The following is a 54,773-nucleotide window of genomic DNA, read 5'->3' on the forward strand; positions in this document are numbered from 1 at the left end:
GGGGCGGGGGGGGGCGGGGGGCATATCCGGATGCACGCAAAAGGCGGGCGTGCTGTCGTGCATTACACATGTAATGCGCGAGGAAGGCGATGAAAACCGCGACCATGCCGGCGCTGCGCGTCGATCCGCAACTGCGGGAGGCGGCGGAGTCGGTCCTTGGGGAAAACGAGACGCTGTCTGCGTTCATGGCGTCCGCGCTGCGCGACGGCATTGCGCGTCGACGCCGGCAGCGCGGGTTCGTCGCCCGCGGCCCGGCATCGCGCGACGACGCGCGTCGTACCGGTGAATACGTCGATGCCACCGACGTACAGGCCGAGCTCGAGGGCATGCTGACGGCGGCGCGTGCGGCGAAGGCGGCTGATTGATCTATCGGGTTCGATATACGCGAGCGGCGCGCGAGGACCTTGCGAGCCTGTATCGATACTGGCTCGAACGTGATGTTGAGGTGGCGGCGCGGGCTGCGGACGCGATCGCACAAGGCGTCGCCGTGCTTCGCTGTTTCCGTTCACGTGCCGCAAGATCGACGATGACAACCCGTTCCTGCGCGAGCAGCTCGTTTCCTTCGGCGCAGCGGGCCATGTCCTGCTGTTCCAGGTCGAAGCGGCCGAGCAGGTCGCGATTCTCGCCGTACGGCATCAGCGGGAAGACGACTGCTACTGACGCGCGACCGGCGCGGCGGCGCGCATCGCCGCCCGCGTCAATCCACCCGCGCCCGCCCATCCCCGCGCGGCGCGGCCGCGACGGGCACATGCGGCAGCGGAATCTCCACGTCGATCGTCGTCCCCTCGCCGAGCGTCGTCGCGATCCGCAGCGTGCCGCCGACGAGATACGCGCGCTCGCGCAGGCCCACCAGCCCGAACGAGCCCGACTTGCGCGGCAGGCGGGGATCGAAGCCCGTGCCGTCGTCGCGAATCGTCAGCGCGATCGCCCGGCGCCCGCAGGCGAGTGCGACGCTCGCATGCGACGCGGCGGCATGCCGCGCGACGTTCGCGAGCGCTTCCTGCGCGATGCGGAACACGGCCGTCGCGTACGGCTCGTCGAGCTGCAGCTCGGGCGGGTCGACGTGCAGCGCGCAGTCGATGCCGTGACGGCGCCGGAAATCCTCCACGAGCCATTGCATTGCCGCGGCGAAGCCGAGATCGTCGAGCATCAGCGGGCGCAGGTCCGACGCGATGCGACGCGTCGCGGCGACCGCATCGCGCGCCAGCCCGTGCATCGCCGCGATCTTGCGCGCCAGCAGCGCGTCGTCCTGCGGCACGCGGTCGAGCAGCCATTCGAGATCGTTCTTCAGCGTCGCGAGCGTTTGCGCGAGTTCGTCGTGCAGTTCGCGCGCGATGCGGCGCTGCTCGGCTTCGCGCGCGCTCGCGCTGATCGCGGCGATCTCGCGCAGTTCCTCGCGCGACGCCTGCAGTGCACGCTCCGCGCGCACGCGCTCCTCGACCTCGCGCCGCAGGTCGCGGTTCGACGCGCTCAGTTGCGCGGTGCGCGCGGCGACGCGCTGCTCCAGCCGTTCGTTCGCATCGTTCAGCTGCGCGCTCTTCTGCACGACGAGCAGGTGCTGGTAGCGTGCGCCGGCCAGCGCGCGCACCGTCTGCGCGTGCAGCCGGCCGTTCTCGAACAGCATCGCGAACAGCACGACGCCGGACGCGACGAGGCCGTATGCACGCCCCGCGTAGAAGCCGAGATCGTAGCGCCCCTGGTTCAGTATCGACGACAGCGCGATGTCGAACAGCCACGCGACGAGCACGGTCATCACCCACAGATCGAGCACCGAGTGACGGCGGCGTCGCTGCCACATCAGCAGCAGCGCGATCAGGTTCAGTCCCCAGACGACGGAGATCGCGTTCGCCATCGGCGCGGCCATCCGGTTGCCGTTCATGATGCGCGGCAGCCATGCGTGGCCGGCGGTCGCGAACAGCGCGAGCGCGACCGTCGCCGCAGCCGCGGCCGCGATGCACAGCATCATCGGCATCGCCGTGCGGTGTCGCGGGGCCGGGATCGGGGGCGGCGTCGTGCGCAGCAGCGCGTACGCGGCGACCGTCAGCGGAAAGCCGCTGTGCCAGAACAGGTAAAGCCACGCGGTGGTCTGGTCGCCGGCGCCGAGCAGGCCGGCCGTCGCGAACAGCCCGGGAAAGGTCAGCATGTGCGTGCCGGCCATGAAACCCGTGAACAGGTAGCCGCCCGCGAGCACGAGCAGCGATTTGTCGCGCAGGATCGCGTACTGGCCGAGCAGGAGGCCGGCCGTCACCATGTCGTTGACGACGATCGCCGACTGGTACACGGGAATGAACCCGCCGCCCGGCGCGAGCGGCCTCCCCGCGAACGGCGCCAGCGCGGCGAAGATCACGGCGGACACGAGCACGGTCGCGAGCGCGAGCCGCCGTTCGCGGCGGCCCGGCGGCAGCGACGACATGAACAGGTGCGACGCGTCCGGATCGTCGTCGTCGGGCGGCGCGGGCGGGAAGCGGAGGGCGGCCGTCATGCGTCGCCGACGCCGAGGTCGAGATCGTGGCGCACCGCGTAGCGGACCAGTGCGGCTTCGTGCGGCAGCTCCATCTTCTCGAGGATCCGCGTCTTGTAGGTGCTGACCGTCTTCGCGCTCAGCGCGAGTTCGGACGCGATCTGCGTGACGGTCTGGCCCGCGACGATGCGGCGCATCACGTCGAGCTCGCGCGTGGACAGCCGTTCGTGCGGCAGCGTCGCGGCCGGCGTGCGCAGCGTGCGCGCGAGGCTTTCGGCGGCCGACGGACTGACGTAGATGCCGCCCGCGGCGACCTTGCCGACGGCCTCGACAAGCTCGGCGGTCGCGCTGTCCTTCGTCAGGTAGCCGGTCGCGCCGGCCTTGAACGCGCGCGCCGCGTACTGCGCCTCCGCATGCATCGTCAGCACGAGCGTGCGCAGCGACGGCGCGTGGTGCTTCACGAGCCGGATCAGCTCGATGCCGGTCGGCGCGGGCATCGACAGGTCGAGCAGCAGGACGTCGGCGGTGCCGCGCTCGACCAGCGCGAGCGTGGCCGAGCCGTCGCTCGCCTCGCCGACGATTTCGAACCCGCCGGCCATTTCCAGGATGTAACGCAGTCCGTCCCGCATGACTGCGTGGTCGTCAGCCAGAATTACCCTGATCATCGAGCGATCCTCTTCGGGATGACACCGCGCCCTGCCGTCCGGTGATTGCCGCGGTCGTTCTTCTGATCAATATATTCCGCGGAATCCGAAAGCGATACTCATCCGGGAAATTTTCGAGATGATTGATCCCGGAATGTGCACTCAAGCGAAATAATCCGGGGGAAAGCGTACGAGGTGGAGTGCGCCGGATCCGGGTATGCCCCGATGCGGGGCGCGGCCGGGGCGCACCTGAACCTTGTGGCGCGTGCCGGCCGCGAACCGCCCGATTCGGGACTAAACTGGTGCCCGATGCCACGCCACGACCCGAGGAGCCCCGCGATGACCGATCTTGCCGATATCCTGCCGTCCGCCTTGCCCGCTGCCGTCGCATGGGCCGAAGCGGAGGCGGCGCGCGGCATCGCGCAGGGCGCGCCGCTGACGGCGGCGCAAGCCGACGACGCGCGCACGGTGGGCGTCGAGCATCCGGAGCGGGTCCGCGTCGTGACGGTCGAGCGCATGCCGTTCCCCGACACGCCCTCGCTCGCGGCGATCGCCCGCGACACGGGGCTGCTGTCGCCGGGGACGATCGGGCTCACGCTCGGTCATGCGGTGTACGTGTTGCGCGGGCAGGACTCGCGCCGCCTGCTGACCCATGAATTCCGTCATGTGCATCAGTACGAGGCCGCCGGATCGATCGGCGCGTTTCTCGCGCGCTACCTGCAGGAGATCGCGACGGTCGGCTACCACGACGCGCCGCTCGAGGCCGATGCGCGACGGCACGAGTTCGATTGACCGCGCCCGCCGGCGCGGCCGCGCGCAACGCGCGATGAACCTTTCCCGCGCCGCTGCCTGCCCGGTGTCCGCACGCCGGGCCGGCCTGCCGCGCAGCGCGCGATGAGCGACACGATCCACGCGTGGATCGGCGCGATCGGCGCGCATCCTCTGCTCGTGCTGGCGATCGTGTTCGTGGCCGCGTGCGCCGAGGCGATCGCGCTGATCGGCACGGTCGTGCCGGCCGGCGCCGTGATGTTCGCGGCCGGTGCGCTGATCGGCGCGGGCGCGCTCGACGCGTGGACGACGATCGGCGTCGCCGCCGTCGGCGCGGTGATCGGCGACGGGATCAGCTACGAACTCGGGCGGCACTACGGCGGCGTGATCCGCAACGCATGGGCCCGTTTCGGCTATGCGGCCGCTTATGCGCACGGCGAGGAATTCGTGCTGCGTCACGGGATGAAGAGCATCGTGCTCGCGCGCTTTCTCGCGCCGGTGCGCGCGGTCGTGCCGGTCGTCGTCGGCTGTGCGGCGCTGCCGCGCCGGTCGTTCTATCCGGTCAACCTGATCTCGGCGCTCGTGTGGGCGCCCGTGCACGTCGCGCCGGGCATCCTGTTCGGCGCGTCGGCCGCGCTGGCCGCGGCGATCAGCGTGCGGGTCGCCGTGATCCTGCTGGTCGTTGCCGCGCTGGTCGCGCTCGTGTGGATCGGCGTGCGCGTCGCGTTGCGGCGCGGCTGGCCGCTGCTGCGCCGCGCGTTCGCCGAGGCCGGGCATGCCGGCGCGCGCCGCTGGCCGCGGTTCGGCGCGCGGCTGCACGACGCGATCGCGCGGGGGCGTCGCCTGCCGGGCGCGGTGCCCGGGCTTGCGCTGTTGTTCACCGGCTGCGTGTGGCTGTTCGCGGACCTCGTGCCGGATGTCGTCGCGAACGATTCGCTGATGCACGCCGACATCGCGCTGTACGCGTTCCTGCAGAACCTGCGCACGCCGCCCGCGGACGTCGCGATGCGCGCGCTCGCGGTGTTGCACGGGCACGATGCGGGGTTGATCGTCGCGGCCGCGCTGCTCGTCTGGCTGATGATCCATCGCTGCTGGCTGACGGCCGCGTGGTGGCTCCTGACGATCGCCGTCGCCGTCGCGCTCGGGCCGGTGTTCGGCGCGGGCGGGCCCGGCGCGATGCCCGCGAACCTGCCGCCCGGCGCGCTGCACGTGCCGCTGCCCGATGGCGACGCTGCGTTCGCGATCCTCGCGAGCAGCGGCCTCGGCTGGGTGTTGACGCGCGACCGGCCTGCACGTTGGCGCATTCCGGTCGTGACGGCGGTGGTGCTCTGGATCGTGCTCGGCGGCTTCGCGCGGCTGTACGTCGGCGACACGTGGCTGTCGGGCCTGCTCGGCGGCTGGAGCCTCGGGCTGGCCTGGTTCGCGTTGCTCGCGGGCGCCCATGCCTACTGGCGCGTGAACGAGCATGTGCAGCCGCGCGGCGCGCTCGTCGCGGTGGTCGTGGTGCTCGCGACGGTCGGCGTATGGACGATCCCCGCGCAATGGCGGCTCGACCGGGCGTCGCGGCCGCACGCGGGCGACGTGGTCGCGATGACCGTCGACCAGTGGCTGCGCGGCGGGTGGCAGCGTGTGCCGACGCGTCGCACCGAGATCGGCGGCGACCGCGAGGAGTATCTGCCGCTGCAATGGAGCGCAACGTCGGACACGCTCGACCGCCATCTCGCGCGGGCCGGCTGGCAGCGCGCGACGCCGTGGTCGCCGGCTGCCGCGCTGCGCTGGCTGTCGCCGCAGGCGGCGCCCGATGCGCTGCCCGTGCTGCCGCGCTACACGCACGGCGAAAGCACGCGCCGCGTGTTCGTGCGCGTCGATCCGGGCGAGCCGGCCAGCCGCCTCGTGCTGCGGCTGTGGCGCTATCCGTACGTGCTGGAGGACGCGCTCGGCATGCGGCCGCTGTGGTACGGCGCGCTGTATCGCGAAACGCTGCGCCGGCCGGCGCGGCTGATGACGATCGTGCGCACGACGGCGGTGGACGATCCGGCGACGATCGCGCAGGCGCTGGCGGTCGAGCCGACGATCGCGCGTCCGCCGGCGGGCATGACGGCCGCACCGGCCGAGATGCTGCTGGTGTGGACCGTCAGGCCGTGAGCGGGCGGTGCGCCGGCTGAGCGGGGACGACGGACAGGCGCAAGCCGACGGTCTTGAGCACCGCGAGCAGCGTTTTCAGCGTCGGGTTGCCGTTGGGGGACAGCGTGCGATACAGCGATTCGCGGCTGATGCCGGCTTCGGCCGCGACGGCGCCGAGCCCGCCGTACGCTTCCGCGACGGTGCGCAGCGCGAGCAGGCCGGCCGCGCGGTTGTCGGGATCGTCGAGCGACTCCATCGCGACGCGCAGGTAGGCCACGGCGAGTTCGCGATCGGCGCCGAGTTCGGCGACTTCCGCGTCGTGGTGCGACACCGCCCCTTTGAGCTTGGTCATGTTTGCCTCCGTTTCCAGTTCGACCCGTGTTCCTTGGCGCGCCTGATGTCGTCGGGTTGACTGCTCTTGTCGCCGCCAGACAGCAACAGCACCAGTGCACTGCCGTATCGCCCGAAATACACGCGATAGCCGGCGCCGATGTGGACGCGCAGTTCGATCACGCCTTCGCCGACAGGCTCGCAATCGCCGAAGTTGCCGGTCTGCACGCGGCGCAGGCGTTCGCGGATCCGGGCCTGTGCAAGCTTGTCGCGCACGGCGTTCAACCATTCGGTGAAGGGCTCGCGGCCATCGTCGCGCTGGTAGCGAAGCAGTTCGAACCTGGAGAGCATTGTAACTTATAAGCTACAAAAAGGGTGGATGGAAAAGGAGGGGGCGTGCGAGCCGCCGGATGGCGCACGCCGGGGTGTACGCGCATGCGCGAATCGGGGCGACACGCCGCGCCGCATGCGCGGCAGTGGCAGTGCATGCGGCCTCTTCGAGGTGCGGGATTTCAGGCAGCGAAACCGGCTTCCCGAACGACGATCATTCTTTCATCCGGTGCGCCGGGTGACGACCTGACCGAATGGCCAAGGTGAATGGCCCGATGGCGGGCATGCGCGGCGGGCGGGGTGTTGGAGGGAAAGACGTGAACGGCAAGCCTGCCGGCGCCGGCGCATTGCGCGCCGTACGAACCGACAGGCCTTCGAGCGTTACTGCTTCGCCGGCGTGGCCGTCGCGACCTTGTCGAGCGCGGCGGGGAGATATGTGTCGAGCTGCGCGGTCACCGATTCGTAGAAGTCGATCGGCTTGCCCCATGCGTCGGGCACGTCGAGGTGCTTCCCGGTCGCGTATTCGGCGAGCGTGAACACCTTGCCGGCTGCCGACGGGTAGAGCGCGAGCACTTTCTCCTTGTGCTTGTCGGTCATCGTCAGGATCACGTCGGAATGCTTGACGTCGTTTGCGTTCAACTGCACCGCGCGATGCGCGGACGTGTCGATGCCGCGCCGCTTCATCAGGATCACGCCGTTTTCCTCGGGCTTTTCGTCGTACGGATCCTCGTCGACCGCGCGCGAGATCACCGAGACATGCGCGTGACGCTGCGCGATCAGCTGGTTCGCGATCGCTTCGGCCATCACGCTGCGGCCGGTGTTGCCGGTGTCGACGAACGCGACCTTCTTCGGTTCGTCGGCGAAGGCCGGCGCCGCGCACTGGATGCCGATGCAACAGAGCAGCGCAAGCGCGCCGAGGGTATGGCTTGTTTTCATGATGTCTCCGCCGAGGTGGGTGGGCCGTCGCCCCGGCGCGCGGCCGGGGCTGCGGGAGATCATGACGGCCCCGTGTGACGGAAAAAAATAAACGGCCGGTTTTCGCAAGACGATGTCGCTTCGTCGCAAGCGGTGGCGGTGGCTGAGCGTGCGCCGTGCGATCGAGTGGGGAAGAGGTGAGGCGGTGACGCGCGGCACTGGTCGCGGCGTGTTACCGCTTCACTGTCACGCCATCACGCCATCACGCCGTCACGCCGTCACGCCGTCACGCCGTCACACCGTCACACCGTCACACCGTCACACCGTCACACCGTCACACCGTCGCGGCGATGCGGCGATGCGGCGACGCGTTCCGACGCAAACCCCGCCAGCGTGCGCAACGCGTCCCGCGCCGAGCGCAGGTAAAACGCCTGCAGATGAAACACGTGCCAGCGTGCCGCGTGAATCTCCAGCCGGCACGGCACGCCGCACGCCTGCGCATGACGCGCGAGCCGCTGCGCATCCGACAGCAGCACTTCCTGGTCGCCGGCCTGGATCAGCATCGGCGGCAGGCCGTGCAGGTCGACGTCGAGCGGGCCGGGCGCAGCCGTCGAGCCGGCGCCGTGGTACCAGCGCAGCCCCTGTTCGAGCCAGCCGCGCCGGATCATCGGATCGTCGTGGCGGCGCGAGGCCAGCGTCGCGCCGCCGAGCGCCGGGTCGGTCACCGGCGAGATCAGCAGCAGCGCGGCGGCGGCCGGCTCGCCGCGCGCGCGCAGTGCGATGGCGAGCGCCAGCGCCAGCGCGCCGCCGGCCGAATCGCCCGCGATCACGATCCGGTGCGCCGCATGACCCTGCGCACGCATCGTGTCGTACACGGCCAGCGCATCGTCGAGCGCGGCCGGGCTCGGGTGCTCGGGGGCCAGCCGGTAATCGGGCACCCACACCGGCAGGCCGGCGTCGTTCGCGAGCCGGGTCGTCACGCCGCGATGCGTATGCGGCCCGCCGAGGCAGAACGCGCCGCCGTGCAGATACAGGATCGCGCCGCCCGTGTCGCCGCGCTTCGGCGCCACCACTTCGACCGGCACACGCCGCGCGCTCAGGCGGTAGCGCAGCGTGCCGCCCGCGCCGGGCATCAGCGGCGCGAGCAGCGCGACGACGCGGCGCTGCATGCGCGCGCCGAACGGCGGCCCGATCAGCGGCCGGAACGCCACGCGCAGGAAGCCGCGCAGCGACGCGGCGGAGAGTGCCTCCAGCCGGCCGGCGGGCGGCGTGACGACGGCGCCGTGCGCCGGCGCGGCCGCATCGGGCAGCGGATGCGTGAGGCGGTACGCGGACAGCCCGGTTAAGCGCGTGAGCCACCGGTAGGTCAGCGTGAAGCCCGGCCAGTTCGTGCTGTTGTGTCCCGACGCATCGACGTACCAGCTCTTGCAGCTGTTCCACACCGACCCTTCGAGCCGCTGCTGCACATGGGCGTTGAAGCGCCGGTAGCGGCGTGCGTCGACGTCGATCTCGCGCGCGCCGTCGCGCCGCATCGTCTGCAGACAGCGCATCACATGCGCGATCTGGCTTTCGAGCATGTAGACGATCGAGTTGTGGCCGAGGTTGGTATTCGGGCCGTACAGCATGAAGAAGTTCGGAAAGCCGGGCACGGCAAGCCCGAGATACGCCTGCGCGCCGCGTCGCCACGTGTCGTTCAGGTCGCGCCCGTCGCGGCCCGTGATGCGCATCGGCGACAGGAACTCGGTGGCCGCGAACCCGGTGCCGTAGACGATCGCGTCGACCGGGTGGTGTACGCCGTCGACGGTCTCGATGCCGTCTTCGGTCACGCGCCGGATCCGCTGCGTGACGAGCGCGACGTTGTCGCGGCTCATCGCGGCGAGGTAGTCGCTCGACAGCAGGATGCGTTTGCAGCCGATCGGGTAGTCGGGCGTGAGCCGCTCGCGCAGCGCGGCGTCCGGCACGTCGCGCGCGAGCAGCTTGCGAAACGGCCGGCCGACCGCGAAATCCATCAGCCCGTGCAGGCGCGTGAACGCGATCGCGCGCGATTCGTAGCGCAGGTAGATCGACGCGCGATGCAGCTTCATCGCCCCCGGCAGCCGCCGGAACAGCGCCTTCTCCCACGGGCGGTAGGCGCGGTCGGGGCGCGGCATCACGTAGGCCGGCGAGCGCTGGAACACAACGAGGCGCCTTACGTCGCCGGCGATCGCCGGGACGAACTGGATCGCCGACGCGCCGGTGCCCACCACGGCCACCCGCTTGCCGGCGAGCGGATAGTCGTGATCCCAGTGCGCGGAGTGGAACGCACGGCCGCGAAAGGTGTCGATGCCGGGCAGGTCGGGCAGCGCGGGGCGGCTCAACTGGCCGGTGCCGCTCACGAGCACGGCGGCGCTCAGCGTCGTGCCGTCGGCGAGCGTGACGCGCCACAGCGCGGCGGCTTCGTCGTAGCGCGCGTGTTCGACTTGCGCGCCGAAGTGCAGGTAGCGCGCGAGGCCGTACTTGCGTGCACAATGCCGCAGGTACGCGTGGATTTCGGGCTGGGGCGCGAACACGCGCGACCACGCCGGGTTGGGTTCGAACGAGAACGAGTAGAGGTGCGAGGGCACGTCGCACGCCGCGCCCGGGTAGCTGTTGTCGCGCCACACGCCGCCGACGTCGTGCGAGCGTTCGAGGATCGCGAAATCGTGAATGCCGGCGCGCTGCAGCGCGATCGCCATGCCGATGCCGGCGAAGCCGGCGCCGATGACGATCGCCGCCAGCGGGGCGTCGGCTTCGGTGAGGCGGGAAGGATCAGGCGACAGCATGGCGGGTTTCCTCCGACGGGACGGCAGTGAGCGTGGCGTGTGAAGCAGGGGCGTCGTCGCGCCCGGTTGCCGCGGCGGTGTCGTCGTCGGATTCCGCATCCTGCCGCGCCGCTGCGCGGGACACGCCGCGCATCATGTCGACGGCCTTCTCTGCGATCATGATCGTCGGCGCGTTGGTGTTGCCGCCGATCAGCGTCGGCATCACCGACGCATCGACGATGCGCAGCCCCTGCAGGCCGCGCACGCGCAGTTGCGGATCGACGACGGCGAGTGCGTCGTGTCCCATCCGGCACGTGCCGACCGGGTGATACACGGTGTCGGTGCGCCGCCGCAGCACGTCGCGGATTTCGTCGTCGGTCGTGACGTTCGCGGTGAACAGGTCGCGCGTGATCCAGCGCGCGAGCGCCGGCGCCTCCATCAGCCGGCGCGTGAGCCGGAAGCCCGCGACCATGTCGTCGAGGTCGCGCGGATCGTCGAGGAACGCGGGATCGATGCGCGGCGCCGCGAGCGGATCGACGCCGTTCAGCGTGAGCGTGCCGCGGCTGCGCGGCCGCAGCAGGCACATGTGGCACGACAGCCCGTGGCCGGCATGCAGCTTGCGCGCGTGATCGTCGACGAGCGCGACCACGAAGTGCAACTGGATGTCCGGCGCGTCGAGCCCGGCGCGCGTCTTCAGGAAGCCGCCGCCTTCCGCGAAATTCGACGTCAGCATCCCGCGCCGTTCGCGGCGAAAACGCGCGAACTCGCGCAGCATGCGCAGGCCGCCGCGCACCGATACGCCCATCGTGTCGGCGCTGCGCGTGCGGTAGCCGAGGATGAAATCCGGATGATCCTGCAGGTTGCGCCCGACGCCGGGCAGATCGGCGTGCACCGGGATGCCGAGCGCTTGCAGGTCGCGGCCCGGGCCGACGCCCGACAGCAACAGCAACTGCGGCGTCTGCAACGCGCCGGCTGCAAGCACGACTTCGCGGCGCGCGCGCAGCGTGCGGACCTCGCCGTGCTGCCGCACTTCGACGCCGACGGCGCGCGTGCCGTCGAACAGGAGCCGCAGCACCTGCGCATGCGTCTCGACCGTCAGGTTGTCGCGGCGGCCGACGTGCGGCAGCAGGTACGCGCGCGCCGCGCTCCAGCGTTCGCCGTGCTTCTGCGTGACCTGGTAGATGCCGATGCCTTCCTGCTGCGCGCCGTTGAAATCGTCGGTGAGCGGCAGGCCGGCCTGTTGGGCGGCTTCCAGGTAGCACGCGTGGAACGGGTTGCCGGTGCGCAGGTCGCTGACCCACAGCGGGCCGTCGCGGCCATGCCATTCGTCGGCGAAGCGCTCGTTGTGCTCGCTCAGGCGGAAGTACGGCAGCACGTCGTCGTACGCCCAGCCTTCATTGCCGAGCGCGGCCCAGCCGTCGTAGTCGACCCGGTGGCCGCGGATGTACACCATCGCGTTGATCGCCGACGAGCCGCCCAGCGCCTTGCCGCGCGGCTGGTAGCCGATGCGCCCGCCGAGCCTCGGCTGCGGCACCGTGTCGAACGCCCAGTTGTTCACGCGGGTCGGCAGCATTGCGACCGCGCCGGTCGGGACGTTGACGACGGCGCCGTCGCCGCGGCCGCCGGCCTCGAGCACGCAGACGGTCACGGCCGGGTCCTCGGTCAGCCGCCCCGCGACGACGCAGCCGCCCGAACCGCCGCCGACAACGATGTAGTCGAAAGTCTTGCTCATGGAATCGTCTCCTGATGGTCGATGGATCAAGCGACGCGCGGCGTCGCGGGCGCGTCGGCGGGCGCCGCGCGCGGGCATTCTTCTTCGGGGGCGGGATCGGTCGGGCGACTCGGTCGCATGGTGTCTCCTGCGGGGCGATGGCGTCGTTCGGGCGACGGCTGAATGACGTCGATGGTGCTGCCCGCATGGGAAAACACCAATGCTGCTTCGGGACAATTGTTTTAGTATTTGGGCCAAATCGGCGCTTCGAGGGTTTCTCCGCATGAGCTTCTGGGATTTCACCCGGAGTCCGGCCAGCGCCCGGCTGCTGGTCGATTTCGGCGACGAACGCGGCGTGCCGCACGCGAAACTGCTGGCCGGCACGGGGCTTGCGGACACGCAGCTCGACGACCCGAACGTCGAGGTGACGGCCGCGCAGGAACTGCGGCTGACCGGCAACCTGCTGCGCGCGCTCGGGCGCGCGCAGGGCCTCGGGTTCGAGGCCGGCCTGCGCTATCACTTTTCCGCATACGGCGTGTGGGGCTACGGGCTGATCGCGAGCGCGACCGGGCACGACGCGCTGGCGCTGGCGATGCGCTTCCTGCCGCTCACGTATGCGTACACCGTCATCACGTACCGCGAGGAGCACGGCATGGGCGTGCTCAATTTCGGTGCGCCGGAACTCGACGGCGACCTGAGCCGGTTTCTCGTCGAACGCGACATGACGGCGGCAGCCGTGCTGCTGCAGGAAATCGCCAGCGACGATTTCGCGTTGTCGCGCTTCACGCTGCAGGCCGCGCGTGCGCCGTCGCTCGTCGTGCCGCCGATCGCGGGCGTCGAGCCGGTGTTCTCGGCGCGCGCGAACAGCCTTGCGTTCGACCGCGCGTTTCTCGACCGGCCGCTGCCGCACGCGAATCCGCTGACGGTGTCGATGTGCGAACAGATGTGCGCGCAACTGGTCGACGCGCGGCGCGCACGCTTGGGCACGTCGGAGATGGTGCGCCAGTATCTGGGCGCGACGTCCGGCACCGCGCCGTTTTCGCTCGAGGACATGGCGCGGCTGATGAACACGAGCCCGCGCACGCTGAAGCGCCGGCTGCAGGAGGAGGGCACGACGTTCCGGGCACTGCTCGCGCAGGCGCGCGGCGTGATGGCCGAGACGCTGCTCGGCGACGCGCGCCTGTCGCTCACGGACGTGGCCGAGCGGCTCGGCTTCAGCGACCTGTCGAGCTTCTCGCAGGCGTTCAAGCGCTGGTACGGCGTGCCGCCGGGCGTGTACCGCAGCGGCGTGCTGCGGGACGGCGGCGGGTGACGAATCGCGGTACGATCGGCTACCTTCACGCAGGACCTTCACGAGAGCATCCGCATGATTTCGATTCGCCCGATGACCGACGACGATTTCCCGCGCTTCTGGCCGATTTACCGCGCGGTCGTCGCCGCTCAGGAAACCTACGCATTCGATCCCGCGCCGACGCCCGAAGCGGCGCGCGCCCTGTGGCTCGACGCACCGCTCTGCACGTGGATCGCCGAGGAAGACGGCGCGGTGCTCGGCTCGTACTACCTGAAGGCGAACGCTGCCGGGCCCGGCAATCACGTGTCCAACTGCGGCTACATGGTGAGCGAGGCCGCACGCGGCCGCGGCGTCGCGCGCCTGATGTGCGAGCACTCGCAGCAGATCGCGCGCGAGCGCGGCTTTCTCGCGATGCAGTTCAACTCCGTGGTCGCGACCAACGACGCGGCGGTCGCGCTGTGGAGCAAGCTCGGCTTCGAGATCGTCGGCCGCCTGCCGCGCGCATACCGTCACGCGCGGTTCGGCTTCGTCGATTGCCTGGTGATGTTCAAGTGGCTCGGCGACCCGGCGGCGGCCGAAGCCTGAGCACGCCGCTGCTGCCGCCGCCATTGCGGCGGCGCGACTCGAACGACGAAGGAGACACCCCGATGCGCGCAGCGCCGCAACCGGAACGCGCCGGCCCCTCGCGGCCGGACGCCGGCGCCACCGATTCCGACCGCATCGCCGCGTGGCGGCTCGCGATCTGCCTGTCGCTCGGCAGCGCGATCGCGCTCGGCCTCGCGCGTTTCTCCTATGCATTGCTGCTGCCGCCGATGAAGGCCGATCTCGGCTGGACCTTCGCGCAGGCCGGCGCGCTGAACACGGCGAACGCGGCCGGCTATCTGGTCGGCGCACTCGCGTTTCCGTCGCTGTCGCGGCGCTGGCGCGCGGGCACGCTGCTGGCGGCCGGCTGTGCACTGACCGCGCTGCTGATGGCCGCGTGCGGGCTCACGTCGGGCATGCACGCGCTGCTCGTCGAGCGGCTCGCGACGGGCGTCGGCAGCGCGCTGATCTTCATCAGCGGCGGCGTGCTGGCCGCGCGGCTCGCATCGGCGTCGCCGCGCGACGCGGGGCTGCTGCTCGGCCTCTATTACGGCGGCACCGGATGGGGCGTCGTCGCGTCGTCGCTGCTCGTGCCGGCCACGCTCGCGCATGGCGCGCACGGCTGGCAGCCCGCGTGGTTCGCGCTCGCGTGCGCCTGCGTGCTGTTCTCGGCGGCGGCCGTGTCGGCCGCGCGTCGCATCGAGCGCGCGCATGCGGCGCCGGCCGCGCCGCGCGACGGCGCGACATCGGGCGCGAATGCGAGCGCGGCCCGCTTTGCGCTCGCGCTGGCCGGGTACGGCCTGTTCGGCGTCGGCTATATCGGGTACATGACCTTCATCGTCGCGCTGCTGCGCGGCGCGGGGATGAGCGGCACGGTGGTCGCCGCGTTCTACGTGATGCTCGGCGTCGCGACCGTGGTGTCGGCGCGGCTGTGGTCGGGGCTGCTCGACCGGATGCGCGGCGGCCAGGCGCTGGCCGTGCTCAACGCGCTGCTCGGCATCGCGACGCTGATGCCGGCGATGGTCGTGCATCCGGTCGCCGCATTCGCCTCGGGCGTGCTGTTCGGCGCGACGTTCCTGTCGGCCGTCGCGTCGACGACCGCGTTCGTGCGGCACAACCTGCCGCCCGACGGGTGGGCGAAAGGGATCAGCGCGTTCACGACGGTCTTCGCGTTCGGCCAGATCGCCGGGCCCGTCGCGATCGGCTGGGTGTCGGACAGCGCGGGGCTCGCGCGCGGGCTCGTGTATTCGGCGCTGACGCTGTTCGCGGGCGCCGCGCTCGCGGCGGGGCAGCGCGCGTTGCGCAAGCCCGCGTAGTCAGGCGGGCGTCACCGCGCGCAAGCGGTGCGCGACACGCGATGAAACGCGCGGCTGAAGTAGATGAGGCTGTCGCCGTCGTCGCGCACGCGGATCGCCGTCGCCTCGATGAACATCACCGAATGCGAGCCCACTTCCTTCATGTCGGCGATCGTGCCCTGCAGGCTCGCGAGCGCGTCGCGCAGCACGGGCACGTCCTGCTCGCCGCGATCCCAGACGGGCAGGTCGAAACGCCGCTCCATCGGCAGGTCGGTGAGTCCTGCGAAGTGCCGTGCGAGCAACTCGTGCTCGGCCGGCAGCACGTTGATGCAGACATGGCGGTTGCGCTCGAAGGTCGCGTGCATCGCGCTCGACCGGTTCAGGCACACGAGCAGGGTCGGCGGCGCGTCGGTGACGGAACACACGGCGCTCGCGGTGATGCCGCAGCGGCCGTGCGGCCCGGCGGTGGTGATCACGTTGACGGCCGCGCCGAGGTGGGCCATCGCCTGGCGGAAGGCCTTCTGCGCGTCGGTCGGTTCGACGCGCGCCGGTTGCCGGATATCGGTCGTGGAAGACATGGACACTCCTGGTTGGACGAAAGCGGCGCTCGCGCGGCGCTGCCGGTGCAGCGCCGGATCGCCGACGATGACCCGAGCGTACGTCACGAAAATACGGCCGACCATTCGCACGATTGACGATCGGGATGGCGTTCCCGCCAACGCGTCTAAAGGTTCTACCTAGATGCGCGGCGCCCCGCGCGAAAAAAACCGCGATTGTGCGTTCGTGCGGCCTGTGAAGGGGTTTCCAGCGGGTTTTCGGCTCGTTATGATGTGCCGCACACCCCCCGGCGAACGACGCGCGAGGAGCCGGCCGACGGCCTTTCGCGCGGCGTGTGCGATACCCATACCGATATTCAGCGAGACACCCGCGATGATGGCACCCGCACCGATCGTATACATCGTCGACGACGACAGCGGCATGCGGACGTCGCTCGCGTGGTTGCTCGAATCGGTCGGCATCGCGTCCGAAGGGTTCGCGAGCGCCGCCGATTTCCTCGCACGCTTCGACGTGAACCTGCCCGCATGCCTCGTGCTCGACGTGCGGATGCCCGAGAAGAGCGGCTTCGACGTGCAGGCCGAACTGAACGCGCGCGGCGCGACGCTGCCGGTGATCTTCGTCAGCGGGCACGGCGACATCCCGATGTCGGTGCGCGCGCTGCAGAACGGCGCGATCGATTTCGTCGAGAAGCCGTACAACTCGCAGCAGATGCTCGAACGCGTGCAGCGCGCGCTGCGGCTCGCGCAGCAGCGGCACGCGGTGAGCCGGCGCCACCGCGAGCTGCGCCAGCGGCTCGATGCGCTGACCGCGCGCGAGAAGGAGGTGCTGCGCGGCGTCGTGGACGGCAAGGGCAGCAAGCAGATCGCGTCGGACCTGTCGATCAGCGTGAAGACCGTCGACGTGCATCGCGCGAGCATCAAGGAGAAGCTCGGCGCGACGTCGATCGCCGCGCTCGTGCGCGACGTGATGGTCGTGTGGGGCGACGACGGCGAGTCGTCGCGATAGGGCCGGCCGGGCTCAGCGCATGTAGAGCCCGCCGTTGATGTCCCAGCATGCGCCGTTCGCGAAATGCGCGTCGCCCGACGCGAGCAGCACGGCGGCATCCGCGACGAAGCCGGCCGACCCGAGCTTGCCGCCCGGCAGGCTTGCCAGGACCTGGCGCAGCTTTTCCGGCGCCACGCTTTCATGCACGATCGGCAGGTCGAGCGGGCCCGGCGAGATGGCGTTGACGGTCACGCCCTGCGCGGCGAGATCGCGGGCGAACACCTTGGTGAGCGTCAGCGTGCCGCCTTTCGCGGCCGCGTAGTGCGCGCCCGTCGCCGAGCCGCCGTTCTGCCCGGCGAGCGAGGCGATGTTGACGATGCGGCCCGCGCCGCGTTCCGCGAAATAGCGGCCGAACACCTGGCAGCCGAACAGCACGCTGCGCAGGTTCACGTCGATCACCCGGTCGAACTGCTCGGCCGTGATCTCCATCGCCGGCACGACCTTCGACGCGCCCGCATTGTTGACGAGCACGTCGATCGTGCCCCAGCGCGCGACGAGCGCATCGCGCGCGGCTTCGAAATCGCGCTTCGACGTGACGTCGAGCGGCAGCGCGATCGCGCGTTCGCCGCTCGGGTCGAGATCGCGCGCATGCGCCTGAACGGCATCGGCGGCGATATCGGCCAGTGCGACGCGGTAGCCGGCCGCATGGAAGCGTTCGGCGATGACGGCGCCGAGCCCGCGCGCGGCGCCGGTGACGAGGACGACTCGATCTGACATGGTGCGTGGTTCCCTGGTTCGCGGGCGCATGCCGGTGGGCACGGCGCCCGCATCGTGATTCATGCGGCAAGCGCCGCTTCGAAGTGCGCCGCGATCGCGCAGACCTGTTCGTCCGCGCCCTTGCGCCCGACGATCTGCAGGCCCGCCTTCAGCGGTGAACCGGCGAGCGGCAGCGGCAGGCTGAGCGCCGGATGCCCGCTCAGGTTGAACGGCCGGATCAGCGACGACATCGCGATGACCGATACGCCGTCGCGCGCCTGGCGCAGCGTGATCGGCAGCGCGGGCAGCGTCGGCAGCACGAGCGCGTCCGCGTGCTCGAGCGCCGCATCGACCTGCGCGGTGAAACGTGCGCGGACGGCTTCGGCTTCGGCGAGGGCGGTCGGTGTCGTCGTCGCGGCCGCGCGCAGGCGTGCATCGAGATCGGCGCCGAGCCGGCCCGTTTCGACCAGGTGACCGAACGCGCGGGACGTTTCCGCGTTGATGACGGTGAGCCCGGCCGCGAACGAGGCCGGCATGTCGTCGAGCACGACCCCGTGCGAGCTTAGGCCCGACGCACGGAGGGCGGCGTCGAGCGCGGCGGCGATCGCCGGATCGGCGTCGACGGCGATGTGCGCGACCGTGCAGCGCGCCATGGAGGCCGCGGCGAGCGCGCGATCGAAGCCCGGCGCGATCGCGGCCATCACGGCGACGAGCGTGCGGATATCGCGTGCGAACGGTCCGACGCAATCAAGGGTGGTATCGGCCGGCGCGACGCCGCGCCGCGACACGCGGCCGAACGTCGGCTTCAGTCCGGCCACGCCGCAGCACGCGGCGGGCCCGCGAATCGAGCCGCCGGTGTCGGTGCCGAGCGCCGCGTCGACCGTGCCGAGCCCGACGAGCGACGCGGAACCGCTCGACGAGCCGCCGGGAATGCGCGCGGCGTCCTGCGGATTGACGGGCGTGCCGGTGTAGTCGTTGAGGCCGGTCATCCCGAACGCGAGTTCGTGCATGTTCGCCTTGCCGGCGATCTGCCAGCCTGCGTCGAGCAGCAGGCGGACCACGTCCGCGTGCCGCGTCGCCGGCGGCGCATCGGCGAGCGCGCGGCTCGCCGCGCGGGTCGGATGGCCCGCGATGTCGATCGTGTCCTTGATCGCGACCGTAGGGCCGGGGCCGCCGAGCGTGAAGGTGTCGATGAAGCCTGTCATGGTCGGTATCGTGCGAAAGCGGAGGGAAGCATCAGGACCGTGGCGCGGCGCCGAGCGGCCACGGGCCGTCGAGCACGCGTTCGGTGCGGAAATGGCGGATCAGCCACGCGGAGCCGCCGGCCGCCGGTGCGAAATCGACGGTCAGGCGCGCGGCGATCAGCTCGGCCGAGCCGTCCGCGTAGCGCGACGCCTGCAGCATGATCCAGCGGCCGCGCGCATGCGCGTGACCGTCGTCGAGGTCGATCGACTCCGACGTCAGGAAGTGCAGGTTCGCCGAGAAATGGGGATCGGGCGGCAGATAGCGGCCCAGCATCGCGACGATCGCGGCCGTGCCTTCGAGGCGGCCGAACTTCCGCGCGTACTGCGGGCCGACGCCTTCCCACACGGCGTCGCTCGTGAACAGTTCGGCGAGCGACGGGCCGTCGCCCGCGTCGGCGGGCACGTCGCACAGCGCCATGTAGCGCGTGATCGTCGCGCGCACCGCGCGCTCGGCGTCGAGCGCGGCCATGCGCCGCGCGAGTGCGTCGATCCGGTCCGGTGGCAGAGCGGTCATCGCGCGGCTCACGATGCGGGCTTCGCGGCCGGCGGCACGGTCAGCGCGCGGCCGACCCGTGCCTCGATCTTGCCGTAGCGCCACAGGTTGTATTCGCCGACGGGGGTCGTGCGATACAGGTTGCACACGGCGACCGTCGTGTCGAAATCGGCGACGTCGGCCATGATGTAGAACGTCCACGGCGCGCCGTCGGCCTGGCCGACCACCAGGCGGTCGTCGTCCATCACGCCGAGCACGCGCACGCCGGGCATCGCCTCGACGGCCGCGAGCATCGCGCCGTACGCCTGCCACACTTCGCCGATCTTCTCGCGCGGCAGGTCGAAGAAGTTCTGCGACACGCCGCAGCAGAACAGGACGCGCAGCGGCAGCGGATTCGAATCGGACATATCGGGTTCTCCAGAAGAATCGGTCGGACGCATGAGCCGGCGGGCGACGGCGCCCGGGCGTCATGCGCATTCAAACGGTTGCGGCTCACGCGCTTACAGATAGCCGGGAAACGGCGTCGCACCGGTGAACACCGCGCCGGCGCCGTCGAAGTTGCCTTCGGCGAGAAACGCGTGCTGCGTGACGACCATCGCGTCGCGCAGCAGCCGCTGCAGCGGGTGCGTGCGATAGATCGCCGCGGTGCCGCCGAGGCGGTACGCGCGTTCGACGACGCTCGCGCCTTCGCGCGCGATCTGCGTGGCCGCGAGCCGCAGCAGGCTGACCTGCTCGGGCGTCACCGGGTGGCCGGCGAGGATCGACTGCCACACGGTGTCGGTCGCGTCGTAGAAGAACGCGCGCGCCGAGCGCAGTTGCGCCTCGGCCTTCGCGAGCTCGATGCGGTAGTACGCGCGGTCGGCTAGACGCGGCGCGCCGGTCGTCGTCTGCCGGCCGCCCGACATCCGGTTCACCACGTCGAGCGCCGCGCGCGCGAGCCCGAGGTTGACGACGGCCAGCACCTGCGCGGCATAGGCGACGGTCGGGTAACGGTACAGCGGCTCGTCGACGGTCGGCTCGCCGCCGCGCACGAAGGTCCACGCTTCGGGCACGAAGCGGTGCGCGACCCGCAGGTCGTGGCTGCCGGTGCCCTGCATGCCGACCACGTTCCAGTTCTCCACGATCTCGACGTCGGCCGCGCGGAACACGGCCGTGCGCGGCTTGTTCGGCGCGGCGTCGTGCGCGCCCGGCACGGCGATGCCGACGCCGAGCCAGTCCGCGCCCTTGCAGCCGCTCGCGAATTTCCATGTGCCGTCCACGTACCAGCCGCCCGGGGCGGCCTGCGCGGGCTGCACCGGGAACAGGCCGCCCGCGAACACCTGGTCGGGGCCGCTCGCGTACAGCTCGGCCTGGGTTTCGAGCGGCAGCGCGGCGAGATAGACGTTCGCGGAGCCGAAGCTCGCGACCCATGCGGCCGAACCGTCGGCGGTCGCGATCCGTTCGATCATGTCGAGGAACGCGGTCGGCGCGAGCGCATCGCCGCCGAAACGGCGCGGCGTACCCGCGCGATAGATGCCGGCCTGCTTGAACAGCGCGATCACGTCGCGCGGCACATGCGACAGACGGTCGAATTCGTCACGGCGCGCGGCGACGGTCTCGATCACGGCGTCGAGCGGCGACAGCTGTGCGGCCGCGGCGCCTGTCACGGGCGGCGAGGACGGCACGGGTTCGACGGCGAGGGCGGCTTGCGGCATGGTTGTCTCCTGGGCGGACAAGGGTTCGGATGCGGGCGGCATGCGTGCTGTCCTGGGTAGCGGCACGACGATGCAAGCAGTCTAGAAACGCAGAAAACACGCGGCAATTGGTGCGTTGGGCTGCACGACTGGTGACGTTCCGTGCCGCGCTAAAGAAATCTTCAGATGCGACCGGCGCGCGGCGGTGCTATGTTGGGTTTCCGGCCGCGCGACGCCGCGCGCCTTCATCCGGACCCGATCATGAGTTTCCCCGACGAAGACGATTTCCACCGGCTGCTCGACGCGCTGACCACCTGCGTGCTGCTGCACGACGCGCACACGAAGGCGATCGTGTGGGCGAATCGCGCCGCGTGCATCGCGCTCGGTTTTACCGTCGAGGAACTGCTGCCGCTGAAGGCGCCGGACATGACGCGTCCCGAGCCGAAATACCAGCGCGAGATCGCCGTGAGCGCGTGGGATCGCGCGCTCGTCGACGGGCCACAGGTGTACGAGTGGTGTTACCGCTCGCGCACGGGCGTCGACATGCTGTCCGAGGCCACCGCCACCTATGTGCCGCTGCGCGGGCGCGACGTCGTGATGGTGCAGTTCCGCGACATCAGCGCGGAAGAGGCGGTCCGCCAGCAGTTGCGCCGCTACGAGGCGCGGCTGCGCGAATTCATGCAGGATCTCGACGAGGGTATCGCGGTCGTCACGCCGCACGGCGGCGTGCAGTTCATCAGCGAGTCGGGGCGCCGCGTGCTCGGGCTCGCGCCCGACGAAGCGCTCGGCGAGGTGCTCGACTACTGCTCCGAGGCCGACCGCGACCGGCTCGTCGCCCAATTGCGCGATGCGCCGTCCGCCTGCCCGTCCGCGCCGCAGCGCTACCGGATCGTGCGGCGCGACGGCTCGCCGTGCTGGCTGCGCATCCTGTGCCGGCAGGTCGAGATCGAGGACGATCTCGACGGGCTGCTCGTGCAGTTCCGCGACGTGAGCGATGAAGTCGCGATCGAGGAGGCACGCCGCACCGAAGCGCGCATGCTCGAACACGCGGGCCGCACCAACGCGATGGGCGAGATGGCGAGCGTGATCGCGCACGAGCTGAGCCAGCCGCTCGCGGCCGTGCGCAATTTCATCGAAGGGGCGGTGCAGCGGCTGAACGGGCGCGGCGCGGTCGACGACGCGATCTGGGGGCTGCGCAGCGCCGACCGGCAGGCCGAGCACGCGGCGCTGATCATCAAGAGCGTGCGCGAGTTCATCGTGAAGCGCGAGCCGGTCGTCGCGCTCGCCGACTTGCGCGACATCCTCGCGGACGTCGCGTATTTCATCGAACTGCGTGCGAAGGAGGCCGGCGTGACGGTCGCGATCGTGCAGGCCGGAACGCCGCTGCCGATCCGCTGCGAGCGTGTGCTGATCGGGCAGGTGATCCTGAATCTCGCGTTCAATGCGATCGAGGCGTTTGCCGGTTGCGAACGCGTGCCGCGCATGCTGACGCTCGGCACCGCGAACGTGGCCGGGCACGCCGAGCTGCGCGCGATCGACAATGGCCCGGGTATTGCGGCCGGCGCGCACGACCGGCTGTTCGACGGCTTCTCGTCGTCGAAGGCCGGCGGCAACGGGATCGGCTTGTCGCTGTGCAAGAGCATCGTGACGCGCCACGGCGGCCGGATCGGTGCGAGCCCGGCCGATGGCGGCGGGCTCGACTGCCGCGTGACGCTGCCGCTCGCGGGCGCGCAGTCGTAGCCAGCGCTGCCGCTGCGTGCGACGAGCCCGTGGCGGCGCGCGGCGCACGATCAGCGCCCCAGCGCCCGCGCGGTCTGGCCGCCGATGCCGAAATCGGTGTTCGGAATATCCTTGATCATGACGCGCGTCGCCTGCAGTGGCGCATCGAGCACACTCGCGCTCGTTTCCGACAACGCGGCGATCAGCGCGCGCTTCTGCGCATCGGTGCGGCCGGCGATCAGGATCGCGACGATCACCGGCAGCGACGGCGGCGCGCCGTCCGCCGCACTGCGGCCGCCGAGCCCGATGTGGGTCGCCGGCAATTCATTGAGCAGGATGCGAACGGCTTCGGCCGGCGCGCCGATCGCGTCGACGGTGGCATCGGTGAGCCGCGCGATCAGCGCGGCCTTGCGTGCATCGTCATGGCCGGCCGGCAGGAAAACTTCGAGGGTGGGCATGGTCGTCCGGAAAGGTGAAGGTTGCCGGCTCACCTTTGCGTTGGCAGCGGCGAACCGGCGACGGCTTACAGCAGGAAGCCGATCGCGCTGAGCGCTTCGGTCGAGTCGATCAGGCGCACGACCTTTCCGGCAATCCGCATCTCGCCTTCGGCGTCGACGTACAGCTTGTGCGTGACGTCGGCCGCGAACAGCGTCGCGACGCCGCGCTTGTACGCGACGACGACCTGCGCGGATTTCAGCTCGACGGTATCGGCGCTGCTGCTTTCCAGCGTGAAGCGCGACACGGTGCGCACCGTGCGTGCCGCGTCGGCGGCCGACGCCGAGTAACCGGACACCATCCGCTGCACGCGCTTCTCGCGCATGTCCTGATCGTCGAACACGTAGTTCAGCGTCGCGGCGAAATCGGTCGTGTCGGGATCGATCGGCACCACGTAATGGCCGGCCGGATCCCACAGGTCGAGCCAGGCGCGATAGTCGCGACGGTCGAGCATCTCGGCTTCGCGCCACACGAATTCGACCGCGCGGGCGAAGGTCTGCTGCGAGAAAAGGGCGTTGCGGTCATCCATCATGCTTGCTCCATCATCGTGCGCCATTGCCGGTAGGCCTCGCGCATCCCGGTTTCGTCGGTCGCGTGCGCGGTCTTTTCGCCGTTCGCGGCGGTGGTTTCGCGGTTCAGCCCGCGATTCACGAGGATCGGCACGTCGGGGCCCGCGTGCGCGCCGCGCTGCACGCGCTCCCACGCTTCCGCGTCGTCGGGGCTGCCGAAGCCGAACGGGCCCTGGAAGTGTTCGTGTATGCGCAGCCGCTCGCGGTTTGCTTCGTCGGGGCCGCCGTCCATCGCGAGCGCAACGTGGCGGATCTCGGTTTCGTTCGCGGAGATCGGCCGCAGCACGCGGAAGAACGCCATCGACAGCGCAAGGTTCGGGAACAGGTTCAGGTTGAACCCGACGCCCATCAGCGAGCGCACGATGCGGCGCACTTCGTCCGGCGCGTGGCGCTCGGCGAGCTTCGCCGCGAGCGGCGCGAAGCGCTCGGGCAGCGGCGCGCCGTCGTCCTTGTCGAGATCGATCAGCTCGGGCATCAGCACCGCGAGGCTGTGGCCGTTGCCGAGCCCGCGGCAGAACGCGTCTTCGCTCGTCATGAAGCTCGTGATCGCGGCGGCCGTCTCGTCGTCGATCGACTTCATCCACGACTTGTGCACGACCGGGAAGTGATAGAGGTCGGTCGTGTTCTCGAGCTGGATCTTCCAGTTGCCCTTGAACTTGAACTTGTGTTCGCCGTTTGCCTTGATCGGATAACCGGCGCCCTGTTTCATGAACAGGTCGATCCACGGCTTCGCGCCGCCGAGGAAATCCTCGAGCGGTTCGATCGCGTCGTTGAAGCTCGCGAAGATCAGGCCCTGGTACACGCCGACGCGCAGCTTCACGAGCGGCAGGTCGCCTTTTTCGCACACGCCTTCGTAGCCGTCACCGTACGGCAGCGCGCGCAGCGTGCCGTCGAGCGCGTACGACCAGCTGTGATACGGGCACGTGAAGCCCTTCGCGTTGCCCTTGTGCGATTCGCACACGGTCGCGCCGCGATGGCGGCAGCGGTTCTGCAGCACGTTGATTTCGCCGGTCCTGTCGCGCACGACGATCACCGGCTGGCGACCGATCGTCGTCGTGATGAAATCGCCCGGGTTCGGCAGCTCGCTCTCGTGCGCGACCCAGATCCAGGTGCGGTAGAAGATGCGGTCGAGCTCGGCTTCGAACAGCGCGGGATCGTGATACATCGCGGGCGCGATGCGGTCGGGTTGCGCGAGGCCGTGCAACGCACGGGTGTCGATCGTCTGGTAGGGAATGTCGCTCATCGTCGTCGTGGGGAAAGAGTCGCGAGGAAGTGCAAGGCCCGGCCGGCGGACCTCATGCGGATAGCGAGACCAGTGTCGTCATCGCGAATTAATCCGTCAAATTGATCTTAAAGATGAGACTAAATAAGCTGCATGGATAATCAGGCGCGCCACTCGCGATAGGTCGCGGCCATGCATGCGGTTCATGGGCGGCATTTTTGGCGGGAATTTGACCGGGGCCGGCTGCGCTCTTATCGTGGGTCGGACGCAGTGAACAGATTCGATCGCGGACCTGCCGCCCGATACCTATTGAGCAGGACAACTGATTTTATTCCTGGATCCCCATGAACTCGCCAGCGCCCTTGTCAGCGGTTATGTTGCCCGCTTCCCGCAGCACGAATTCGGTCCGACGTGCGGTCACCACGGCCGTGCTCGGGCAGGTACTCGAATGGTACGACTTCTTCCTGTACGGGACGGCCGCCGCGCTGCTGTTCGGCAAGCTGTTCTTTCCGGTCGGCAGCGATCCGCTGACCGGCACGATCGCGGCGTTCGGCGGTTTCACGGTCGGCTTCGTCGCGCGCCCGATCGGCGGCCTGCTGTGCGGGCACATCGGCGATCGTTACGGCCGCAAGACCGTGATGATGCTGACGATGTTGACGATGGGCGCCGCGACGGTCGGGATGGGCCTGTTGCCGACCTATCGAGAGATCGGCATTGCGGCACCGGTCGCGCTCGTATTGCTGCGCGTGCTGCAGGGGCTTGCCGCGGGCGGAGAATGGAGCGGCAGCATCCTGCTGATCCACGAGAACGCGCCGGCCGACCGGCGCGGCGCGCTGGCCGCGTGGAGCCCGTGCGGCGCGGCGTTCGGCTTCGTGCTGTCGACCGCCGCGTTCCTGCTCGTGCAGCAGTTGCCGGCCGCCGACATCGAGCGCTGGGGCTGGCGCATGCCGTTTCTCGCGAGCATCGTGCTGGTCGGGTTCGGCCTGTGGATGCGCCGCTCGATCGGTGAAAGCGCGGAATTCGCCGAAGCGCGTTCGACGCAGAAGTCCAGCGCGACGCCGCTCGTCGACGTGCTGCGCGAATGCCCGCGCGAGGTGCTGACGGTGTTCGGGCTGCGGTTCGGCGAAGGCGCGGTGTCGTATCTGTTCTTCGCATTCTCGCTCGCATACGGGAAATTCATCGGTCTCGACGCATCGTGGCTGCTGGGCGGGCTCGTGATCTCGATGCTGCTGATGATTCCGGTGACGCTGATCGCGGGCCGCCTGACCGATCGGGTCGGCCGCAAGCCCGTCTATCTGCTTGGCGCCGTCGCCGTCGTGTTGATCGCGTATCCGTACTTCACGCTGCTGCAGTCGGGCCGCTTCTCGCATGTGATCGTCGCGCTGATCCTGGCGAACAGCGTCGCGATCGGCATCCTCGAAGGCGCGCAGCCGGCGTTCATCAGCGAACTGCTGCCCGTGCACCTGCGCTTCTCGGGGCTCGGCATCGGCCGCGAGATGGCGTCGGTGCTCGGCGGCGGGCTGTCGCCGGTGATCGCGACCGCGCTTCTTGCGCATTACCGCAGCGCGACGCCGATCGTCATCTATCTCGTGATCCTCGGTGCGATCACGGTCGTCGCGACCTGCATCGCGCCGGAAACCCGCCCGAAGGCGATGCGCGATGCGGCCCGCTCGCGCTGACCGTCGCAACGCCTTTCGTCCAGACCCTTCGCCCTTTCAGGAAGTCGCCATGCAAGCCAATTCCGCCATTCATGCCGTCGTGCCCGACGCGCCCGCGTCACCACAACCGGCCGACCGCTCGCCGCTGCCCCTCGAGGCGGTGATCGCCGAAGTCGGACGCAGGCGCGACGAGTTCGACCGGCTGTCGCACGTGCCGCGCGACGTGATCGCGATGATGAAGCGCGCGGGCATCTTCCGCGCCGGCACGCCGGACCGTTTCGGCGGCGACGCGCTGCCGCCGCACGTGTTCCTCGCCATGCTCGAACGGATTGCGATCGCCGACGGGTCGGCCGCGTGGGTCGCGGCATTCGGTTCGGCCAATACCTATCTCGCCGCGCTGCCGCTCGACACGCAGCGCACGATCTATGCGGACGGTCCCGACCAGGTGTTCGCCGGTGGGCTGTACCCGCTGCAGCCGGCGCAGCGCGTGCCGGGCGGCTACCGCGTGACGGGGCGCTGGCGTTTCGCGAGCGGCTGCAAGGGCGCGGACTGGATCGGAGTCGGCATCGGCGGTGCGCCTGCCGACGGCGGGACGCCGGGCAAGCCGTTCACGGCCGTGTTTCGCGCCGACGACGTCGAGATCGTCGAGAACTGGCGTGTGGTCGGCATGCAGGGCACCGGCAGCCACGATCTCGCGCTGAACGACCAGTTCGTCGACGAAGCCTGGACGTTTGTGCGCGGCGGCGAGCCGACCGTCGACGAGCCGCTGTACCGCTATCCGGCGGTTGCTTACCAGGCGCAGGTGCATGCGGCGGTCAACGTCGGCATCGCGCGCGCCGCGCTCGACCTGCTCACCGCAATGTCGGGCGCGACGAAGACGACGACCGGTGCGCCGCGTCTCGCCGATCGTCCGTACTACCGCGAGGGCCTCGCGAAGGCCGAGGCCGACTGGCGCAGCGCGCGCGCGTTTTTCTACGAGACGGCGGAAGCTGCGTGGGCGTCGCTGGCCGCCGGCCGTCCGGTGTCGCCGCAGCAGGCCAACCTGCTGCGGCTGAGCGCGACGCACGCCGCGCAGGTGTGCGCGAAGGTCGTGATGCAGGCGTACCAGCTCGCGGGCACGGCTGCGATTTACCGCGAGAACCGGCTGCAGCAACTGGTGCGCGATTCGATCGTGGTCACGCAGCACGCGTTTCTCGGCGAGGCGACCTACGACGGTTCCGGTGCCGTGTTCGCCGGCATCGCACCGGTGACGCCGTATCCGTGACCGGCAATCGCGCCGATTTTTCGCAGCAGGAGCTTCAGATGAACGATTCGACGATCCACGACGACATGCGCCGAGACTTTCGCGAGGCGATGTCGCGCCTGCCGGCCGGCGTCAACGTCATTACCACCGATGGCGCGCACGGCCGCTGGGGCATCATCGCGAGCGCGGTCTGCTCGGTGACCGACACGCCGCCGACGATGCTGGTGTGCATCAATCGCGGCAGCCGTGCGCATGACATCATGCGCGGCAACGGGCGCATCGCGATCAACCTGTTGCCGTCCGCGTGCCAGGAAATCGCCAGGACGTTCGCCGGCATGACGCCGGGCGATGCGCGATTCGACGACACGCGCTGGCTGGACGGGAAAACCGGCGTCCCGGTGCTGGCCGACGCGAATGTCAGCCTCGAAGGCCGCATCATCGACAGCAAGGCGGTCGGCTCGCATTCGGTGATGTTCGTCGAGGTCGATCACATCGCGCTGCACGCGGCGGCCGACGGGTTGATCTATTTCGGCCGAGCGTTTCATCGGCTCGCGCATCCGCTGGCCGCGCAGGCGGGGTGACGGATGGACGTCTGCCTGTTCCTGATCGTCGATCGCAGCGGAAACGATGACGCCGGCGTGCCGCCACCGGGCCTCGACGATGCGGCGGCGGCGCTGCGCGCGGTGCCCGGGCTGAAGCGGCTGGTCGTGCATCGGCCCGTCGCGCTGGCCGCCGACCGCGCCGACCCCGTTGCGCGTCCGCCGTCGCCGGCAGCCGTGCTGCAATGTTATTTCGCCGAACTCGGCAGGCTCGAAGCGATGCTCGCACCGGCGGGCGCCGCGCATGCCTGCGTCGCGCGATGGCAGGCGGCGGGGCGGCGCGTCGTCCAGCAGGCGATGGCCGTGCGCCGGATCCCGCTGGCCGGCCCGCGCGCGGCCGCGCACAGCTGCACCTACCTCGTCAGCTACGACGGCGAAGCCTCGGACCCGAACGCATGGCTGTCGCATTATCTCGATCATCATCCGCCGCTGATGGCGCGATTGCCGGGCATCCGCGCGATCGAAATCTATACGCGCGTCGACTACCGGACCGCGCTGCCGGCGCCGCGCGCGCATGCGATGCAGCGCAACAAGGTCGTGTTCGACGATGCCACCGCGCTGGAGCACGCGCTGGCGTCGCCGGTACGGCTGTTGATGCGCAGGGATTTCGACGCGCTGCCGCCGTTTACCGGCGCCACACCGCATTTCCCGATGGCCAGCGAAAGTTTTGGGATAACATCGGCCGAGTAGTCTGCGCCGCGTCGCGCGACCGCCTGGTCGTCGTGTCGACGCGCGCCCGCCGCGGCTCACGAGCACCATGACCCAATCCCGTCCGGTCGTCACCGACCTCAACCTGCTGCGCGTGTTTCTCGCGATCTCGGAACTGCGCAGCCTGACCGCGGCCGGCGAGCGGCTCGGGCTCACGCAGCCGGCCGTCAGCCACGCGCTGCGGCGCCTGCGCAACCTGTTCGACGATCCGCTGTTCGTGCGCACGCCGGCCGGCATGGCGCCGACCGACACGGCGCGCCAGCTGCACGGCCCGCTGACGCGTGCGTTCGGCATCATCGATCTCGCGGTGCAGCAGGTCGCGCATTTCGATCCGGCCACCGCGAACCGCACCTTCCGGCTGTCGATGTCCGACATGTCGGAGTTCTATTTCCTGCCGCCGCTGCTGGCGAGGCTCGCGGACGTCGCGCCCGGCATTCGCGTCGACATCGCGAGCACGGCGGTCGACGCGGTCGGCGCCGCCATGCGCAGCGGCGAGATCGATCTCGCGCTCGGCTACGTGCCCGATCCGGGGCCCGGCTGCGTGAGCGAAACGCTGTTCTCGGACGAACACGTGTGCATGGTGCGGGCCGGCCATCCGCTGCGCAAGCGCGCGCCGACGCAGGAAGACCTGACCGCGCTGCGCTATATTTACGCGAGCAGCAATGCGACCGGCCACCGGATGGTCGAGAAGTGGCTCGACGAGTTGCACGTCGAGCGCACCGTCGTGTTGCGGCTGCCGCACTTCATCGTCGCGCCGGAGATCGTGCAGCACACCGATCTGGCGATCATCTTCCCGCGCAGCGTCGCCGAGCGCTTCAACCGCGGCCGCGCGTTCCGCATACTTCCGTTGCCCTTTGTGCTGCCGCCGATCGAAATCCAGATGCACACGCACGTGCAGTTCGCGGCGGACCCGGGCATTGCGTGGCTGCGCGGCGTGATCCACGAGATGTTCCATCGTCAGGAAGCCTGACGGCGATTTCGCGCACCTGCCTGAAATCCGCTTCACTGATTTAGAATGCGTTCACGCATCAATTTGACGAATAGTGGAGGCGGTCATGACGTCGGTCGATCATCTCGATCTGAACCTGTTGCGCGTATTTCAGGCGATCGTCGAGGAACGCAGCCTGACGAAGGCCGGCGAGCGGCTCGCGCTGTCGCAGCCGGCCGTCAGCTATTCGCTCGGGCGGTTGCGCACGCTGTTCGACGATCCGCTGTTCGTGCGCACGCGCTCGGGCATGCAGCCGACACCGGTCGCGCTCGAACTCGCGGGCATCATCGGCAAGGCGCTCGACATGGTGCGTGTGGCGCTGCGCTACGCGGAGCGCTTCGATCCGGCCACCAGCACGCGCACGTTCCGGCTGTCGTTGTCGGATGCCGGCGAGATGGCGTACCTGCCGGCGATCTGCCAGGCGCTGCGCGAGCGCGCGCCGCGCGTGACGCTGAGCGTGCAGCCGCTGCCGGTGGACGAGATCGAGGAAGCGCTGCGCGCGAGCCGGCTGGATTTCGCGATCGGCAACCTGCCGGAGTTGATGCCTCGCACGCGCCATCAGGTGCTGTTCGAGGAAACCTATGTCTGCATGACGGGCCGCCGGCGTGGCTTGCCGAGCGGCGCTGCGCTGAGCCTCGAGCAATTCGTGCGCGCCGCGCACGTCAACGTGAAATCGGTCGAGCACAGCCACCATGCGCTCGACGATGCGTTGCGCGCGCAAGGCGTGGGCCGCAACATCGCGCTCGAAGTGCCGCACTTCGTCGCACTGCCGAGCGTGCTGTCGGTTACGGATCTGTATGCGACGCTGCCGAAGCGGCTCGCGCAGATATTGAACCGCGACAATGCGTTCCGTCTGTATGACCTGCCTGTCACGCTGCCGCCCGCACCGGTGACGATGCACTGGCACGAGCATTTCCATGAAGACGAGGGTAACGCGTGGATGCGCATGCTGCTCGTCGAACTCGTCGAGCGGTTCGATAACGCGTGACGCATGACGCATGAGGGCGAGGGCAACGCGTGGATGTGTGCGTCGCTCGCCGAACTCGTCGGGCGTTTCGATGGCACGAGACGTCCTGAACAGGCGCCGCTCGTGCCGGATGCGTCAGAGGTCGAGCACCAGCACCGCCGAGCGCGCGCGCGACACGCAGCAGCAGATCACCGTGTTGCTCGCGCGTTCGGCCTTGCTGAGGCAGTGGTCGCGATGATCGGGCTCGCCGTCGACGACGGGCACCATGCAGGTGCCGCACACGCCTTCGCCGCATGACGTATCGACTTCGATGCCGATCCGCGCGAGCGCGTCGACGATCGACGTGTCGGGTGTCACGCGCACGGATTGCCCGCTGCGCTGCAACCGCACCTCGAAGCCGTCGGCCGGGCCGGCGCCGGCTTCGGCATGGCCCGCATCCGCGGCCATGGGTTCTGCCGCAAAACGTTCGAGATGAACCGAGTCTTCGGGCACGCGCGTCGCGGCTGCCGCGACCACCGCATCCATGAATGGCCCCGGGCCGCACGTGTAGACATGCGCGTGCGCGTCGAGCGACGCGACGCAACGGCCGAGTTCGACAGCCAGCGCATCGGGTTCGACGCCGTAGCGGAACGTCACATGCGGCGCGAACGGCTCGGCCGACAGCTCGTCGACGAAGGCCGCGTGCTCGCGGCTGCGCGCGAAGTAGTGCAGCCGGTAGCGCGCGCCGCGCTTGTGCAGCGCGTACGCCATCGACAGCAGCGGCGTGATGCCGATGCCGGCCGCGATCAGCACGTGCTCGCTCGCGTCATCCGTCAGACGAAACAGGTTGCGCGGCGCGCCGATCGACAATTCGGCGCCGACGCTCACGTCGTCGTGCAGCGAGCGTGAGCCGCCGCGCGACTGCGCCTCCTTCTTCACCGCGAACAGGTAGCTGCCGCGCTCGTCGGGATTGCCGCACAACGAGTATTGCCGCGTGACGCCGGACGGCGCGGTGACGTCGATGTGGGCGCCCGGTTCATACGTATCGAACAGCTGGCCGTCGACGCGCGAAACCCGGAAACAGCGGATGTCCTGCGCCGCGTCGATCAGCGCGTCGATCCGGACCTGGTGGCGGTTCGCTTGCATGGGAAATTCCGTGGGGTGGGAGAACAGCGGCGCGGCAGACGCCGCGCCGTCATGCGATCGAGAATAGGGATGGGCATCGCATAAATCAAATCGATTAAAAAGCGATACCTGAATCAGCGGGATGGATGATGGTCGGTGGCGCGAATGGGCTCAGCGCGCGGCGATTGCGTCGCCCGCATCGGCTGCCAGGGGCGCCGATGCCGATGCATGGCCGCGTTCGCGATCGAGGCTGCGGCGATAGTGGCGGCAGCCGGCGGCCAGCAGCAGCGCGGCCAGCGTGGCCGCCGCGACGTTGACGATCGACATCGAATGACCGACCGCCGCCGGTGCGCCGAACACGCGATCGGTGAACAACGCGACGACGGTCGTGCCGATCCCGAGTGCGACCAGGTTCGACACGAGCAGGAACAGCGCGGAGATCTGCGCGCGCATCTGGTTCGGCGCGAGCGTTTGCATCGCGGCGGTCGACGTCGGCATCGGGAACGACGCGAAGAACATCGCGACGACGAGCGTCGCGAGCGACGCGGGCAGGCTGTCGAGCTGCGTGAACAGCGTCGCGGGAATCGCCATGCACGCGGCGCCGATCGCGCCGGCGCGCAGCGGCGCATCGGCACGGCCGCGCCGCAGCAGCCAGTCGTTGAGCCAGCCGCCGCAGAACACGCCGGCCGTATTCGCGACCAGCAGCACGATGCCGAGCGTGTAGCCGGCCTCGACGGCCGTCATCCCGAAGCGGCGGATATAGAACGCCGGTGTCCAGCTCAGCAGGCAGTACAGCGTCATCGCGTAGAACGAGAAGCCGAGGTAATGGCACGAGAAGGTCGCGCGATGCGCGCCGACGAAGCGCAGCGAATCGCGCATCGACACGCGCCGCACGGCGCCCGAGCGATCCTGCGCGAGCCCCTTGCGCTGCGGGTCGCGCACGGTCGCGGCGAACAGCAGCGCAACGAGGATCCCCGGCAGCCCGACGATCAGGAACGTGACCTGCCACGCATGCACCTGCCCGACGACCGGCAGCGTGAACGCGCTCGCATGCTTGAGCAGCGCGATCACGTAGCCGCCGATCAGGAACGCGACGCCGCCGCCGATGAACGAGCCGAGCGAATACACGGCGATCGCGCGTCCGAGCTTCTCCTTCGGAAAGTAGTCGGCGAGCATCGAATACGCGCCGGGCGACAGCGCGGCCTCGCCGACGCCCACGCCTATCCGCGCGATGAACATCTGCACGAAATGCTGGCTGAGGCCGCACGTGGCCGTCGCGACGCTCCACAGCGCGATGCCGAGCGAGATGATGCGCGGGCGTGCATGGCGGTCGGCGAGATACGCGACGGGCAGCCCCATCACCGCGTAGAACAACGAGAACGCGAAGCCGTTGAGCAGGCTGAACTGCGTGTCGGACAGGTGCAGGTCGCGCTTGATCGGTTCGATCATCAGCACGAGGACCTGACGGTCGACGAACGAAAAGACGTACGCGAGCATGCAGATGACGACGACATACCATTCGTACGTATAGCGCTTGCCGTCGGCAGCGCGGGCCGTGGATGCGGACATGCGGATTCTCCAGGAGCGGGCGGTGGAAAGGCGCGGCAGCGGCCTTGCGGGCCGGGCGCCGTCGCGGCGCGAACGCATGCGGGCGACGCGCTCGGAGACGCAGCGTAGTCGGCCAAATTCGGCCGCCATAGCCGGAGTGACAGCGGCGCCACACGGACATTTACCGACCCGCATAAAGAAAACACCGAGGCCGCGCGCGCGGGCCGCCGCGCAGCGCGCGTGCGGCGGGGCACGCGTGCATCATGCGGCGCATCTATAAGCCATATAGACCGCATTGCATCGACGTCCGAAATTGTCGTTCCTAGACTCGGCCCGTTTTTCGATCGGCAGCGCTGGCCCCTTGCGGCGAGCGTGCATCACATCATGCGGCGCGATGCCGACCGGCGCCGGCACTTCTACGGGACGACGAAGATGAACCAACCGAACGGGCGGGCCGACCGGCTTGCCGTACCGCTTGCCGCGCTGCTCGCCTGCATCGCGCTGCCGGCCGCCGCGCAGTCGAGCGTGACGCTCTACGGCCGCATCGACACCGCGATCGAATACGCGAACGCCGGGCCGAACCACGTGGTGCGCATGGGCAGCGGCGACCTGTGGGCGTCGCAGTGGGGGCTGAAGGGCGTCGAGGATCTCGGCGGCGGTTACGCGACGATCTTCAAGCTCGAGGACGGCTTCAACGCGGGCAGCGGTGCGCTGTCGAACAGCAGCGCGCTGTTCGGCCGCGAAGCGTGGGTCGGCATCACGGGGCCGTTCGGCGGCGTGCAGTTCGGCGAGCTCTACACGATCCTGCATACGACGCTCGTGACCTACAGCCTGCCCGGCCTCGGGGCGGGGCTCGCGTGGGGCAACGCGACCGACAACTTCGTCGGGCCCGCGTTCCTGCGCGTGCGCAACGCGATGCGCTACACGTCGCCGCGCTATGCGGGCTTCATGCTGCGCGCGATGGCCGCGCGCGGCACCAACGGCGCAGCCGGACAGCCCGCGACGCTCGGCGACACCTATGGCGCGGGCGTCAATTACGTGCGCGGCGGCCTGTCGGTCGACGTCGACTACATGCAGCAGAAGTTCAGCCCGGTGGCGGCCGCCGCGCTCGGCGACACGAGCCCGGCCGCGAACGGCAACTACACGCTCGGCGCGATTTCGTACGACTTCGACGTCGTGAAGGTCGCCGCGCTGTACATGCGCCATCGCGGCGGCCCCGACGTCGCGACCGCGATCGACAGCCAGAGCGCGTATCCGCACAGCGACATCATGGAACTGAGCGCGACGGTGCCGATCGGGCGCGCGTCGCTGCTGTTGAGCGTCGGCCATTACCGGAAGGTCGCGGACAGCCAGGGCGACGCCGATTCGTACGGCATCCGTTTCGACTATCCGCTGTCGAAGCGCACGGTGCTGTACACGGGCGCCGCGATGGTGCGCAATGGCGCGCATGCGAGCTTCGTCGTCAACGGCGCGGCCGGCGGCGGTGTCGCGGTCGCCAGGCCGGGTGCGACCGCGAGCTCGATCGTCGCGGGCATCCTCACGTCGTTCTGAGCAGGTCGGCGCGCCCGCTTGCGCCGCTACGCGCAGGCGGGCGGCTGCGGCGCGAGCCATGCGTCGAACGGCGCCTGCTCGCCGATATGGAACAGCTCCAGCAGCAGCGCGCGCAGCCAGCGATGGCCGGGGTCCGCATCGAAGCGCCGGTGCCAGTACGCATTGACGGTCCATTCGCCGGCGCCCGCGATCTCGTACAGCACGCACGGCTGCCGCGCGGCGAACGTGATCGCGATCGTCTCCGGCAGGATCAGCGCGTAGTCGCCGTCCTGCAGCAGCGCCGGCACCACCATGAAATCGGGCAGCGCCGCGCGCACGCGCGGCATCAGTGCATGTCGTTCGAGCAGCTGCATCGACTGCGGATGCGACGTGACCGCGACGAAGCGCAGCCCATCGGGCGCCGCGCCGTCGAGCACGAAATCGCCGGGCAACCCGATGCGCTGCGCGGTGCGGCGCGGCATCAGCAGCACGCAGCGCTCGTGCAGCAGCGCGGTGCGCTGGAAGTGACTCGACGCGTCGGCGAATTGTCCGAGCGCGAAGTCGATGCGCCCCGATTCGAGTGCGACGTTGAGCTGGCATTCGTCGACGTGCAGCGTCTCGATCACCGCGCCCGGCGCACGCCGGTCGAACGCGGCGAGCAGCGTCGGCAGGAATGCACTCGCCGCGAAATCGCTCATGTGCAGCCGGAACACGCGCTGCGTGCTGTCGGGCGTGAAGCGCGACCCTTCGTCGAGCACGTCCTGCAGGATCGCGAGCGCCTTGTCGACCGAGATCGCGAGCCGCTGCGCGCGCGGCGTCGGCTCGACGCCCGTGCCGGTGCGTACGAACAGCGCATCGCGGAACATCAGCCGCAGCCGGCCGAGCGCATGGCTGACCGACGGCTGCGTGACGCCGAGCCGCAGCGCCGCGCGGCCCACGTGCCGTTCCTCGTAGACCGCGCGAAACGTCTTCAGCAAGTTGAGATCGAGATCCTGCACGCGCAGGCCGTCGGGCGAGTCGGCCTCGTGCGCTGAAGGGTCGGGGCGGGCCGGCGTCGCCGGGCGGCCGGTTGCGGCGTGCGTCATCGTGTCTGTCTCGCGGTAACGGAGGGCGCATGGCCGTAACGCCGTGCATACGCCTTCGCGAAATGGCCGAAGCCATGGATGCCGTGCGCGATCAGCACGTCGGTCACGCTGCGCGCGTCGCCGCGTTGCAGCGCCGCGTGCACGGCCGCAAGCCGGCGCTCGCGCACGTATGCGGCCGGCGTGGTGTGCAGGAACGCGCGGAACGCATGCTGCAGCGTGCGGGGGGCGACGCCCGCGACGTCCGCGAGCGCGGCGAGCGAGAGCGGTTCGCCGAGATGCGCATCGACGTGGACGCACGCGCGGCGGACGTGCGCCGGCAACGGCGGCGTGCCGCGCGCGAGCGCGCCGCTGTGCGAGTGCGGCAGGTGCATGAGCAGCAGCGCCATCAGCCACGCGGTGAGGTCGGCGCCGAATCCCGGCGAGTTCGTGCCGATGCCCGGCTGCGCGCCGAGCCGGCACAAGTATTCGAAGGTCGGCAGCACGAGCGCGGCACCCGTGCCTGCGCCGCCGGCCGCGAGATCGAACTGCAGCGGCTGCGTGAGCGTCGCTTGCAGGAGGTCCTGCAGCTTGCGTTCGAGCGCGCCGCGTTCGAGGCGCAGCACGAGGTTGCGGCACTCGGGGCTCGTGCGCAGGCGGCTCGCGAGCGCGGGCGACGATACCGTCAGCTCGCCGGGGCCGGCGCGCGCCACGACATCGCCGGCCTGCAGTTCGCACGTGCCGGCGAGCGTCAACCTGAACAGGAAGTGATCGGCGTCGTCGCCGAAATCGATGCGCGTTTCGCGACCGTAGCAGAGTTCGAGCAGCGCGCCGCGATGCAGCGGCACCTCGTACAGTTCCGCATGAAACGGATCGCGGCCGGACGCGGCCATCCGGTGCGGCCCGAGCCGGTGCGCGACCGCGCGTTCGACTTCGTCTGGCGCCTGCAGCGTGCCGAGCCGGTTCGGCGCATGGCGGGAAAGGGCGATGTCCATTCACAGACCTCGTGGCGGATGCGGATGCGAGGGCGGGGCGGCGAGCGCGTCGCGCCGATTGCGTTGCGCGAACGGGCGTGTCGTTGCGCGTTTTGAAGCGACGCGCCGGGGAGGGCCGCGTAGTCTCGGAAACAACCAATCACCGGGAGAAAGCGATGAAGGTATGTGTTCTGGGCGGCGGCCACGGCTGCCATGCGGCGGCCATCGACATGCTCGAGAAGGGCCACGACGTGACGTGGTGGCGGCGCGACCGCGAGCCGCACGCGCGGCTGCGCGAGCTCGGCGTGCTGAACGTGACCGACTATCGCGGCAAGCGGACCGTGCCGCTCGGCAGTGCGCCCGGCGCGATCCGCCTGACCGACGATCTCGTGGCCGCGCTGCATGGCGCGCAGCTCGTCGTGGTGCCGTTGCCGTCCACGTCGCACGATGCGCTCGCCGCGCAGGTCGCGCCGTTGCTGGCGGACGGCCAGGTCGTATTCCTGCCGCCCGGCACGTTCGGAAGCTTCGTGTTCGCGCGTGCGGCGGCCGACGCCGGCAACCGTTCGCGCATCGCCTTCGCCGAAACCGGCACGCTGCCGTATCTCGTGCGCAAGCACGGCGACAACGATGTCGTGATCAGCGCCTATGCGACGCGCTTGCCGACCGGCGTGTTTCCGGCGAATGCGGCCGGCTGGGCGTTCGACGTGCTGCGCGCGGGCTATCCGTCGGTCGAGCCGGTCGAGGATGCGTTGTCCGGCGCGCTGATGAACGCGGGCCCCGTGATTCATCCGCCGCTGATCCTGATGAACGCCGGGCCGCTCGAACACTTCGACGCGTGGGACATCCACAACGAAGGCACGCAGCCGTCGATCCGCCGCGTGACGAATGCGCTCGACGCCGAGCGCATCGCGGTGCGCGAAGCGCTCGGTTATCGTGCGCCGCATTTCCCGCTCGCGGATCACTACGCGAGCGAAGGCGACGAGTGGATGTACGGGCGCGGCGCACACGGCAAGCTGACCGATAGCGGCGACTGGCGCGAGAAGATCGATCTGCGCACGCATCGCTACATGCTCGAGGACACCCGGCTCGGGCTGTCGTTCGTCGTGTCGTGCGGGCGCTGGGCCGGCGCGCCCACGCCCGTCGCGCAAGGGCTGCTGAGCATCGCGAGCGCGGTCGCGGAGCGCGACCTGTATGCGGAGGGCCGCACGCTGGAGCGGCTCGGGCTTGCCGGACTGTCGAAGGACGCGATGCGCACGCTGCTCGACACGGGGGGCGCGGCATGAAGGCGGCCGCCGATGTGACGCGCATCCACGTGCTCGGCGCGGGACGCATGGGGCAGGGGATCGCACTCGTGTTCGCGTTCGCCGGCCTCGACGTGACGCTGATCGACTTCAAGCGGCGCGATGCGGCCGGCCGGCAGGCATTCGAGGCGCGCACGCGCGACGAGATGTTGCGACCGCTGCACGCGCAGGTCGCGCTCGGCCGTATCGACGCCGTGCAGGCCGATACGGTCGTTGCGCGCATCGCGCTCGTCTCGCACGACGGCGCGGCGGAAGCGGTGCGCTGCGCCGATATCGTGTTCGAGGCGTTGCCCGAAGTGCTGGACGCGAAAGCCGGCGCGCTGCGCTGGCTCGGCGAACACGTCGATGCCGGTGCCACGATCGCATCGACCACGTCGACCTTCGTCGTCACCGGGTTGCAGCGCCATGTCGCGCACCCCGAGCGGATGCTGAACGCGCACTGGCTGAATCCCGCGCTGCTGATGCCGCTCGTCGAGATCAGCCGCAGCGATGCGACGGACCCGTCCGTCGTCGACGCACTCGCCGCGCTGCTCGGGCGCGTCGGCAAGAAGCCGGTGATCTGCGGGCCGGCGCCCGGCTATATCGTGCCGCGCATCCAGGCGCTCGCGATGAACGAAGCCGCGCGGATGGTCGAGGAGGGCGTCGCAAGCGCCGAGGACATCGACACGGCGATCCGCACCGGCTTCGGGCCGCGCTTCGCGGTGCTCGGGCTGCTCGAATTCATCGACTGGGGCGGCTGCGACATCCTGTACTACGCGTCGCAGTACCTGGCCGGCGAGATCGGCCCGCGCTTCGCACCGGCCGCGAGCGTCGTGCGCAACATGGAGGCCGGGCGCGACGGCGTACGCACGGGCGTCGGCTTCCACGACTATGTGGATGTCGACGTACCCGCGTACATGCGGCAGCGGCTCGGCGAATTCGCGCGGCTGCTCGATCATCTCGGGCTGGCCCCGGCGTTCGACGGCGCACGGCAGGACGCCGGACGCTGAACGTTGCGCGGTCATGCCGGGTCGCCGCGCGCACCGTCGGCCTGCGTGATGCGCGTCTCGCGCATCACGCACAGGGTCGCGACGGTCACGAGGCCGAGCGCGACGAGGAACAGCGACACGGGCCATGACGCGTGATAGCGCGCGAGCAGCGCGGTCGCGATCAGCGGCGACATCCCGCCCGCGAAGATCGACGCCACTTCATGCCCGAGCGCGACGCCCGAGTAGCGCACCTCGGTGCTGAACAGCTCGCCGACGAGCGCGGGCAGCGTGCCGATCATCGCGCCGTGGCTCACGGCCGTGCCCACCGTCAGCGCGAGCCAGACGAGCGGCGTCGCGCGCGTGTCGAGCAGCCAGAAGAACGGGAACGCGCACGCGACGAGGCTCAGTGCGCCGATCAGGTACACGGGTTTGCGGCCGATCCGGTCGGACAGCCGGCCCCACGCGAGCATCGCGCCCATTTCGACGATCATCGCGATCATCACGCCGGTCAGCATCACGCCGTTCGGGATGCCCACGTATTTGCCGTAGACCAGCGAGAACGCGAGAAAGATGTACGCGCCGCCGTTCTCGGCCACGCGCAGCCCCATCGCGAGCAGGATTTCCTTCGGGTGGCGGCGGATGCAGTCGACGATCGGCAGATGCGTGTGCGCGCCGCGTTTGCCGGCCTGCTCGAAATCGCGGCTTTCCGGCAGGTGGCGGCGGATATAGATGCCGATCGCGAAGATCGCGATGCTCGCGAGGAACGGCAGCCGCCAGCCCCACGCGCGGAACATGTCGTCCGGCAGCGCCTGCGCGGCGAGGAACGCGGCCGACGACAGCACGAAGCCGCCGCCCACGCCGAGCTGGCTCCATGCCGCGTAGTAGCCGCGCTGCGCGGGCGGCGCATTCTCGCTGATCATCAGCACGCCGCCGCCCCATTCGCCGCCGGACGCGATGCCTTGCAGCAGGCGCAGCGCGACGAGCGCCGCCGGCGCCCACAGGCCGACCTGCGCATAGGTCGGCAGCAGGCCGATCGCGAACGTCGACGCGCCCATGATCAGCAGCGTCCAGACGAGCGACGCCTTGCGCCCGTAGCGATCGCCGACGTGACCGAACACGATCCCGCCGAGCGGGCGCGCGACGAAGCCGAGCGCGAACGCCGCGAACGCGGCGAGGCTGCCGGCGAGCGGCGAGGCGCCGGGCGGGAAGAACACATGGCCGAACACGAGCGCGGCGGCGGTGCCGTACACGAAAAAGTCGTACCACTCCATCGCGTTGCCGGCGACGGAGGCGATGACGATCCGGCGCAGCTGCCGGTCGGCGAGCGGCTGGGCGGCGCTCGGGGATTGCACGGTGTCGGTCGGGTACATGGCGGACTCTGAAGGGGAGGCGGGTGCGTGCCGTCTTTTGCGGCACTGCAGGCCCCAGTGTTGTCGGCGCCGTGCCCCCGGTCAAATCCGCAGAAAAAGGGGCGTGTCATCACTCCCGCAAATGATGGTCGGCGCGCGGCGCTCGAACGCGGCGATGCGCTGAGCATGGTGGCGCGCGCGGTCGCGGAGAAACTGCGGTGACGCGGCGGCGACCGGGGCGGGGAACGCGATGACGGTCGGCTCGCCGTTCGGGCGGCCGACACACGGCATCGGGCATCGGGCATCGCGTGCGCCCGCGCCGTCCTGCTTCCGCCTACGCGAGACTGTCGGGCGCCAGCCGCAGCACGTTGGCGGGCGCGGCCCTGAATGTCGGGCCATGCGCATCGTTCGCGATCATGTGGGGCGTCACGTCGTGAGCGGCCAGCGCTTGCTCGGACGCCCAGCGCTCGATCAGCACGAAGCCGTGTTCGTCGCCGACGACGGGGTGCAGGTCGTACTGAAGACACCCGGGTTCGGCCCGGACGACGGGCGCCAGCCGTTCGAATGCGGCAATCTGCTCGTGACGTTTCCCGGGAAGGGTTTGAATCGAGATGACGAGCAGCACCTCGTGTTCGTTGCTCCGGCTTGGACGATCGACTTCGTTCATGGCGACTCCTGGCTGACGTGTGTGATGCCGGCGATGGAGCGGGGCGCCGTAAACGCAAAGAGCCCCGTCGCTTGCCGGCGGGGCTCCTGGTGCATGCAACTGCGACGATTACCGCGCGCGCACTCCGGACGACCCGCCGTTGGCGATGGTCGTCGTTGTGGTGATGCGTGCGAAGGGAACCGGATTGAGCTGCATAAATTCAAGATAACCTGATCGGCCCGGGCGCGTCAACGGCGCCGGCTTTCCGAGCCGGGGTGTCAGCGACGGTAGATGAATTCCAGGTCGGTCGAATCGCCGACCTTGAAATCGTACGTGCCGACCTGCCTGAAACCGGCCTTCTCGTAGAAGGCGATCGCCTTCGCGTTGCCGGACCACACGCCGAGCCATACGGGGCCGGGGCGTTCCGCCGCCAGATAGTCCAGCGCGGAATCGAACAGCGCGCGCCCGGCGCCGGTGCCTTGCGTGCTTCGCCGAAGATAGATCTGGTGAATTTCCCCCGAACCGTCGGCCACTTCCGGGTGCGGCAGCTTGCACGGCCCGGCGTGCGCATAGCCGACCAGTCCGCCGTCGTCGCTTTCGGCGACCCATGTGCGGTACTGCGGATCGGCGAGCTGCGCCGTGACCGCTTCCACCGAGTAGGTGTGCGCCTCGTACGCGGCAAGATCGTCCGGCGGGTAGCCGAGGTCGAAGCCGTCTTGCAGGAAGGTTTCGCGAAACGTGTCGCGCTTCAGCTCGGCGAGCGGGACGGCATCGGACAGGGTGGCAACGCGGATCAGCATTGAAGCGCTCTCGATTCGGTGGTCGGCCGGATAGTTTATCGTGAGCGGCACGAGGCTCGCGAGCGCCGGCATGCCGCGAACGCGCCGTGCGAGGCGCGGCGGGGCGCGCCCGGCAATCAGGCGGATGCCGATGGTTGATCGTCGGCGGACATGCTAGGATTTTTGCCAAACAACTTCGGAGACTGCCATGCCGTTCATCTGCGAAAACGTTGAATGCCGCGCCGTGCTCGCGCGCGGGCAGGTCAGGCCCCACCGGGAGGACGCGGGGTGGTGCTTCTACTGCCCGGATTGCCAGGCCAGGAACGAGTTGATGAATATCGGCGTGGCCGACGGCGCTGCCGAGCTGATCCAGCCGGAAAGGGCCAGCCCGCCGCACAAGGTGGTCGCGTCGGCCCGCCCGCTGGAGGATGGCCGATATGCAGCGGAGTTGAGCGTGCAGCGGGCGCTCGCCGTGAAGGGCACGTATGCGGCCGAGGAACACTGGGATCAGCTCGGGGTATTCGGCGACGCGCAGGACGCCGTCGCGCACGCGAAGTCGTTCGCAACCGACCTGCTGGGGCGGGCGGCCTAGCTGAAACTTTTCCGTAAGCGAAGAAGGGGCGTCACGCGCACGCGTGCGACGCCCCTTCGCGTTTTCCGTCCGTGTCCGCCAGCGGCTCGCCGCGTCCGGTTCCCGATCGGTACGCGCACCGATTGGCCGCGTCGGTTAGCGCACGAAGCCGCCGTTCCTTCCGTTCCTTGCGCGCGGCGTCCGGGTGCCGGGCGCCGGCTGCCGGTTCGCGCCGCGCAGGAGCCCTCTCGCCGGGCTCAGGCCGTGACGACGATCTTTCCCCTCTCGGCGCCGGCCTCCATGCACCGATGCGCGTCGGCGATGTCGTCGAACGCGAACGTGCGCACTTCGTCCGCCCTCCGCGCGGTGCCGCCCGCCGCGCGTCACGCGACCGGATGCAGATCCTGCAGCAGCGTCGGCACGAGCTCCGATACGGTCGGGTGAATGTGCATCGCGCGGCTGATCGTCGTGTACGGCGCGCCGGCGGCCATCACGTCGAGCATGCCGTGCACGACCTCGTCGCCGGTCACGCCGAGGATCGACGCGCCGAGGATCGCGTGGCTGTCCGCATCGACGATCACCTTCATGAAACCCTGGCTCTCGCCTTTTTCGACCGCGCGGCCGACGCGCGTCATCGGCCGCGTGCCGACGAGCAGCCGGCGGCCCGTCTGCTTCGCCTCCGCGAGCGTCATGCCGATGCGGCCGAGCGGCGGATCGATGTACATCGCGTACGCCGCGATGCGGTCGGACACCTTGCGCGGATCGTTGTCGAGCAGGTTGGCCGCGACGATCTCGTAGTCGTTGTACGCGGTGTGCGTGAACGCGCCGCGCCCGTTGCAGTCGCCGAGCGCCCAGATGCCGGGCACGTTCGTGCGCAACTGCTCGTCGACCTCGATATAGCCGCGCGCGTCGGTCTTCACGCCCGCACGGTCGAGCCCGAGATCGTCGGTGTTCGGCACGCGCCCGACCGCGAGCAGCAGGTGCGAGCCCGCGACCTCGCGGCCGCCGCCCGCGCAATCGAGGCCGACGACGATGCCGCTGCCGTCGCGCCGCGCGCTCAGGCAGTTCGCGTCGAGCTGCACGTCGATCCCTTCGTGTTCGAGGATCTCGCGCACGGCCTGCGACACGTCCTCGTCCTCGCGGCGGATCAGGCGCGGGCCCTTCTCGACGATCGTGACCTGCGAGCCGAAGCGCCGATACATCTGGCCGAACTCGAGCCCGACATAGCTGCCGCCGACGATCACGAGATGCCCGGGCAGGAAGTCGACGTCCATCATCGTCGAGTTGGTCAGGTACGGCACCGCGTCGAGGCCCGGCATCGGCGGCACCAGCGCGCGCCCGCCGACGTTGACGAAGATGCGTTCGGCGTCGAGCAGCTCGTCGCCCACGCGTACCGCGTCGGCGCGCTCGAAGCGGGCGTGACCCTGGAACACGGTCGCGTTCGAGAGGCCGCGCACCCATTGTTCGACACCGTGGTTCGAGCGCCCGGAGACCAGGTCCTTGCGCGCCTTCACGGCGCGCATGTCGACGCTGACGGGGCCGCCGACCGACACGCCGTATTCGCCGGCGCGCCGCGCGAGGTGCGCGGCGTACGCGCTGGCGATCAGCGTCTTGGTCGGGATGCAGCCGGTGTTCACGCAGGTGCCGCCGAAGCGGCCGCGCTCGACGATCGCGACTTTCATCCCGGTGGCCGACAGCCGCGCGGCGAGCGGCGGCCCGGCTTGCCCGGTGCCGATGACGATCGCGTCGAAGTGTTGCGTCATGACGTCCTCCTGTGCGGGTGCAGCGAGGGAACGCGTGCGGGCGTGCCGTGTGCGGGGCCGGCGCACGGTCGCGCGACGGCGAGCGCCTATGGTAGCCCGGTTGGCGTGCGTCCGCGAGCGGCGGCACGGCGCGCGGCGCGGGCGCGGAGGAGCGGGCTGGAGCCGGGCCGCGCCGGCCGCTGCGCGACGCGATCGACGCTGTTACGCGGTGGCGGCCGCGTCAGTCCTTGCGCTTCCACTGATTGAACGACACCGGCCGGTGCGCGTCGGCGCGCGTGACGGTGACGTGGTCGGGCTGATCCTCGAGCGGAAACGATACGGTGACGATCTGGCTCGAAAACAGCCAGCCGTGCGTGCGCGGGTCGTAGCGGAACGTCACGTAGTCGCTCCAGTGCTGCCCGCACGCGACGGCATTCTGCACGGTGAAATAGCGGCCCTTGACCGCGAGGCCGTCGTCGGCGAACTCGAACGGATCGCACTGGCCGCCTTCGTTCGCGCGCAGCACGACCTCGTCGTTGCGTGCGGCGAGCCGGTACGCGTGGTCGGCCTGTTCCTCGTAGATCAGCAGCGGGCGCGGCGACGGCTGCCCGAGCGTGTCGCCCTCCCGATGCGCGACGACGAGGAAACTGTGCCGGCCGTTGTCGAGATCCGGCCCGGCTTGCGCGAGCATCGGCTGGTAGCCGGGCGGCAGTTGCGCGGCGATCGACTTCGGCAGGTCGTCGGCGCGGGCGTGGAACGACAGCGCGGCGAGCAGCGGGAGGAGCACGATGGACGGGCGGAAAGCGCGCATGAAGGGAAGTCCGGTCGAAGGGAGGAGGGCAGGCGGGGCCGGCGGCGTGGCGTTACAGATCCCGCCCGAGGAACTCGGTGCCCGGCACCGGGTTGAACGCGACGGGCGGCGCGGGCGTGAAGCCCAGCGACGCATACAGTTGCCTGGCGGCGACGAATTCGGGCAGCACGTCCAGGCACATGCGCGCATAGCCGGCCGCCTTCGCGTCTTGCAGCAGCCGTTCGACGAGCCGGCGGCCGACCTGCAGGCCGCGCGCCTCGGGGCGCACGTACACGCGCTTCATCTCGCACGTCGTGCCGTCGATGGCGCGAAACGCCGCGCAGCCGACCGCGCGATCGCCGCGCCATGCGATCAGCAGCATGCCGCTCGGCGCCGCGTACTTGCCGGGCAGCGCGGCGATCTCGGGCTCGAAGTCCTGGAAAGCCAGGCTGACGGTGGGGCTCGCGATGTACTCGCGAAAGATCGCCTCGACGACGCCGGCGTCGTCGGGATAGCGGGCGGCGCGAATCTCGATCATGGGCAGCGGTGCGGAATGACGGGCAAGGGGGCAGCATAGCAGCGCAAGGCCGCTTCCGGTCAGGCGCGAAGCGTGCCAGAATCGTCGGCCGGATTACCGGAAACGACATGCCGGCGCCGGCGACCCGGCGCCGCTCACGAGGGAGATTTTGATGACTGCATCGGGTGCCGTACTCGCCATTCTGGCCGCGCTGTTCCTCGGCGCGATGATTCCGGGTCCGAGCTTCGTGCTGGTGGCGCGCAATTCGATCGGGCTGTCGCGCCGCGACGGGCTGGCCACCGCGCTCGGCATGGGGATCGGCGGGATCGTGTTCGGCGGCGTCGCGCTGGCCGGGCTGTATACGCTGCTGCAGGCCGTCGAATGGCTGTACGTGGGCCTGAAGGTGGCGGGCGGCGCGTACCTGGTCTACATGGCGTCGAAGATCTGGCGCGGCGCCGACCGGCCGATCGCGATGGACGATCCGCAGGCGATGGCCGCCGGCAGCGCGCGCAAGTCGTTCTGGACGGGCCTCACGACCCAGCTCAGCAACCCGAAGACGGCGATCTGGTACGGCAGCATCTTCGCGGCGCTGCTCCCGCAGCATCCGCCGCTGTGGTGCTATCTGGCGCTGCCGCCGCTCGTGTTCGCCGTCGAGTTCGGCTGGTACACGCTGGTCGCGCTGTGCTTTTCCACCCGCGGCCCGCGCGAACTCTACCTGCGCGCGAAGGCGTGGATCGACCGGATCGCCGCCGGCGCGATCGCCCTGCTCGGGCTGCGGCTGATCCTGAACGCGCCAAAAGCGGGGCTCTGAGCGCATTCGGTTCCGGCGGGCGTTGCATGGCGACCGGCCACTCCCGTGGACGGTTGCCGGAGCGAGCCGGCCGGCGCACCGCGCGAACGCGCATCGCGGTTCCGGAATCCGCAAGCGGTCCGGAACCGTTCTTTCCTTCTCTTCATGCGCCCCCGTCGGGCGATTCGCCCGGCGACCCGCGCCCACTCGTCGGCCGGGCCGCCTCCGACAGCCTCCCCGACGCCTTCCGGGCAGCCTGCCGAAGCCCGCAAAGCCTTGCGCGACGGGCATCCGGGCATGCCGCGCCGGGCACCGGCAGGCACCGCGCGCCCGATTCTGGCGGTCGACCGCCCCGCGACGTGTAAACTGCTGCCTTTTTTGACGGTTTGCAGCATGGTGCAAGCACCTCCGCGCCCGGCGTTGAGCGGTCCGACCCTCGTCCGGCTGCTCGCGCGCGCGGCCGATGCCGACGTCGCGGAATCCCGCCAGTCGCTGTCCGACCGGTTGAGCCAGTGGCTCGGCTGGACCGACGCGATCACTCTGTCGTCCGCGCTGAACGCAAGCCCGCCCGGCGTCGCGGCCGGCGTGCGCGGCTACGATGCCGAGCGCGATTGCGCGCGCGTGCGTCACGATCTCGCGCAGGCGATCACTGCTTCCAGCCGGCCGCCCGCGCGGCGCCGGCCCGGCGACATGCCGCCGCCGGCCGCCGACACGGCCGATTTCGCGGATTTCCGCCAGCGTTACCTGACGCTGCAGCAGGACATGGAAACGGCGATCGGCCAGTTGCGCGGCAGGTTGCGGGTCGCGCTCGCCGCGCGCTCGTCCGGGATGGCGCGGCTCGCGACGCTCGACGCGATCATGGAGCGGGTGCTCGGCGCACGCGAGCGCAGCCTGCTGTCCGCGGTGCCCGCGCTGCTCGGCACGCGTTTCGGGCGGCTGCGCGACGCGGAACGGCAGGCGCTGGCCGATGCCGAATCCGCGGTCGCGGCCGATCCGGCCGATCACGTCGCGCCGGCGGATGGCGCGGCCGTTGCGGCGATCGTGCCCGGCGCATGGCTCGACACGTTTCGCGACGAGATGCGCAGCATCCTGCTTGCCGAACTCGAAGTCCGGTTTCAAACGGTAGACGGGCTGCTCGCGGCCCTTCGCACCTGCTAATCAACACGCTATGTCCAGAATTCGCATTGATCTTGTTGTCTTCGTCGCCGGTCTGCTCGCCGTGGTCTGGATCGGTGGCGGCTATGCCGCGTCGAACCCGCTGGCCTCGGCCGTCACGCTGCTGATCGGCGCGTGCTACGTCGCCGGCGCCTGGGAACTGCTGCGCTACCGGCAGGCGACCGCCACGCTGTCGCGCGCGGTCGCCGGCCTGGGTGAGCCGCCCGCGACGCTCGACGCGTGGCTCGACACGCTGCCGCCGGGCTTGCGCGGCGCCGCGCGGGCGCGGGTCGAGGGGGCGCGCGTCGCGCTGCCCGGCCCGGCGCTCACGCCTTACCTCGTCGGCCTGCTGGTGCTGCTCGGCATGCTCGGCACGCTGCTCGGGATGGTCGTGACGCTGAAGGGCACGGGCGCCGCGCTCGAAAGCGCGACCGATCTCGACGCGATCCGCGCGTCGCTGATCGCGCCGGTGAAGGGGCTCGGCTTCGCGTTCGGCACGTCGATCGCCGGGGTCGCGACGTCCGCGATGCTCGGGCTGCTGTCGGCGCTCGCGCGCCGCGAACGGATCGACGCGGGCCAGCAGCTCGACGCGAAGATCGCGACGACGTTGCGCGTGCATTCGTCGGCGCACCGGCGCGACGAATCGTTCCGGCTGCTGCAGCGCCAGGCCGACGTGATGCCGGCGCTGGTCGACCGGCTGCAGACGATGATGACGACGCTCGAGGCGCGCAGCGTCGCGCTGCATGATCGCCAGCTGGAAAGCCAGCAGGCGTTCTTCGAGCGGACCGAGCGCGCGTACGCGGGTCTGGCGTCGAACGTCGGCGATGCGCTGAAGGAAAGCGCGGCCGAGAGCGCACGCGTGGCCGGCGCCGCGCTGCAGCCGGTCGTCGCGGCGACGATGACGGGGCTGGCGCAGGAGATGGCCGCGCTGCGCGATACCGTGACGGGCGCGGTGCAGCGCCAGCTCGACGGGCTTACGGAAGGCTTCGCGAAGACCACCGGCGACGTGACGGCCGTCTGGACCCGCGCGCTCGACGAACAGCGCCGCGCGGGCGACGCCGTCGCGCAACAGCTGCAGACGACGCTCGGCCAGTTCACCGACACGTTCGCGCAGCGCTCGACGGGGCTGCTCGACGGCGTGGCGACGCGCCTCGAATCGACCGAGCGTCGCCTGTCGGATGCGTGGCACGATGCGCTGTCGCGCCAGGAGCAGGTCGGCGAGACGCTGGCCGGCCAGCACGCGCGTGCGCTGGGCGAAGCCGCAGCGACCTTCGAACGGCATTCGGGCGCGGCGCTCGCCGCGATGCGCGAATCGCACGCGGGGTTGCAGACGGATCTGGCCGCGCGCGACGAACAGCGCCTCACGGCCTGGAACGATTCGCTGGCCGCGATGGCCGCGAAGCTCGGTGACGAATGGCAGCGTGCGGGCGCGCATAGCGCGGGCCGCCAGCAGGAAATCTGCGACGCGCTTGCACAAACGACGCGCGACCTCACCACGCAGGCCTCGACGTTCGAACAACGCTCGAACGATCTGCTGTCGACGATCCGCGATTCGCACACGGGTCTGCAAACGCAACTTGCCGCACGCGACGAAGAGCGTCTGTCGGCATGGAACGACTCGCTGGCCGCGATGGCCGCGAAGCTCGGCGACGAATGGCAACGCGCAGGCGTACACAGCGCGGGCCGTCAGCAGGAAATCTGCGACGCGCTTGCACAAACGACGCGCGATCTCACCACGCAAGCCTCGACGTTCGAACAACGCTCAAACGATCTGCTGTCGACGATCCGCGATTCGCACACGGGCTTGCAAACGCAACTCGCCGCACGCGACGAACAGCGTCTGTCGGTATGGAACGATTCGCTGGCCGCGATGGCCGCGAAGCTCGGCGACGAATGGCAACGCGCAGGCGTACACAGCGCGGGCCGTCAGCAGGAAATCTGCGACGCACTTGCGCAAACCACGCGCGACCTCACCACGCAAGCCTCGACGTTCGAACAACGCTCGAACGATTTGCTCTCGACGATCCGCGATTCGCACACGGGCTTGCAAACGCAACTCGCCGCACGCGACGAACAGCGTCTGTCGGCATGGAACGACTCGCTGGCCGCGATGGCCGCGAAGCTCGGCGACGAATGGCAGCGCGCGGGCGTACACAGCGCGGGCCGTCAGCAGGAAATCTGCGACGCACTTGCGCAAACGACGCGCGACCTCGCCACGCAGGCCTCGACGTTCGAACAACGCTCGAACGATCTGCTGTCGACGATCCGCGATTCGCACACGGGCCTGCAAGCCCAACTCGCCGCACGCGACGAACAGCGTCTGTCGGCCTGGAACGATTCGCTCGCGGCAATGGCGGCCGCGCTGCGCGACGAATGGGCGCAGACGAGCGCGCAAGCGGCAACCCGCCAGCAGGACATCTGCGACACGCTGACCCGCACCGCGAACGACATCACCGCGCAGGCGCAGGTGCATGCGAGCGACACGATCAACGAGATCGCGCGTCTCGTGCAGGCGGCGTCGGAAGCGCCGAAGGCTGCCGCCGACGTCGTCGCCGAATTGCGCCAGCGCCTGTCGGACAGCCTGGTGCACGACACCGCGATGCTCGAGGAGCGCAGCCGCCTGCTCGCGACGCTCGAAACGCTGCTCGGCGCGGTCAACCACGCGTCGACCGAACAGCGCACCGCGATCGACGCGCTCGTCAGCACGTCGGCCGACCTGCTCGACCGCGTCGGCGCGCGCTTCAACGACACCGTCGATGCCGAAACGCGCAAGCTCGATTCGGTCGCCGCGCAGGTGAGCGCGGGCGCCGTCGAGGTGGCGAGCCTCGGCGATGCGTTCGGCGCGGCCGTGCAGGTGTTCGGCGAATCGAACGACAAGCTGCTGACCCATCTGCAGCGCATCGAGGCCGCGCTCGAGAAATCGCTCGCGCGCAGCGACGAACAGCTCGAGTATTACGTCGCGCAGGCGCGCGAGGTGATCGACCTGAGCATGCTGTCGCAGAAGCAGATCGTCGAGGACCTGCAGCAGCTCGCCGGCCGGCGGGCGTCCGTCGGAGCGTAACGCATGCACGACGAAATCGACGACGGCGCGCCCGCCGCGCCGGTATGGCCCGCGTTCGCCGACCTGATGTCGGTGCTGCTCGGCGCGTTCGTGCTGATCCTCGTCGGCGTGATCGGCATGCAGCTCCAGCTCACGTCGAAGCTTGAGGAAGCCGTGCGTGCGCGCCAGCAGGAGGCGCAGCAGCGCAAGTCGCTCGAGCAGGCGCTCGCCGGGCCGCTCGCGGCCGGCCGCGTGACGCTCGTGAACGGCCGCATCGGCATCAGCGGCAACGTGCTGTTCGCACTGAACTCCGACCAGTTGCAGCCCGCGGGCCGCGACCTGATGAATACGCTGGCCACGCCGCTGGCCGCCTACCTGAAGACGCGCGACGAGATCCTGATGATCAGCGGCTTCGCCGACGACCAGCAGGTGCATGCAGGCAACCGCCAGTTCGCGGATAACTGGGAGCTGTCGGCCAAGCGCGCGTTGACGGTCACGCGGGCGCTGATCGACGCCGGCGTGCCGGCCTCGTCGGTGTTCGCGGCCGCGTTCGGCTCCGAGCAGCCGGTCAGCTCGAACGCGGACGACGAAGGCCGCGCGAAGAACCGCCGCGTGGAGATCGCGCCGGTGCCGCGCAAGAGCGCGTCGAACGGAGGGAAGGCGCCGTGACCGACGACGCGACGCACGTGCGCGCGACGCTCGACGCCTGGCGCGAGCAGGGCGCCGATCGGCTCGATCCGGTGCGCTTTCACCGGATCGATGCGCTCGAGCGGCGCGCGGCGACGCTCGACGGCGCTGCGCGCGTATTGCTCGATGCGCGGCTGGCGGCGCTGATCGACGGTTTTGCGGCAGTCGTGGCGCGGGCCGGTGAGGCCGCTGCCGCGCTCGACCCGGCGCACGCCGCGGCAGGCGCGCCTGCGCGCGGTGCGCTCGCGGCACTCGTCGAACGGCTCGCGCGCGACGCGCAGGCCGACCGGCGCGGGCCCGATCCCGAGCTGGTCGACTACTTCCGCACGATGTGGTCGAAGGTCCGCACGGAACAGCAGTACCGTCAGTCGCTCGACCAGGTGCCGCGCAACGCGGGGCCGCTCAATTCGAACAGTCTCGTGCACCGTTCGCTGTCGACGATGCGCGAACTGTCGCCGGAATACCTGCAGCAGTTCCTGTCGTACGTCGATGCGCTCGCGTGGCTCGAGGATCTCGCCGGCGGCGGCGCGCAACCCGAGAAGGACGCGCCGCGCGCGAAAGCGGTGAAGAAGGGCGCGCGCGGCAAGAGCCGGTAACGCGCGGGCACGCGCCGTCGCTGCCGGGGCCGGTTACATCGACGTCAGGCCCGACGCCGGTGCGTCTTGATAGCGCGCCGCGCTGATGAATGTCGAGAAGCGTTCGCACCAGATCACGACCGACGTGTATTGCGCGGGATTCACGTCGTCGGGAAGCGGCACGACGAAATTGCCGAATGTCTTCAGGTCGCCCACGCGTGCGGCGCGCGCCTTGATCGCGAGGAACGACGCTCGCGTATCGACGAAGGCCGGCACGAGATAGATCTTGTAGTCGGGGCCCGGTGCGATGTCGCCTTCGAACGCGATCGACGAATCGGTGACGGTCAGCTTGCCGTCCGCCCAGTGCAGTGCGTCGCTGCCCGGCAGGTTGCGTTCGAAGCGGCCGGTATGACGTGCGTTTTCCGCGGCCACTTGCAGTTCGACGGCGCTGGCGCCTTCCGACGCCGTGAGGATCGGCAGCACGTAGATGCCCGCGGCAAAAGCCGCGAGGCCCGTCGCGAGATGCGATGCGACCAGTATCCAGATTCCGGTTTTCATGTCGGACCTTTTGAACGGGAACAGAGGGTGGCGCGGGGCCACATGCCTGTAGTCGCGCGGGCCGGCGGAATCTGACAGCCGGTCGGCTTGCCGTCGAACACGCCGTTCCTGCCGCGCACGCTGCGTGACAGCGGCATCGCGACGCGACGCCGAATTTTCTTCGTCGGCGCGTGTCATCTTTGCGCACGCGGATCGACTCACTCTCCGTCGACAACGTCGTCGACGCCCAGGAGAGATCAAATGAACAAGCTTGCCCTGTATGTTCTTGCGACGGTTGCCGCGGCCGCATCCGTTTCCGCGTGGGCCGCGCCGGAGTCCACCGTGACGCGCGCGCAGGTGAAGGCCGAACTGGCCGCGCTGCGCGCGGCCGGCTACCGTCAGAACGGCGAGGACCCGTACTATCCGGCACGACTGGCGGAAGCGCTGAAGAAGATCGGTTCGACCGGCACGTCGACGGCCGATACCAGTGGATACGGAATGGCGGCACCGGCCGCGAGCGAATCGGGCCCGATGGCGGCCGACCGGCCGATCTATCGTGGACGATGATCCGGGCAGGACGTTGCGCCTGTCGATGGGCGCAACGTTCGATTGATCCAGGCCGCGATGGATCGCCGCATACGCAACGTCAGCGCGTTGACGTGCCTTCGGCAATCGCCGCGCCGAACGCGTGCAACGCGTCGGCCAGCGCCGCCGTGAACGGCGGATGGGCGGCGATGCCCGCCGAGTCGAGCCGGCTGCCGAGCACCGGCAGCGTAATCGACGCGTGCTCGACGATGTGCGCCGACATCACCGACAGCGTTTCCCGTAGCGCCGCGTCCGCATGCGTCGCGCGCGGCGACGCATTCAGCACCGCGACCGGCTTGTACACGAACGCTTCACATCCCACGACCCAGTCCAGCGCGTTCTTCATCACGCCGGTCACGCCGTGCGCGTATTCCGGGCTCGCGATCAGCACGCCGTCGGCCGCGATCAGCCGATCGATCAGGTCGCGCACGGCGGCGGGCGACGGATATTCCGCGTCGGGATTGAACAGCGGGAATTCGCCGAGGCGATCGAAGCGCACGATGCGCATGCCGCGCGGCGCGACGAGCGCGGCCGCGTCGAGCAGCGCGGCGTTGTACGACTGCGAACGGAGGCTGCCGCACAGGGCGACGATGTCGATGCGTCGGTCGGCGTCGGTTCGGGGATCGGTGGTCATCGTGCGGCGTTCCGGTTGGCGGATCGCACGGATTATCGCATCGTCGCTCCGATCGCGTCGGCCATCCCCGCCGCGTGCGCGAACGCGCCGAGTTCCCACCCGGCGCCGAGCAACAGCCGCCGCGTGTGCAGCGCGCCGTGTACCTCGTCGGCAACGGCTTCGCCGAGATAGCGCAGCGCACGGCCCTCGATATCGACGAAACCGTGCCGGTAGTTCCGGGCGAGCGTCGTCCACAACCGTGCGGCGCCGATCGACTGGCGTGCGCCGCTGACCAGGCACAGGCCTGCGTCGAGCCCCCAGCGATACAGCGTCGTCGCGAGGCCGCGGCGTTGCATCGTGCCGCGCAGCCGCGTATGCGGCGCGCGCAGGTAGCGGTCGGCGCGACGCGGGATTTCGGGCAGGCGGTTGAACACCGTATAGCCGGCGAGCTGGCGCGCGGCCGGATCTTCGACATACAGGAAGTATTCGCCGTCCGCCTCGCGGTGGCGGACGATCAGGCCGGAGCGGCCGAGCGCGACGGCCGGCAGGCCGTGCAGGCGATGGCCCGGATGGTGCAGGCGTGCGTAGAGGGTGTCGAGTTCATCGTCGATGTCGTGCTGGGAATGCTGTACGTCGATACGCATGGCAAAAGGCGCCCGTCCCGGGCGCATCGAGAAAGGGGTTCATCGCAAAAGGGAAGCGGAACGGCTGCGGCCCCCGGCTCGGCGAAGCGAGCCGGGGCCGCGAATCAGCTGGGGATGTGCTGGAAACCGGCGGCGATCGCGGCGAGGCCCGCGATGCAGA

The 54,773-nt window shown here is 69.9% G+C and carries 54 protein-coding genes and 1 pseudogene; 25 read left to right on the plus strand and 30 right to left on the minus strand.

The window, feature by feature from the left end; genetic code table 11:
• The first annotated feature begins 89 nt into the window (after positions 1-89).
• Both GQ56_RS0130320 and GQ56_RS46735 read left to right on the plus strand, forming a co-directional pair.
• Complete coding sequence (locus GQ56_RS0130320; protein ID WP_031402227.1) at positions 90-365, plus strand: YlcI/YnfO family protein; 276 nt, start codon at positions 90-92, stop codon at positions 363-365.
• Positions 362-660 (plus strand): annotated as a pseudogene (locus GQ56_RS46735) (type II toxin-antitoxin system RelE/ParE family toxin). Before GQ56_RS0130320 ends, GQ56_RS46735 begins: the two are co-directional and overlap by 4 nt.
• Before the next feature lie 37 nt (positions 661-697).
• On the opposite strand, the gene GQ56_RS0130330 reads toward GQ56_RS46735, so the two are convergent.
• Both GQ56_RS0130330 and GQ56_RS0130335 read right to left on the minus strand, forming a co-directional pair.
• Entirely contained in the window at positions 698-2,482 is a 1,785-nt protein-coding gene (locus GQ56_RS0130330; protein WP_031402229.1) for a sensor histidine kinase, read from the minus strand.
• A complete protein-coding gene (locus GQ56_RS0130335; RefSeq protein WP_031402230.1) occupies positions 2,479-3,126 on the minus strand; it encodes a response regulator in 648 nt (215 codons plus the stop codon). Before GQ56_RS0130335 ends, GQ56_RS0130330 begins: the two co-directional genes overlap by 4 nt.
• A gap of 318 nt (positions 3,127-3,444) precedes the next feature.
• Between GQ56_RS0130335 and GQ56_RS0130340 the strand changes: the two genes are divergently transcribed.
• A complete protein-coding gene (locus GQ56_RS0130340) occupies positions 3,445-3,897 on the plus strand; it encodes a hypothetical protein (protein ID WP_031402231.1) in 453 nt (150 codons plus the stop codon).
• 102 nt (positions 3,898-3,999) lie between these two features.
• Positions 4,000-6,018: a VTT domain-containing protein gene (locus tag GQ56_RS0130345; protein ID WP_031402232.1), complete on the plus strand. Its 2,019-nt coding sequence runs from the start codon at positions 4,000-4,002 to the stop codon at positions 6,016-6,018.
• On the opposite strand, the gene GQ56_RS0130350 is transcribed toward GQ56_RS0130345, so the two are convergent.
• From GQ56_RS0130350 to GQ56_RS0130370, 5 genes are all read right to left on the minus strand, one after another.
• Positions 6,008-6,349: a helix-turn-helix domain-containing transcriptional regulator gene (locus GQ56_RS0130350; RefSeq protein ID WP_031402233.1), complete on the minus strand. Its 342-nt coding sequence runs from the start codon at positions 6,347-6,349 to the stop codon at positions 6,008-6,010. The two genes, GQ56_RS0130345 and GQ56_RS0130350, sit on opposite strands and share 11 nt — an antisense overlap.
• On the minus strand, positions 6,346-6,678 hold the full coding sequence (locus GQ56_RS0130355) for a type II toxin-antitoxin system RelE/ParE family toxin (protein ID WP_031402234.1): 333 nt from the start codon (positions 6,676-6,678) through the stop codon (positions 6,346-6,348). The genes GQ56_RS0130350 and GQ56_RS0130355 overlap by 4 nt, the downstream gene beginning before the upstream one ends.
• A gap of 360 nt (positions 6,679-7,038) precedes the next feature.
• Positions 7,039-7,593, minus strand: coding sequence for an arsenate reductase/protein-tyrosine-phosphatase family protein (locus GQ56_RS0130360; RefSeq protein ID WP_031402235.1), 555 nt, complete (start codon positions 7,591-7,593; stop codon positions 7,039-7,041).
• A 305-nt stretch (positions 7,594-7,898) separates the two neighbouring features.
• A complete protein-coding gene (locus GQ56_RS0130365) occupies positions 7,899-10,373 on the minus strand; it encodes an alpha/beta hydrolase fold domain-containing protein (protein WP_031402236.1) in 2,475 nt (824 codons plus the stop codon).
• Positions 10,360-12,084, minus strand: a complete 1,725-nt coding sequence (locus GQ56_RS0130370) for a GMC family oxidoreductase (RefSeq protein ID WP_031402237.1) — start codon at positions 12,082-12,084, stop codon at positions 10,360-10,362. Before GQ56_RS0130370 ends, GQ56_RS0130365 begins: the two co-directional genes overlap by 14 nt.
• Before the next feature lie 262 nt (positions 12,085-12,346).
• Here GQ56_RS0130370 and GQ56_RS0130375 point away from each other — a divergent pair, with 262 nt between their 5' ends.
• The 3 genes from GQ56_RS0130375 (at position 12,347) to GQ56_RS0130385 (ending at position 15,252) form a co-directional block, all read left to right on the plus strand.
• Complete coding sequence (locus GQ56_RS0130375) at positions 12,347-13,375, plus strand: AraC family transcriptional regulator (protein ID WP_031402238.1); 1,029 nt, start codon at positions 12,347-12,349, stop codon at positions 13,373-13,375.
• A gap of 54 nt (positions 13,376-13,429) precedes the next feature.
• Positions 13,430-13,939, plus strand: coding sequence for a GNAT family N-acetyltransferase (locus GQ56_RS0130380; RefSeq protein ID WP_031402239.1), 510 nt, complete (start codon positions 13,430-13,432; stop codon positions 13,937-13,939).
• Positions 13,940-14,001: 62 nt separating this feature from the next.
• Positions 14,002-15,252 carry a YbfB/YjiJ family MFS transporter gene (locus tag GQ56_RS0130385; protein WP_031402240.1) on the plus strand — a complete coding sequence of 417 codons (1,251 nt, stop codon included), beginning with the start codon at positions 14,002-14,004 and terminating at the stop codon, positions 15,250-15,252.
• Positions 15,253-15,263: 11 nt separating this feature from the next.
• On the opposite strand, the gene hpaC is transcribed toward GQ56_RS0130385, so the two are convergent.
• Positions 15,264-15,809: a 4-hydroxyphenylacetate 3-monooxygenase, reductase component gene (hpaC, locus tag GQ56_RS0130390; protein ID WP_031402241.1), complete on the minus strand. Its 546-nt coding sequence runs from the start codon at positions 15,807-15,809 to the stop codon at positions 15,264-15,266.
• Positions 15,810-16,161: 352 nt separating this feature from the next.
• Here hpaC and GQ56_RS0130400 point away from each other — a divergent pair, with 352 nt between their 5' ends.
• Positions 16,162-16,794 (plus strand): response regulator transcription factor, encoded by a 633-nt coding sequence (locus GQ56_RS0130400; protein WP_031402242.1) that lies wholly within the window; start codon positions 16,162-16,164, stop codon positions 16,792-16,794.
• Between the two features lie 12 nt (positions 16,795-16,806).
• Here GQ56_RS0130400 and GQ56_RS0130405 read toward each other — a convergent pair whose 3' ends face one another.
• From GQ56_RS0130405 to GQ56_RS0130425, 5 genes are all read right to left on the minus strand, one after another.
• Entirely contained in the window at positions 16,807-17,550 is a 744-nt protein-coding gene (locus GQ56_RS0130405; protein ID WP_031402243.1) for an SDR family NAD(P)-dependent oxidoreductase, read from the minus strand.
• 59 nt (positions 17,551-17,609) lie between these two features.
• Complete coding sequence (locus GQ56_RS0130410; RefSeq protein WP_031402244.1) at positions 17,610-18,734, minus strand: amidase; 1,125 nt, start codon at positions 18,732-18,734, stop codon at positions 17,610-17,612.
• Positions 18,735-18,765: 31 nt separating this feature from the next.
• A complete protein-coding gene (locus tag GQ56_RS0130415; RefSeq protein WP_031402245.1) occupies positions 18,766-19,287 on the minus strand; it encodes a nuclear transport factor 2 family protein in 522 nt (173 codons plus the stop codon).
• 8 nt (positions 19,288-19,295) lie between these two features.
• Positions 19,296-19,673, minus strand: a complete 378-nt coding sequence (locus tag GQ56_RS0130420) for a hypothetical protein (RefSeq protein ID WP_021161073.1) — start codon at positions 19,671-19,673, stop codon at positions 19,296-19,298.
• A gap of 93 nt (positions 19,674-19,766) precedes the next feature.
• Positions 19,767-20,960 carry an acyl-CoA dehydrogenase family protein gene (locus tag GQ56_RS0130425; RefSeq protein ID WP_031402246.1) on the minus strand — a complete coding sequence of 398 codons (1,194 nt, stop codon included), beginning with the start codon at positions 20,958-20,960 and terminating at the stop codon, positions 19,767-19,769.
• Positions 20,961-21,125: 165 nt separating this feature from the next.
• Between GQ56_RS0130425 and GQ56_RS0130430 the strand changes: the two genes are divergently transcribed.
• Positions 21,126-22,679, plus strand: a complete 1,554-nt coding sequence (locus tag GQ56_RS0130430) for an ATP-binding protein (RefSeq protein WP_031402247.1) — start codon at positions 21,126-21,128, stop codon at positions 22,677-22,679.
• 50 nt (positions 22,680-22,729) lie between these two features.
• Here GQ56_RS0130430 and GQ56_RS0130435 read toward each other — a convergent pair whose 3' ends face one another.
• From GQ56_RS0130435 to GQ56_RS0130445, 3 genes are all read right to left on the minus strand, one after another.
• Positions 22,730-23,116, minus strand: a complete 387-nt coding sequence (locus GQ56_RS0130435) for a tautomerase family protein (protein WP_031402248.1) — start codon at positions 23,114-23,116, stop codon at positions 22,730-22,732.
• A 65-nt stretch (positions 23,117-23,181) separates the two neighbouring features.
• On the minus strand, positions 23,182-23,685 hold the full coding sequence (locus GQ56_RS0130440; RefSeq protein WP_031402249.1) for an aromatic-ring-hydroxylating dioxygenase subunit beta: 504 nt from the start codon (positions 23,683-23,685) through the stop codon (positions 23,182-23,184).
• Entirely contained in the window at positions 23,682-24,965 is a 1,284-nt protein-coding gene (locus GQ56_RS0130445) for an aromatic ring-hydroxylating oxygenase subunit alpha (RefSeq protein ID WP_031402250.1), read from the minus strand. Before GQ56_RS0130445 ends, GQ56_RS0130440 begins: the two co-directional genes overlap by 4 nt.
• 323 nt (positions 24,966-25,288) lie before the next feature.
• Here GQ56_RS0130445 and GQ56_RS0130450 point away from each other — a divergent pair, with 323 nt between their 5' ends.
• From GQ56_RS0130450 to GQ56_RS0130475, 6 genes are all read left to right on the plus strand, one after another.
• Positions 25,289-26,623: an MFS transporter gene (locus tag GQ56_RS0130450; RefSeq protein WP_031402251.1), complete on the plus strand. Its 1,335-nt coding sequence runs from the start codon at positions 25,289-25,291 to the stop codon at positions 26,621-26,623.
• Between the two features lie 49 nt (positions 26,624-26,672).
• Complete coding sequence (locus GQ56_RS0130455; protein WP_031402252.1) at positions 26,673-27,866, plus strand: acyl-CoA dehydrogenase family protein; 1,194 nt, start codon at positions 26,673-26,675, stop codon at positions 27,864-27,866.
• Between the two features lie 38 nt (positions 27,867-27,904).
• Complete coding sequence (locus tag GQ56_RS0130460) at positions 27,905-28,426, plus strand: flavin reductase (RefSeq protein WP_031402253.1); 522 nt, start codon at positions 27,905-27,907, stop codon at positions 28,424-28,426.
• A 3-nt stretch (positions 28,427-28,429) separates the two neighbouring features.
• The gene (locus GQ56_RS0130465; RefSeq protein ID WP_031402254.1) at positions 28,430-29,134 is read left to right on the plus strand and encodes a hypothetical protein; all 705 of its coding nucleotides are present in this window, start codon (positions 28,430-28,432) and stop codon (positions 29,132-29,134) included.
• A gap of 67 nt (positions 29,135-29,201) precedes the next feature.
• Complete coding sequence (locus GQ56_RS0130470) at positions 29,202-30,122, plus strand: LysR family transcriptional regulator (protein ID WP_031402255.1); 921 nt, start codon at positions 29,202-29,204, stop codon at positions 30,120-30,122.
• An 85-nt stretch (positions 30,123-30,207) separates the two neighbouring features.
• Complete coding sequence (locus tag GQ56_RS0130475) at positions 30,208-31,128, plus strand: LysR family transcriptional regulator (RefSeq protein ID WP_031402256.1); 921 nt, start codon at positions 30,208-30,210, stop codon at positions 31,126-31,128.
• A gap of 114 nt (positions 31,129-31,242) precedes the next feature.
• On the opposite strand, the gene GQ56_RS0130480 is transcribed toward GQ56_RS0130475, so the two are convergent.
• Together GQ56_RS0130480 and GQ56_RS0130485 are read right to left on the minus strand one after the other, a co-directional pair.
• Positions 31,243-32,232 carry a PDR/VanB family oxidoreductase gene (locus GQ56_RS0130480; protein WP_031402257.1) on the minus strand — a complete coding sequence of 330 codons (990 nt, stop codon included), beginning with the start codon at positions 32,230-32,232 and terminating at the stop codon, positions 31,243-31,245.
• Positions 32,233-32,382: 150 nt separating this feature from the next.
• Positions 32,383-33,780 (minus strand): spinster family MFS transporter, encoded by a 1,398-nt coding sequence (locus GQ56_RS0130485; RefSeq protein WP_031402258.1) that lies wholly within the window; start codon positions 33,778-33,780, stop codon positions 32,383-32,385.
• Between the two features lie 411 nt (positions 33,781-34,191).
• Between GQ56_RS0130485 and GQ56_RS0130490 the strand changes: the two genes are divergently transcribed.
• Entirely contained in the window at positions 34,192-35,310 is a 1,119-nt protein-coding gene (locus tag GQ56_RS0130490) for a porin (RefSeq protein ID WP_031402259.1), read from the plus strand.
• Positions 35,311-35,336: 26 nt separating this feature from the next.
• On the opposite strand, the gene GQ56_RS0130495 is transcribed toward GQ56_RS0130490, so the two are convergent.
• On the minus strand, positions 35,337-36,374 hold the full coding sequence (locus GQ56_RS0130495; protein WP_031402260.1) for a LysR family transcriptional regulator: 1,038 nt from the start codon (positions 36,372-36,374) through the stop codon (positions 35,337-35,339).
• Positions 36,371-37,345 (minus strand): AraC family transcriptional regulator, encoded by a 975-nt coding sequence (locus tag GQ56_RS0130500; RefSeq protein ID WP_031402261.1) that lies wholly within the window; start codon positions 37,343-37,345, stop codon positions 36,371-36,373. The genes GQ56_RS0130495 and GQ56_RS0130500 overlap by 4 nt, the downstream gene beginning before the upstream one ends.
• 155 nt (positions 37,346-37,500) lie before the next feature.
• Here GQ56_RS0130500 and GQ56_RS0130505 point away from each other — a divergent pair, with 155 nt between their 5' ends.
• Complete coding sequence (locus GQ56_RS0130505; RefSeq protein ID WP_031402262.1) at positions 37,501-38,607, plus strand: NAD/NADP-dependent octopine/nopaline dehydrogenase family protein; 1,107 nt, start codon at positions 37,501-37,503, stop codon at positions 38,605-38,607.
• Complete coding sequence (locus GQ56_RS0130510; protein WP_031402263.1) at positions 38,604-39,614, plus strand: 3-hydroxybutyryl-CoA dehydrogenase; 1,011 nt, start codon at positions 38,604-38,606, stop codon at positions 39,612-39,614. Before GQ56_RS0130505 ends, GQ56_RS0130510 begins: the two co-directional genes overlap by 4 nt.
• Positions 39,615-39,625: 11 nt before the next feature.
• Here GQ56_RS0130510 and GQ56_RS0130515 read toward each other — a convergent pair whose 3' ends face one another.
• From GQ56_RS0130515 to GQ56_RS0130530, 3 genes are all read right to left on the minus strand, one after another.
• On the minus strand, positions 39,626-40,963 hold the full coding sequence (locus tag GQ56_RS0130515) for an MFS transporter (protein ID WP_031402264.1): 1,338 nt from the start codon (positions 40,961-40,963) through the stop codon (positions 39,626-39,628).
• A gap of 313 nt (positions 40,964-41,276) precedes the next feature.
• Complete coding sequence (locus GQ56_RS0130520; protein WP_052001067.1) at positions 41,277-41,609, minus strand: putative quinol monooxygenase; 333 nt, start codon at positions 41,607-41,609, stop codon at positions 41,277-41,279.
• Between the two features lie 257 nt (positions 41,610-41,866).
• The gene (locus tag GQ56_RS0130530; RefSeq protein ID WP_031402266.1) at positions 41,867-42,388 is read right to left on the minus strand and encodes a GNAT family N-acetyltransferase; all 522 of its coding nucleotides are present in this window, start codon (positions 42,386-42,388) and stop codon (positions 41,867-41,869) included.
• A 187-nt stretch (positions 42,389-42,575) separates the two neighbouring features.
• Here GQ56_RS0130530 and GQ56_RS0130535 point away from each other — a divergent pair, with 187 nt between their 5' ends.
• Positions 42,576-42,959 carry a hypothetical protein gene (locus GQ56_RS0130535; RefSeq protein ID WP_031402267.1) on the plus strand — a complete coding sequence of 128 codons (384 nt, stop codon included), beginning with the start codon at positions 42,576-42,578 and terminating at the stop codon, positions 42,957-42,959.
• A 236-nt stretch (positions 42,960-43,195) separates the two neighbouring features.
• On the opposite strand, the gene GQ56_RS39640 is transcribed toward GQ56_RS0130535, so the two are convergent.
• The 4 genes from GQ56_RS39640 to GQ56_RS0130555 all read right to left on the minus strand — a co-directional run bounded on the left by GQ56_RS39640 (position 43,196) and on the right by GQ56_RS0130555 (position 46,008).
• On the minus strand, positions 43,196-43,285 hold the full coding sequence (locus GQ56_RS39640; protein ID WP_034197185.1) for a zinc-binding dehydrogenase: 90 nt from the start codon (positions 43,283-43,285) through the stop codon (positions 43,196-43,198).
• Between the two features lie 36 nt (positions 43,286-43,321).
• The gene (locus GQ56_RS0130545; RefSeq protein ID WP_031402268.1) at positions 43,322-44,701 is read right to left on the minus strand and encodes an FAD-containing oxidoreductase; all 1,380 of its coding nucleotides are present in this window, start codon (positions 44,699-44,701) and stop codon (positions 43,322-43,324) included.
• A 220-nt stretch (positions 44,702-44,921) separates the two neighbouring features.
• Positions 44,922-45,491 carry a hypothetical protein gene (locus GQ56_RS0130550; RefSeq protein ID WP_031402269.1) on the minus strand — a complete coding sequence of 190 codons (570 nt, stop codon included), beginning with the start codon at positions 45,489-45,491 and terminating at the stop codon, positions 44,922-44,924.
• A 52-nt stretch (positions 45,492-45,543) separates the two neighbouring features.
• Positions 45,544-46,008, minus strand: coding sequence for a GNAT family N-acetyltransferase (locus GQ56_RS0130555; RefSeq protein WP_031402270.1), 465 nt, complete (start codon positions 46,006-46,008; stop codon positions 45,544-45,546).
• Between the two features lie 151 nt (positions 46,009-46,159).
• Between GQ56_RS0130555 and GQ56_RS0130560 the strand changes: the two genes are divergently transcribed.
• The 5 genes from GQ56_RS0130560 (at position 46,160) to GQ56_RS0130580 (ending at position 52,255) form a co-directional block, all read left to right on the plus strand.
• Complete coding sequence (locus tag GQ56_RS0130560; protein WP_031402271.1) at positions 46,160-46,798, plus strand: LysE family translocator; 639 nt, start codon at positions 46,160-46,162, stop codon at positions 46,796-46,798.
• Between the two features lie 372 nt (positions 46,799-47,170).
• Positions 47,171-47,935: a DUF3348 domain-containing protein gene (locus GQ56_RS0130565; protein WP_031402272.1), complete on the plus strand. Its 765-nt coding sequence runs from the start codon at positions 47,171-47,173 to the stop codon at positions 47,933-47,935.
• 10 nt (positions 47,936-47,945) lie between these two features.
• Entirely contained in the window at positions 47,946-50,993 is a 3,048-nt protein-coding gene (locus GQ56_RS0130570; protein WP_031402273.1) for a DUF802 domain-containing protein, read from the plus strand.
• A 3-nt stretch (positions 50,994-50,996) separates the two neighbouring features.
• Positions 50,997-51,641: an OmpA family protein gene (locus GQ56_RS0130575; protein ID WP_031402274.1), complete on the plus strand. Its 645-nt coding sequence runs from the start codon at positions 50,997-50,999 to the stop codon at positions 51,639-51,641.
• On the plus strand, positions 51,638-52,255 hold the full coding sequence (locus tag GQ56_RS0130580; protein WP_031402275.1) for a DUF2894 domain-containing protein: 618 nt from the start codon (positions 51,638-51,640) through the stop codon (positions 52,253-52,255). The genes GQ56_RS0130575 and GQ56_RS0130580 overlap by 4 nt, the downstream gene beginning before the upstream one ends.
• A 33-nt stretch (positions 52,256-52,288) precedes the next feature.
• Here GQ56_RS0130580 and GQ56_RS0130585 read toward each other — a convergent pair whose 3' ends face one another.
• The gene (locus GQ56_RS0130585) at positions 52,289-52,792 is read right to left on the minus strand and encodes a DM13 domain-containing protein (RefSeq protein WP_031402276.1); all 504 of its coding nucleotides are present in this window, start codon (positions 52,790-52,792) and stop codon (positions 52,289-52,291) included.
• A gap of 240 nt (positions 52,793-53,032) precedes the next feature.
• Here GQ56_RS0130585 and GQ56_RS0130590 point away from each other — a divergent pair, with 240 nt between their 5' ends.
• Positions 53,033-53,338, plus strand: a complete 306-nt coding sequence (locus GQ56_RS0130590) for a DUF4148 domain-containing protein (RefSeq protein WP_031402277.1) — start codon at positions 53,033-53,035, stop codon at positions 53,336-53,338.
• A gap of 79 nt (positions 53,339-53,417) precedes the next feature.
• Here GQ56_RS0130590 and GQ56_RS0130595 read toward each other — a convergent pair whose 3' ends face one another.
• Positions 53,418-53,990: an NADPH-dependent FMN reductase gene (locus GQ56_RS0130595; protein WP_031402278.1), complete on the minus strand. Its 573-nt coding sequence runs from the start codon at positions 53,988-53,990 to the stop codon at positions 53,418-53,420.
• A gap of 32 nt (positions 53,991-54,022) precedes the next feature.
• Positions 54,023-54,613, minus strand: a complete 591-nt coding sequence (locus GQ56_RS0130600; protein WP_031402279.1) for a hypothetical protein — start codon at positions 54,611-54,613, stop codon at positions 54,023-54,025.
• Between the last annotated feature and the right edge of the window lie 160 nt (positions 54,614-54,773).

Source organism: Burkholderia paludis (assembly GCF_000732615.1).
Lineage (GTDB): Bacteria > Pseudomonadota > Gammaproteobacteria > Burkholderiales > Burkholderiaceae > Burkholderia > Burkholderia paludis.

Coding starts and splice junctions, on each gene's coding strand:
- GQ56_RS0130320 (WP_031402227.1), top strand. CDS start 90: ATGAAAACCGCGACCATGCCGGCGCTGCGCGTCGATCCGCAACTGCGG.
- GQ56_RS0130330 (WP_031402229.1), bottom strand. CDS start 2,482: ATGACGGCCGCCCTCCGCTTCCCGCCCGCGCCGCCCGACGACGACGAT.
- GQ56_RS0130335 (WP_031402230.1), bottom strand. CDS start 3,126: ATGATCAGGGTAATTCTGGCTGACGACCACGCAGTCATGCGGGACGGA.
- GQ56_RS0130340 (WP_031402231.1), top strand. CDS start 3,445: ATGACCGATCTTGCCGATATCCTGCCGTCCGCCTTGCCCGCTGCCGTC.
- GQ56_RS0130345 (WP_031402232.1), top strand. CDS start 4,000: ATGAGCGACACGATCCACGCGTGGATCGGCGCGATCGGCGCGCATCCT.
- GQ56_RS0130350 (WP_031402233.1), bottom strand. CDS start 6,349: ATGACCAAGCTCAAAGGGGCGGTGTCGCACCACGACGCGGAAGTCGCC.
- GQ56_RS0130355 (WP_031402234.1), bottom strand. CDS start 6,678: ATGCTCTCCAGGTTCGAACTGCTTCGCTACCAGCGCGACGATGGCCGC.
- GQ56_RS0130360 (WP_031402235.1), bottom strand. CDS start 7,593: ATGAAAACAAGCCATACCCTCGGCGCGCTTGCGCTGCTCTGTTGCATC.
- GQ56_RS0130365 (WP_031402236.1), bottom strand. CDS start 10,373: ATGCTGTCGCCTGATCCTTCCCGCCTCACCGAAGCCGACGCCCCGCTG.
- GQ56_RS0130370 (WP_031402237.1), bottom strand. CDS start 12,084: ATGAGCAAGACTTTCGACTACATCGTTGTCGGCGGCGGTTCGGGCGGC.
- GQ56_RS0130375 (WP_031402238.1), top strand. CDS start 12,347: ATGAGCTTCTGGGATTTCACCCGGAGTCCGGCCAGCGCCCGGCTGCTG.
- GQ56_RS0130380 (WP_031402239.1), top strand. CDS start 13,430: ATGATTTCGATTCGCCCGATGACCGACGACGATTTCCCGCGCTTCTGG.
- GQ56_RS0130385 (WP_031402240.1), top strand. CDS start 14,002: ATGCGCGCAGCGCCGCAACCGGAACGCGCCGGCCCCTCGCGGCCGGAC.
- hpaC (WP_031402241.1), bottom strand. CDS start 15,809: ATGTCTTCCACGACCGATATCCGGCAACCGGCGCGCGTCGAACCGACC.
- GQ56_RS0130400 (WP_031402242.1), top strand. CDS start 16,162: ATGATGGCACCCGCACCGATCGTATACATCGTCGACGACGACAGCGGC.
- GQ56_RS0130405 (WP_031402243.1), bottom strand. CDS start 17,550: ATGTCAGATCGAGTCGTCCTCGTCACCGGCGCCGCGCGCGGGCTCGGC.
- GQ56_RS0130410 (WP_031402244.1), bottom strand. CDS start 18,734: ATGACAGGCTTCATCGACACCTTCACGCTCGGCGGCCCCGGCCCTACG.
- GQ56_RS0130415 (WP_031402245.1), bottom strand. CDS start 19,287: ATGACCGCTCTGCCACCGGACCGGATCGACGCACTCGCGCGGCGCATG.
- GQ56_RS0130420 (WP_021161073.1), bottom strand. CDS start 19,673: ATGTCCGATTCGAATCCGCTGCCGCTGCGCGTCCTGTTCTGCTGCGGC.
- GQ56_RS0130425 (WP_031402246.1), bottom strand. CDS start 20,960: ATGCCGCAAGCCGCCCTCGCCGTCGAACCCGTGCCGTCCTCGCCGCCC.
- GQ56_RS0130430 (WP_031402247.1), top strand. CDS start 21,126: ATGCGACCGGCGCGCGGCGGTGCTATGTTGGGTTTCCGGCCGCGCGAC.
- GQ56_RS0130435 (WP_031402248.1), bottom strand. CDS start 23,116: ATGCCCACCCTCGAAGTTTTCCTGCCGGCCGGCCATGACGATGCACGC.
- GQ56_RS0130440 (WP_031402249.1), bottom strand. CDS start 23,685: ATGATGGATGACCGCAACGCCCTTTTCTCGCAGCAGACCTTCGCCCGC.
- GQ56_RS0130445 (WP_031402250.1), bottom strand. CDS start 24,965: ATGAGCGACATTCCCTACCAGACGATCGACACCCGTGCGTTGCACGGC.
- GQ56_RS0130450 (WP_031402251.1), top strand. CDS start 25,289: ATGAACTCGCCAGCGCCCTTGTCAGCGGTTATGTTGCCCGCTTCCCGC.
- GQ56_RS0130455 (WP_031402252.1), top strand. CDS start 26,673: ATGCAAGCCAATTCCGCCATTCATGCCGTCGTGCCCGACGCGCCCGCG.
- GQ56_RS0130460 (WP_031402253.1), top strand. CDS start 27,905: ATGAACGATTCGACGATCCACGACGACATGCGCCGAGACTTTCGCGAG.
- GQ56_RS0130465 (WP_031402254.1), top strand. CDS start 28,430: ATGGACGTCTGCCTGTTCCTGATCGTCGATCGCAGCGGAAACGATGAC.
- GQ56_RS0130470 (WP_031402255.1), top strand. CDS start 29,202: ATGACCCAATCCCGTCCGGTCGTCACCGACCTCAACCTGCTGCGCGTG.
- GQ56_RS0130475 (WP_031402256.1), top strand. CDS start 30,208: ATGACGTCGGTCGATCATCTCGATCTGAACCTGTTGCGCGTATTTCAG.
- GQ56_RS0130480 (WP_031402257.1), bottom strand. CDS start 32,232: ATGCAAGCGAACCGCCACCAGGTCCGGATCGACGCGCTGATCGACGCG.
- GQ56_RS0130485 (WP_031402258.1), bottom strand. CDS start 33,780: ATGTCCGCATCCACGGCCCGCGCTGCCGACGGCAAGCGCTATACGTAC.
- GQ56_RS0130490 (WP_031402259.1), top strand. CDS start 34,192: ATGAACCAACCGAACGGGCGGGCCGACCGGCTTGCCGTACCGCTTGCC.
- GQ56_RS0130495 (WP_031402260.1), bottom strand. CDS start 36,374: ATGACGCACGCCGCAACCGGCCGCCCGGCGACGCCGGCCCGCCCCGAC.
- GQ56_RS0130500 (WP_031402261.1), bottom strand. CDS start 37,345: ATGGACATCGCCCTTTCCCGCCATGCGCCGAACCGGCTCGGCACGCTG.
- GQ56_RS0130505 (WP_031402262.1), top strand. CDS start 37,501: ATGAAGGTATGTGTTCTGGGCGGCGGCCACGGCTGCCATGCGGCGGCC.
- GQ56_RS0130510 (WP_031402263.1), top strand. CDS start 38,604: ATGAAGGCGGCCGCCGATGTGACGCGCATCCACGTGCTCGGCGCGGGA.
- GQ56_RS0130515 (WP_031402264.1), bottom strand. CDS start 40,963: ATGTACCCGACCGACACCGTGCAATCCCCGAGCGCCGCCCAGCCGCTC.
- GQ56_RS0130520 (WP_052001067.1), bottom strand. CDS start 41,609: ATGAACGAAGTCGATCGTCCAAGCCGGAGCAACGAACACGAGGTGCTG.
- GQ56_RS0130530 (WP_031402266.1), bottom strand. CDS start 42,388: ATGCTGATCCGCGTTGCCACCCTGTCCGATGCCGTCCCGCTCGCCGAG.
- GQ56_RS0130535 (WP_031402267.1), top strand. CDS start 42,576: ATGCCGTTCATCTGCGAAAACGTTGAATGCCGCGCCGTGCTCGCGCGC.
- GQ56_RS0130545 (WP_031402268.1), bottom strand. CDS start 44,701: ATGACGCAACACTTCGACGCGATCGTCATCGGCACCGGGCAAGCCGGG.
- GQ56_RS0130550 (WP_031402269.1), bottom strand. CDS start 45,491: ATGCGCGCTTTCCGCCCGTCCATCGTGCTCCTCCCGCTGCTCGCCGCG.
- GQ56_RS0130555 (WP_031402270.1), bottom strand. CDS start 46,008: ATGATCGAGATTCGCGCCGCCCGCTATCCCGACGACGCCGGCGTCGTC.
- GQ56_RS0130560 (WP_031402271.1), top strand. CDS start 46,160: ATGACTGCATCGGGTGCCGTACTCGCCATTCTGGCCGCGCTGTTCCTC.
- GQ56_RS0130565 (WP_031402272.1), top strand. CDS start 47,171: ATGGTGCAAGCACCTCCGCGCCCGGCGTTGAGCGGTCCGACCCTCGTC.
- GQ56_RS0130570 (WP_031402273.1), top strand. CDS start 47,946: ATGTCCAGAATTCGCATTGATCTTGTTGTCTTCGTCGCCGGTCTGCTC.
- GQ56_RS0130575 (WP_031402274.1), top strand. CDS start 50,997: ATGCACGACGAAATCGACGACGGCGCGCCCGCCGCGCCGGTATGGCCC.
- GQ56_RS0130585 (WP_031402276.1), bottom strand. CDS start 52,792: ATGAAAACCGGAATCTGGATACTGGTCGCATCGCATCTCGCGACGGGC.
- GQ56_RS0130590 (WP_031402277.1), top strand. CDS start 53,033: ATGAACAAGCTTGCCCTGTATGTTCTTGCGACGGTTGCCGCGGCCGCA.
- GQ56_RS0130595 (WP_031402278.1), bottom strand. CDS start 53,990: ATGACCACCGATCCCCGAACCGACGCCGACCGACGCATCGACATCGTC.
- GQ56_RS0130600 (WP_031402279.1), bottom strand. CDS start 54,613: ATGCGTATCGACGTACAGCATTCCCAGCACGACATCGACGATGAACTC.